Origin of the sequence: Mycobacterium sp. GA-2829 (genome assembly GCF_001499965.1) — a bacterium.
In the GTDB taxonomy this organism is placed as follows: domain Bacteria; phylum Actinomycetota; class Actinomycetes; order Mycobacteriales; family Mycobacteriaceae; genus Mycobacterium.
The window spans coordinates 1-56,900 of the sequence record NZ_LQIT01000002.1 but is presented as its reverse complement, the minus strand read 5'-3'; the positions used below and the strand labels follow the sequence as shown (position 1 = coordinate 56,900).

The window sequence follows — 56,900 nt, the reverse complement described above, 5'->3', positions numbered from 1 at the left end:
GGCGTGCGCGGATCCACCCGGACAACCTCTCGATCGCGTAGACCACGACGAACACCACCAGCACGATCGCGCCCGCCACGTCGAAGTTCAGTGTGCGGATCGACTCGAACAGCAGATATCCGATGCCACCCGCCCCGACGATGCCGAGGATCGTGGACGTGCGGATGTTGACGTCGAGCAGGTAGAGGCTCGACCCGACCATGGCGGGCATCGACTGCGGGACGACCGCGGCGAACAGCGTCTTCCACCAACCGCCGCCGACCGACCGCACGGCCTCCATCGGGCCGGGGTCGATCTCCTCGACGGCGTCGGCGACCAGTTTGGCCAGGAAGCCGATGGATCCGAGCGCCAGCGCGCACGTACCCGCGACCGGGCCGAGGCCGAGCGCGGCGACGAAGACCACCGCCAGGATCAGCTCCGGCACCGCGCGGATCACCACGATCCACGCGCGGGCGGGCCAGTAGCACCACGGGTGCGGGGTGACGTTGCGTGCCGCCAGCAGACCCACCGGGATCGACAGCACGACACCGATCGCCGTCGCCACCACGCCGATGGCGACGGTCTGCACCGCCGCGTCGATCAGGTCCGTGCCCACCGCACCGAAGTCCGGCGGCACCATGCGGGCGAACACCTCGAGCGACGGACCGATCCAGGTCACCAGCTCCCACGGGTCGATCTCGAGCACGACGAGGGCGGCGACGGTGGCGCCGGCGAGCACACCGCTCATCGCCATCCGCGCGGCACGGTCGCGGCGCGGATTCGACGCCGACGGGGTGAGCAGCACCCGCCGCACCCCGACCGCGACCACCTCCATCGCGGCGATGATCGCGAGGATGACCAGCACGATGCCCAGCGCCCGGGGGTACACCAGACCGCGCAATGCGTCCTGCAGTGCGAAACCGATCCCGCCCGCCCCGACGAAGCCGAGCACCACCGACATCCGCAGGTTGATGTCGATGCGGTAGACGAACGCCCCGATCCACGCCGGAACGACTTGCGGTAGAACGGCATTGACCATCTCACGCACGTAGCCGGCGCCGGTGCTGCGGACCGCTTCGCGCGGACCGGGATCGCTCTGTTCGATCGCGTCGGCGAACAGCTTGCCCAGCATCCCGATCGAATGCAGGGCAAGCGCCAGGATGCCCGGCAGCACACCGATGCCCAGCGCGCGGACGAACAGCACCGCGAACAGCAGGTCCGGCATCGCGCGGCAGAACGTGATGACCGCCCGGGCGACGGTGTGCACGACGGGGTGCGGGGTGGTGTTGCGGGCGGCCAGGAACGCCAGCGGCGCCGACGCGATCGCGGCGAGCACCGTGCCGAGCACGGCCATCAGCAGCGTTTCGACCGCGAGCCCACCGATGCGGCCGGGGTCGTCGAGGCGGGGCGGCAACATCCGTCCGATCAGCCGCGCGACCTCGTCGAGCCCGTCGAACAACGCGGCGGGTGCGAAGCCGATGTACCACGCACCGGCCAGCGTCGCGAGCACCGCGCCGATCGCCACCCACTGCACCGGCCCGGGCGCCGGCAACCGCCGCGTCGGCTCGGCGTCCCGATCCTGTTGCGCCAGTGCGGTGTTCACGCCAACCTGGTCGCCACGTCGGTGTCCGACGGATCGACCCGGCGGTAGATTCCCAGCACGTCCTCGCGGTTCATCCCCACCGCGGGCCGGTCGAGCACCTTGCGCCCGTTGCGCAGTCCGACCAGCCGGTGCGCCCAGCCCAGCGCGAGGTCCACCTGATGCAGCGTGCACACCACGGTGAGCTTCTCCTCGATACACACGCGGAACAGCAGATCCATGACCACCCCGGCGTTCTCCGGGTCCAGCGAGGCGACCGGTTCGTCGGCGAGCAGCAGCGCGGGCCGCTGCATCAGCGTGCGCGCGATCGCCACCCGCTGCTGCTGACCGCCGGAGAGCGTGTCGGCGCGCCGGTCGGCGAAGTCGGCCAGGCCGACCCGGTCGAGATGGCCGAGGGCGGTCTCCCGCATGGTGCGTGGATAGGTCAGTGCGCCGTAGCGCGGCAGGCGCAACCGGCCGAGACCGCCGATGAGCACGTTCTCCAGGCAGCTGAGCCTGCCGACGAGGTTGAACTGCTGGAAGACGAAACCGACCCGGCGGCGCAACGCCCGCAGCTCGGCCTGCGTCGCGGTGTCCACCCGTGTCCCGCCGACGTTGATCTGACCCGACGAGACCGGGTGCAGCCCGTTGAGGCACCGCAGCAGGGTCGACTTGCCGGAGCCGGAAAGCCCCAGCAGCACCAGCATTTCGCTGCGGTGCACGTCGAGGGACACGTCGTCGAGGGCGAGCGTGTCACCGAAGCGCTTGCTGACGTCGCGCACGGCGACGACCACGTCGTCGCCGGCGACCGTCTGGTCGGGGTCCACCGGTCAGGCCTTGCACTTCTCGGATCCGGTGACCTCGCAGACCTTGCGCACCCCGTCGTAGGCCGAGTCGTCGACCGGCACCACACCCCAGGCGCGTTCGTCGGTGATCAGGCAGCCGTCGCCCTCGCAGAAGCCCTCGGCGGCCATCACGTTTCCGTTGGCCTTCTCGGTGAAGATGGTCTCGAGCTTGTCGATGGTCTCGGCGCCGAGCGAATCGTTGGCCGCGAACACCGATCCGGCGATCATCTCCGACTTCCACACGGTCTTCAGGTCGCCGGGCGCGAGATCACTCTTTTCGACCATGGTTTCGTCGACCATGCTGTCGAACGCGAAGCCTGCGTCACAGTCGCCGTTCTTGATGGCCAGCGCGGAGGCGTCGTGCCCGCCCGCGTAGATCGGTGTCATCGCCTTGGAGATGTCGGCCTCCGAACCTGATGCGATCACGCCGGCCTCGATCAGACCCGCGGTCGGGTACAGGAATCCCGAGGTGGAGCCGGGGTCGACGAAACAGACCTTCTTGCCTGTGAAGTCGGTGAGACCGTTGACCGCCGCGTTGTCGGAGCGCGCCAGACCGTAGGACTGGTAACCCGGTTCGGCGCCCTCCTCCTCGATGACGGCGCCGAGCGGGGTGAGGTGGGCGCCGTTGAGCCCGGCCACCACGTAGGCGAACGGCCCGAAGAATGCGAGGTCGACGTTGTCGGCGATCATCCCCTCCACGACTCCGGCGTAATCGGAGGCCTGGACGAACTCGATCCTGGCGCCGGTCTCCTTCTCCAGCAGGGCGATCAGCGGGTCGTAACTGGCGCGCATGTCGGCGGAGTTCTCGGCGGGTACGGCGGCCAGCGTGATCGTGTCGGGAAACCCGTTGTCGTTCGAGGTGGTCTCGGGACCCGAGCAGCCGGAGAGCACCAGGGCACCTGCGGCACAGGCGGCCCCGACGGCAAAGGGTATACGGCGAGAGAGCATGGTCGGCAATCCTTTTCGAGGTTTCAGGTGAGCAGGAGTTCGGGGAGCTGTGCGACGGAGTCGAGGACGTGCGTGGCGCCCGCGGCGCGCAGCGCGGCTTCGTCGTGGGCGCCGGTGAGCACACCGGCGACGAGGCCCGCGCCGGCCCGCAGCCCGCTGACGATGTCGTTCGACGTGTCGCCGACCACGGCGACCCCGCGGACGTCGTCGACGCCGGCCTGCATCAGCGCGGTGAGCACGAGGTCTGGGTAGGGCCGGCCGCGCACGCCGGGTCCGGGAGCGAGCACGAGATCGGCGATCGCGGACCAGCCCAGTGCGGTGAGGATGCGGTGCTGGGTGGCCGGACTGAATCCGGTGGACAGTGCCACCCGGACGCCGGCGCCGCGCAGCGTCGAGATCGCCTCCGCGGCACCGTCGATCGGATGCACGCCGCCGTCGACGTAGTGCTCGTAGGCCTTCTCGAAGGCGGTGTTGGCCTCGCGGGCCCGGTCCTCGGTGCCGAACAGGGCGCGGAAGACCTCGATCTTCGACTGCCCCATGGTGTCGAACACATAGCGGCGGGCGTTGTCGCGTTCGGGGCCGTCCTCCGGGACGCCGACGGCCGTCGCGGCCTCGTCGAAGGCGCGGATCACGAGCCCGTCATCGCGAACCGTGGTGCCCGCCATGTCGAGGACGACGAGTTCTGTACGCATGCAGTCACTTTCTGATGTGTTGTGGTCCAATGTCTTCCGCCTATCGAAACGGCCGGTGAACAGCTGCCGTCGGATCGGTCTATACCAATCACCAGCCGAGTAGTGCAGCCGTCTGCTCGGCGATCGCAGGCCCGAGCGTCATCCCGCGGCCACCGGGTCCGGTCACCACGTGCACGGCGGGGTCGGGCGACCGGCGGCACACCAGCTCGCCGGGGTCGACGCACTGGCTGTAGACCCCTGCCCACCGTCGCCGGACCGGCGGCAACGCGCGGCCCAGCAGTTCCTCGACGAGCCCGGCGAGGTAGGCGTACGGGTCTTCGGACACGTCGAAGGTGAACGGTTCGGTGTATTCGTGGGTGTCGCCGATGGTGAGACCGCCGTGGACGCGCTGTACGCAGAGCAGCTGCATGTGGTGCTGTTCGGCGACCGGATCCTGCGGCTGAGTGCGGGTGAGGGTGTCGACCGCCGCACCGGCGAAACCCGGGTAGTAGCGCATGCTGTCGCCGTCGGCGATCGAGGTGGTCAGCGGCTCGCCCAGCGGCGCGGTCTGCATCATCTGCAGCCGCACCCGGCGCACCGGCAGCTCGCCCGCGAGTTCGCGGACCAGCCCGCCGTGCGCCGCGCCGGCACACACGACGACGCAGTCGGCGTCGTGGCGGCGGCCGTGGTCGTCGCGCACCCCATGCGCGTCCACGACGCGCGCCTCGGTGGACGGCAGGAACGTGTACCTTCCCGACGCGGCCAGATGTGCGCGCATCGCGGGCAGTGCCTGCCGGGACTCCACGGTGGCGTCTTTCGAACACGCCAGCGCGGCAAGGAACTTTCCTCGCAGCGCCGGGTTCACCGCGCGGGCCTGTTCGGCGTCGACGACGGCGAAACCCCGGGCCGCGGCGTCGGGCCGCGCGGCGACCTCCTCCGCGACCGCGACCTCCGCAGGCGTGCGCAACAGGGTCAGCGACCCGTTGGCGCGGAATCCGATACCGGGTACCGCCGCCCCGAGCTCCTCCCAGAGTTCACGGGCGCGCAGTGCGGCGTCGAGTTCGCCGCCGGTGCGCCCGGATACCCACACCAACCCGAAGTTGCGCACCGTCGCGCCGCGCGCTTCCGGTTCCCGCTCGAAGTGGACGACCTGATGACCCCGGCGGACGGCTTCCCAGGCATGGGTGGTGCCGAGGATGCCGCCGCCGATGATGTTGACCCGCATGGGCACGCACCTTTCTGACGTCCGGCGACCGGTTCGCGGCCCGAAGGTGATCGAAAGGTGAACGGAGAACGAAGCATTGGTACAGACCAATCTGTTGTTACCCTGTGCCCGTGTCCATCCGGGAACAGACCACCACCCTTCTCGAATCCCTGCGCGGCGTGTGGGACGAACTGGCCGTCGACGAACTCGACCATGCGCTTCAGTCGGCGGCACGCGCCCTCGACGACGGCGCGGACGATGAACTCGTGCTCGCCGCGGCGCTGCACGACATCGGGCACAGCCCGCTCCTGGCCGGGCGGTCCGCCGCCCATGACCGCCTCGCGCGCGAGTGGCTCACGCCGCGGTTCGGGGCGCGGGTGGGCTGGCTGGCCGGCGCCCACGTCGCCGCCAAACGCCATCTCGCCGCGACCGAAGCCGGTTACGCCGACGGGCTGTCCGATGTCTCGATCGCCTCGCTGCGGCGTCAGGGCGGAGCCGCCGTGGAGGACGGATGGGGCGACCATCCGTGGTGGCCCGACGCACTGCGGTTGCGCCGTTACGACGACGCCGCCAAGGACCCCGGCGCGCGGGGACTGGACATGGCGACCGTGGTGGCCCTGGCCGAACGGATCGGCAACGCGCACAGAGCCTCCGGCGCATGACGGCCCAGCAGGCACGCGCGCCGAAAACCCATCTGGTGCGCACCGAACTCGACGCACTGCTGACCGGCCTCGACGTCGGCGACGCGGTTCCGGCCGAACGAGACCTCGCGGTGCGGTTCGGGGTCGCGCGTGAGACCGTGCGCCAGGCCATGCACGAACTAATGATCGAGGGTCGGGTCGAGCGTCGCGGGCGCGGCACCGTCATCGCGAAACCGAAACTCGTGCAGCCGCTTTCGCTGAAGTCCTACACCGAGGGTGCGGTGCGGATGGGTCGCACACCCGGCCGAGTGCTGGTGTCGTGGGACGATCTGCGCGCGGACACCGAACTCGCGGCCGCACTCGATGTGCGGCGCGGCGCGAAGGTGATGCAACTCGAGCGGATACTGCTCGCCGACGGTGACCGCATCGGACTGGAGAGCACGTTCCTGTCGGTGCAGCGGTTCGGGTGGCTGCGGAACACGTTCGACCCCACCACCTCCCTCTACGCGGCGCTCCGGGCATCCGGTGTCGAGTTCGCCGCCGCGGTCGAACGGGTGGAGACCGCGTTGCCCTCCCCGCGCGAAGCGGCCCTTCTCGGCACCACCACGGCCATGCCGGTGCTGATGCTCAACCGGCGCACTGTCGACGCCGCCGACCACCCGATCGAGTTGGTGCGCGCGCTGTACCGCGGCGATCGGGTGGCCTTCGAGGCGTTGCTCGTCGACCGCTGATCCTCAGGAGCGGATGAACTCCAGCAGATCGGCGTTGATGGTGTCGGCCTGCGTGGTCGGCATCCCGTGCGGGAAGCCGGCGTAGGTCTTCAGCGTGCCGTTGGCCAGCAGCTCCGCCGACAGCGGCCCGGAGTCCTCGTACGGCACGATCTGATCGTCGTCGCCGTGCATCACTAGCACGGGGATCGTGATCTTCTTCAGGTCGTCGGTGAAGTCGGTCTGCGAGAACGCGACGATGCCGTCGTAGTGCGCCTTGGCGCCGCCCATCATGCCCTGGCGCCACCAGTTCGCGATGATCGCCTCCGACGGTTCGACGCCGGGTCGGTTGAAACCGTAGAACGGCCCCGACGGCAGTGCCCGGTAGAACTCCGACCGGTTGGCCGCGAGTTGCGCCTGCAGATCGTCGAACACCGACTTGGGCAGGCCGCCCGGGTTGCTCTCGGTCTGGACCATGAGCGGCGGCACCGCGCTGATGAGGACCGCCTTGGCTGCGCGGTCCTCGCCGTGCCGGGCCAGATAGTGCGCCACTTCCCCACCGCCGGTGGAGTGCCCGACATGGATGGCGTCGCGGAGGTCGAGGTGGCGCACCAGCGCCGCCAGATCGTCGGCGTAGTGGTCCATGTCGTGTCCGTCGGCGACCTGCGTGGACCGGCCGTGCCCGCGCCGGTCGTGCGCGATCACCCGGTAGCCCTGGTGCAGGAAGAACAACATCTGGGTGTCCCAGTCGTCGGCCGAGAGCGGCCAGCCGTGACTGAACACGATCGGTCGGCCCGAACCCCAGTCCTTGTAGAAGATCTCGACGCCGTCGTCGGTGGTGATGCTGGGCATACTCACTCCTTCGCTGGGTGGGCCGTCGGTGTGTCCGCGGCGTGAGCGGCAACGTCGCCACCCCGGGAACTTAATCCCGCGATCACTACAGTGCACACCCATGGAACCGATCGAGATCAACGCGGGCGCCTGGTATCTGCGGGCGCTGCGCGCCGATGCGCTCATGGACGACGGTCCTGCGCTGCGCGATCTCGGCGAGGACGGTCCCGATTACGTGGCGCGCGCGGCCGGCGACTGGGCGGGTGACGTCCGGTACACCTGGGCGGTGTGCGAGCCGACCACCGGCGAGATGCTCGCCGAGGTCGCGCTGAATCCGGCCACCGCGGAGATCACCTCCCGTGCCCGCACCGGCCATGAGGACGCCGCGACGGCCGCGACGGATGCGGTGCGCCGATTCGCCTGCGCCCTCGGCGGCTGAGCACAGTCAGGCCTCGTCGATGTCGACGCCGGAGGCGAGGTCACCGCACTCCACGACCACCACGTCGGCACGGCCGCGCAGGAACCACCGCGCGCCGTCGTCGCCGGACAGCGATGCCAGCAGCGCAGGCCAGTGCCTGCGCGCCACCACCACCGGGTGACCGGGTCTGCCGTGATAGCTCGCCCGCGCGATACCGCTCGGTGCCGAGCGTGCGGCGGTGAGCACGCGGCGCACCACGTCCGCGCCGACGTCGGGAGTGTCGACGATGTGCAGTGCCACCGCGTCGGCGGCGCCGACGGCGGTGACGCCCGCCCGCACCGATGCGCTCAGACCGTCACGCCAGTCGGTGGCGATCACCGCACGCGCGGGCGCAGGCACCTCCACGACGGCCGCACCGAGCACCACGATTACGTCGTCGCAGCCGCCCCCGGCCAACGCGTCGACCGCGCGGCGTAACCAGTCCCCCTCGTGCGCAAGCACTTTGGGCATCCCGAACCGGACCCCCGCGCCCGCGGCGAGCAGCACCCCGGCCGCCGACCAGTTCTCCGACATACTCCACAGTCTCACCCCGGGCCGGTGCGGCGACGACGGCAGGTGAAGCGTTCATTAAGAAAAGCCAGGTGAGCTGTCCATCACCGTCGCGTCGGCGTAGTGTCCGAACCAGGTTGAGTTCACAGCCTGCTGCAAACGTCATCGACGTAGGAGCGGGGCCGACCGCGACCCTGGCACCGACGGTTTTGAGACAGCAGGGCCGCTTTCCCTGACGTGAGCCACAGTACGAAACTCTCGACTGATGGAGTCACACCGATGTCATCGACGCTCACCCAATCGGCGATCTGCCACACCGCCCGCTTCCAGGCCGCACCGCGATCGCCGTCGGCGACCGTGGTCTCCGCACACGGGGAACTCGACGCCGTCAACGCCCAGCAGTTCGCCGACTTCGCGGTGAGCCATGCCGGGTGCGGTCTGATCCTCGACCTCATCGAGGTCGAATTCTTCAGCACAGCAGGGTTTTCCGCGCTCCACACACTCAACGTCCGGTGCGCGGAGGCCGACCTCGAGTGGACGCTCGTCCCCAGTGCCGCGGTCCGCCGGCTGCTGCAGATCTGCGATCCGGACGCCACGCTGCCGACGTCGGAAACCGTGGCCGCCGCGCTCGACACGCTCGGCGGGCAGACGCAACCGCTACTGCAACTGGTCGCGGAGGCGAGTTAGCGATTTCGCCAGCAGCCGGGACACGTGCATCTGCGAGATGCCGACGCGCTCGGCGATCTGCGTCTGGGTGAGGTTCTCGAAGAACCTCAGCAGCAGCACCATCCGCTCCCGTTCGGGCAGCGCGGCGAGCAGCGGCCGCAGCGCCTCGCGGTTCTCGATCTGATCGAGGCCCAGGTCGACGTCACCCAGTGTGTCGGCGATCGCGGGCGCATCCTCGTTACCGCTGTTGCCACCGCTGTCGATCGACAGGGTGTTGTACGAGCTGCCCGCGACCAGACCCTCGACCACCTCGTCACGGTCCATCCCGAGTTCCTCGGCGAGCTCGCTGGCCGTCGGCGCCCGGCCCAGCCGCTGGGACAACTCGGCGGTCGCCGCCCCCAGCCGCAGGTGCAGTTCCTTGAGCCGGCGCGGCACCTTCACCGACCAGCTGTTGTCGCGGAAGTGGCGGCGGACCTCACCCATGATGGTGGGCACCGCGAACGACACGAAGTCCGAGCCGGCGTCGACGTTGAAGCGGATCACCGCGTTGACCAGGCCGACGCGGGCCACCTGAACGAGGTCGTCGCGCGGTTCGCCGCGGCCGTCGAAGCGGCGCGCGATGTGGTCCGCCAGCGGCAGACAGCGTTCGACGATCCGGTCGCGCTGGCGCTGGAACGCCTGCGTGTCCGGGGTGAGCTCCTGAAGCTCCCGGAACATGGCAGCAACGTCCGAGTACTCAGAGTTCTGTCGTGGCGACGAACCCTGTGCCGACGATGGCGTCACCGCAACGAACTCGCTCGTCTCGTCGTCAGCGAGATGCCGAATACCTGCCCGTCCTCGGGCCCCCGACCGTTCGAGAAGGTGCGCACCTCGTCGGTCAGCGAGCTCAGGACATGCCAGCTGAAGCTGCCCGGCGCCAGGATGTCGGTGTTCTGACATGTGGTCGACGCGTCGACGACGACCTCGGTGTCGCGGGGATGCACGACCACCACGAGTGTCGACTTCGGCACCGCCGAGCGAATGAGCCGGGTGCACGCCTCGTCGACGGCCAACCGCAGATCGGAGACCGCGTCGAAGTCCAGATCCTCGAAGGTGCCCACCGCGGCGACGAGCGTGCGGAGCACCGCAAGATTCTCCAGCGTCGCTGACACACGCAGCTCCACCGAACGGTCGGCATTGGCCTGCCCGTTGTGCTGAGTTTCGACCTCGGCCATCTGACCTCCCGGCAATATCGAAGCGAGACTACCCCAGCCTGTTCGTCGGCTAGACATCGGCACTCGGGGAAGTCGCAGGTACGTACGTGTGACTCGGTGATCCGCCGGGTAATACCCCGGCGTGAAACCGCTTCCGTTGGTCGCACCGACGCTGTCGCGACGGCTCCTGCCGTGACCGTTTTCTCGCGCGCGTCAACCTCGTGCTCACCATGGTGTGCCTCCCATACCCCAGGCGCCGCCGGCGCCAAACCCGTAACCGCGATCACAGGTAGGTGTCGATGCGACTCCGGCGCAGCACAGTAACCGGACCCGGGTTGCGCCGCGTGCGCCGCGGCAAAGGTTTCTCCTACTACGACCAGAACGGTGAGCTCATCACCGATGCGCGCACGGTCGAGCGCATCAACGCGCTGGTGATTCCGCCGGCGTGGAAGAAGGTGTGGATCTGCCCCTACCCGAACGGCCACATCCAGGCCGTCGGCACCGACGCCGCGGGCCGGCGTCAGTACCTCTACCACCAGCGGTGGCAGGAGGAGCGCAACGAGGAGAAATTCGACCGTGTGCTGCAGATGTCCGCGGCGCTGCCGGAGATGCGCAGGCAGGTCGCCGCCGATCTGGGTGGCCGCGGGTGGAAGCGCAACCGGGTGCTGGCGCTGGCGCTGCACCTGCTCGACCTCGGGTACTTCCGCGCGGGCGGCGAGCAGTACGCCGAGGAGAACAACTCGTTCGGGATCGCCACGCTGCTGTGCGAACACGTCTCACTGCAGCGGCAGGCGGTCGAGTTCGACTATCCCGCCAAAAGCGGTGTCCGGCGCACGCTGCTCATCGACGATCCCGAGGTGGTCAAGGCGGTGCGGGCGCTGCTGCGGCACCCGGACCGGCCCGACCGCCTGCTGGCCTGCCGCACCGCCGACGGCTGGGCCGAGATCCACTCCGACGACCTCAACGTGCGGTTCAAGGAGCTCGTCGGCGACGACTACTCGGTGAAGGATCTGCGCACCTGGCACGGCACCGTGCTGGCGGCCGCGGCGTTCGTCGACGCCGACCCGCCTGTCGACAAGAAGGTGATCAAGCGGGTGGAGTCGGCGGTGATGAAGGAGGTCTCCGAGGCGCTCGGCAACACCCCGGCGGTGGCGCGGGCGTCGTATGTGGACCCGCGGGTGGTCACCGGCTACGAGAACGAGGTGACCATCGCCGCGGCGGCCCGCCGCGCGGAGCGGGCCAGACGTCCCGACGAACGGCAGGAGATCCTCGAGCGCGGCACCGCGCGGCTGATCCGCAAGGTCGCCAAGGGTCAGTAGCCGGCGCCCCTGCCGTTGGCGAGGCAGGTCAGGCCGGCTTCAGCGAGCACCGCGGGGTCGAGCAGGTTGCGGGTGTCGACGACGGCCGCACCGGGTGCCTGCTCGGCGATGCGGGCCCAGTCCAGTTCGCGGAACTGCGGCCACTCGGTCAGCACGACGATCGCGTCGGCCCCCTTGGCGGCCAGGTACGGATCGTCGACGCCCGCGATGCCCGAACGGCGCAACACCTCGGTGTCGATGTGGGCCAGTAGCGGATCGTAGGCGGTGATTTGCGCACCGCGGGAACTCAATTCGGCCGAGACGGTCAGCGCGGGCGAATCGCGCACGTCGGCGGTGCCGGCCTTGAACGTCACCCCCAGCACCGTGACGCGCGCATCGCCGATCGGGATGCCGATGGCGCGGTCGACGGCCTCGGCGATGCGCGTCGGCTGCGCGGCGTTGGTCACCCTGGCCGAGTCGACCTCGGGCAGGGTGACGCCGTGCTCGCGGGCGGTGTGCACCAGCGCCGCGGTGTCCTTGGGCAGGCAGGAGCCGCCCCAGCCGGGGCCGGGCCGCAGGAAGTGCGGACCGATCCGGATGTCGGCGCCCATACAGCGGGTGACGTCGTCGATGTCCGCGCCCGCCTGCGCACACAGCTGCGCGAGCGAGTTCGCGTACGAGATCTTCACCGCGAGGAAGGCGTTGCTGGCGTACTTGGCCAGTTCCGCGCTCTCCGGACTCATCCGCAGCACCGGCGCGGGCGGGTACAGCGCGGCGACACGGTCGGCGGCCGCCGCGTCGGCGGCGCCGATCACGATGCGGTCGGGGTCGCGGAAGTCGCCGACGGCGTGGCTCTCCCGCAGGAACTCCGGAGTCGACACGACGGGGATCCCGCACGCGCGCAGGCGTTCCCCGACCCGCCGGGTGGTGCCCACCGGGACCGTCGACTTGAGCGCCACCACCGCACCGGGGCGCAGCACACCGGCGAGGTCGGCCACGACGGCGTCGACCGCGCGCAGGTCGGCCGAACCGTCGGGCAGACTCGGGGTGGAGACGCAGACGAACACGACGTCGCGGTCGGCGACATCGGCGTACCGGGTGGTGAAGCGCAGTGTGCCGGTGGCCAGTCCGCGGTCGAGGAGTTCGGGGAGGTCCGGTTCGTCGATGGTCGGGACACCGGCGCCCAGCTGCGCGATCCGCGCCTCGTCGACGTCGACGCACACCGTGTCGTGGCCGCGTTCGGCGAAGCACACCGCACTGGTGAGCCCGACGTAGCCGGCGCCGATCACCGCGACCCGTGCGCCGCTCACACCCGTTCCCTGCGCAGCGTGTCCACGGCGTCCAGGACGTCGGAGACGGTGAGCTCCAGCAGGCCCCGGTCCGGTTCGGCGCCGTGCGGATCGCCCGCCCGGCCTGCCCACAGCACGACGTGCGGTCCCGGCCCCCGCGGACCCCACCGTCTCGGCGGGGTGGGGCCGAACAGCAGCACCGAGGGCGCCGCGGTCGCGGTGGCGATGTGCCCGACGCCGGTGTCGCCGCACACGAGCAGACGGCAGTCGCTGATCAACGCGATCAGCTCGAGGAGCCCGAGGGTGCCCGCGAGCACCGTATGGTCGGGCAGCCCCGCCTCGGCGGCCACCGTCCGGGCGAGGTCGAGTTCGCTTGTGTCACCGGTGATCACGACTTCGTGGCCCTCGGCGTGCAGCGCGGCGGCGACGGCGGCGAACCGGTCGGGCGGCCAGCGCCGCGCGGGGAACGCCGCCCCGGGATGGATGACGACGACCCCGGACCGGTCGGCGAAACCGGGTGGTCGCGCGATCCTGAGATCGTCTGCGTCGCAGGGGATCTGAGCCCATTCGAGCAGCCGGCACCAGCGGTCGACCTCGTGGACGTCGGTCGGCCAGGCCGGCCCCGGCACGTCGGGGAATGCGGGGTGGCGGTGGGTGAGGAGGGATCGTGGGTGCACGGCGCGCAGATCGTCGATGCTCTCCGGCCCGCTGCCGTGCAGGTTGACCGCCAGTGTGGGCGGGGTGCGCAGCGCCTGCAGCCGGCCCAGCCCCGCGGTCGGATGGACCGCGTCGACCGCACCGGTGAGCGCGGCCAGCTCACCAAACCGTTCGGAGGTGGCCAGCACGATGTGGGCCTCCGGGTGGGCCCGGCGCAGACCGCGCAGCGCGGGCACACCGGTGAGCAGATCGCCTAGCCCGAGCGCGCGCAACACCAGGATCGTGTCGACCTCGGTCAGGGCCATGACGACTCGGTCGAGGCAGCCACCACCAACTCCCGCACCTCGCAGCCGGCCGGCTGGGTGAGCGCGAAGATGACGGTCTCCGCGACGTTCTCGGGTTGGTTGAGCTTGGCGTCCGGCGGCGGTTTGTACTGCTCGTCGCGGTTGTCGAAGAACGCGGTGTGCATACCGCCGGGGATCAGGGTGGTCACGCCGACCTCACCGGCCAGTTCGGCGGCCAGCGCGCGGGTGAACCCGATGACGCCGAACTTCGACGCACAGTAGGCGGTGGCATCGCTGACGGCCTTGATGCCCAGCGTGGACGCGCAGGTGACGATGCGGCCGTGGGTCTCCTTGAGGTAGGGCAACGTCGACCGCACGACCGCCGCTGTGCCGAGCAGGTTGACGTGGATGACCCGCTCCCAGTCCTTGACCGAGACGTCGGCGAGCTTGCCGCACGCATCGGTGCCCGCGGCGGTGAACACGCCGTGCACCTGGCCGTCGACCCGGTCGGCGAGTTCGCGCACCGCGGTGTCGACGGCGCCGGTGTCGGAGAGGTCGCACTGCACGAACGCGATGTCGGAGCCGAGATCGGCGGGCAGCGGGTTGACGTCGATCACCAGCGGTGTGCCGCCGTGCTGCCGAACGGCTTTGACGGTGGCGGCGCCCAGTCCGGATGCGCCGCCGGTGATGAGGATGTTGCCGAGTTCGGTCATGGAGGTCCTTTCGGTTACGACCGCGCGGCGTGCGTCTGGTTGGCCGCCGCGATCAAATTGGATGAGGAGTAGCCGGCGACGGTGGGCAGCAGCACCACCTCACCGCCGTGCCTGCGCACGACGCCGGCCTCGGGGAGGTCGTTCTCGGTGTAGTCGCCGCCCTTGACCCAGATGTCGGGCCGCAGGCGTTCGAGCGCCGCCTCGGGTGAGGACTCACCGAAGATCACCACCGCGTCGACGCACGCCAGCGCGGCCAGTACCCGGGCCCGGTCCTCGGCGGCCATCACGGGCCGGCTCGGCCCCTTGAGCGCCCGCACCGATTCGTCGGAGTTGAGGAGCACCACGAGGGCGTCGCCGAGTTGCCGGGCCTGGTGCAGCAGCCGCACGTGTCCGGTGTGCAGCAGGTCGAAGCAGCCGCCGGTGGCGACCAGGGTCCCGCCCCGACGGCGCAACCGGTCGCGCACGTCGGTGATGTCGCCGGTGAGCGCGCTGGATTGGGCTGCGCCGACGCGGTTCCCACCGACCGCGACAGCGCGGGAGACCCCCACCGCACCGCCGGTTGCCACGAAGCGGCTGGCCGCCTCGACGGCGGCGGCGACGGCTGCGGATGCGTCGTCACCGGCGCCGAACGCCTGGGTCGCGGCGACGGCGAACCGGTCACCGGCGCCGCAGGTGTCGCGGCGGCCGGTGGACACCCCGGCCGCCACCGGCACTGGGATGTGCACGCTGCCCGCCTCGCTGGCGAGCACCGCTCCCCCGGCGCCGAGGGTCACGCACACCGCCTGCGCGCGCCACCGCTGGCGCAACCGTTCGGCGGAGTGCGCATCGCTGTCGCCGCGTTCGGAGAAGCGTTCGGCCTCGGACTGATTCGGGGTGACCAGCCAGCAGCCGGGCACCGGGGCGGCGCCCCGCGGGTGGGGATCCCACACCACCGGCACCCGCTCGACCACGTCGGCGAGCAGCGCCCGCACCCCCGGATGCGCCGAGACGCCGCGGCCGTAATCGGCCACGCACACCGCGCGCGCCCCGTTGACCACCGTGGCCACCTCGTCGGGCAGTTCGGCGCCCGCGGCGGTGCCGTCACCGTGGTCGAGCCGCAGCATCGACTGGCCGGCCGCCCTGATCCTGGTCTTGCACACCGTGCTCCCGCTCAACGGCAGCGCCACGACGTGGACGCCCGCCTCCTCGAGCAGCGCGGTCAGTGCCTGCCCGTCGGCGTCGTCGGCCAGTGCGGTCACCAGCACGACGTCCCGGTCGACGCGGGCGGCGAGGACGGCGGCCAGACCGGCGCCGCCGGGGCGGTGCCAGACCCGTTCGGCGTCGACCACCGGGACCGGCGCCTCGGGGCTGAGCCGGGTGGCGCTGCCCTCGACGTCGACGTCGAGCATCGAGTCACCGATGATGACGAGGGGTTCAGCCATGGGTGGCCTCCTGGCTGGTGTGGAGCAACACGTCGTCGAGGGCGATGCACAGCGCGTGCACGAGGAGCAGGTGGATCTCCTGGACGGTGGCGGTGGTGCCCGCCTCCACGCAGATCGCGTCATCGCACATGGCCGCCAACGGATTCGGTGCCGGACCCGTCAGCGCCCACGAGGTGAGCCCGAGTTCGTGGCCGGCCTTGACCGCGGCCAGGACGTTGGGGCTGGTGCCGCTGGTCGAGAGCGCGATGAGGACGTCGCCGGGGCGGCCGTGGGCGCGCACCCCGCGGGCGAAGATCTCCTCGATGCCGTAGTCGTTGCCGATCGCGGTCAGTGCGGACGTGTCGGCGTGCAGTGAGATCGCCGACATCGGCATCCGTTCCTCGTGGAACCGGCCGACCAGTTCGGCGGTCAGGTGCTGCGCCTCGGCGGCACTGCCCCCGTTGCCGCATGCCAGCAGGCGGCCGCCGGCAGGAAGCACGTCGGCGAGGTGGCGCCCCCACCCCGTCAGCCGGGGCGCCTCGACGGCGATGCGATCCACCGCCTGCGCGAGTGCGGAGATGTGGGTCTCGATCATGGTTGTCCTCCCAATCGATCGACCGCGGTGAGCAATTCGAGGTCGGTGATCCCGTCCAGGCACGGATGCCCGGGCACCGGACAGGTGCGGGCCCGGGTGAGCCGGCATGGCGCATCCTGGTCGCCGAGCCGGATCACGCTGCGACCGTAGGGCTCCCACTGGGAGGCGGGCACCACCGGCGCGAACAGCGAGACGACGGGAACGCCGACGGCGGCCGCCAGGTGTGCGGGGCCGGTGTTGGGCACCACCACCACGCGGGCGCCTGCGTAGAGCGCGGCCAGCGTCGGCAGCGCGGTGCGGCCGCCGAGGTCGACGGCCACGTCGGCGGCGACGGCCGCGGTGAGGTCGCGTTCGGCGGCGTCGCCGGTGACGAGGACCCGGTGCCCGGCGGCGGCGAGCGCGGCGACCATGGCGGCGCTGCGGTCGGCGCTCGGCCTGCGGGCGGGGACGGCGGCACCGGGGTGGAAGACCACATACGGTGCCGCGGCGGCGATCTCGGCCAGTTCACCGGTCAGCGGTGCGGGCGGGCGGATCCGCAGCGCCCCGTCGTCGCCGTCGGGCAGCGCGCAGCCGCCCGCCACGGCCAGCGACAGGGCGCGTTCGGGTTCGGGCAGCCCGTCCTCGACGTGGTGGCGGAGATCGAGCAGCGTGCCCGGATAGTCCACGCTGATCGCACCGACCCACGGCACCGAGGCCATCCGCAGGATGAGCGCCAACGGCAGCGGCGACTGGTGGAACGAGGTGAAGATGAACGCACGGTCGGGGCGGATGTCGCGCAGTTGTTTGATCAGCGCGTCGACGTGGCCCGCGGTCAGTTCGGGTGAGTCGAAATCGACCCACGGCGCCTGCCATTCGACGATCTCGTCGACACCGGGCAGCAGTTCGGCCGACGCCCGCCCGCGCGGACCGGCCAGGAAGGTCACCTCGTCGTGGGCCGCGGCAACGGCGCGCACCGCCGGACCGGTGATCAACACGTCACCGGCGCTGTCGAGTCGCGCGACCAGGGCCTTGCTCATCGGGTGTCCTTGAGCACCATCTCCACCGCGTCGGTCAGCGTCGCGGCGACCCGTGCGCGTCGGCGCGCCTCGGTGACCTCCTGCGGCAGTGTGCGTTTCGTCGGCACCAGGACGGCGTCTGCGCGCGCGTTCAGGGCGGCGTTCACATCGCCGCCGGTGTCGCCGATCATCACGCAGCGCGCCGGGTCGACGCCGAGCGCCTCGGCCGCGGCCTCGACCATGCCGGGCGCGGGTTTGCGGCAGCGGCAGCCGTCGTCGTTGTCGTGCACACAGATCTGCCACGAGTCGAACGGGCCGAGTTCGGCGTCGACGCGGGCGTTGACCGCTTCGAGCTGCTCGGTGGAGATCAACCCCTTCGCGACGCCGGACTGGTTGGTGACCACGGCCAGCATGAGGCCGCGCTCCCGCAGCTTGGTCAGCGCGTCGGCAGCGCCCGGCAACGGTCTCACCCCGGCCGGATCGTTGAGGTAGGGGTCGTCCTCGATGATGGTGTCGTCGCGGTCGAGCAGCACCGCCAGCGGCGGGTCACGGCGCGCACCGCGGAACGCCCACTCCCCGCGCAGCCGGTGGTAGACCGCCGCGGGCGGGATCAGGGCGCTGGTCAGCAGCATGCGGCCGGCCTCACCCGGCGTGCGTGGGCCCGCGAAGAAACGACGCGTGGCGAACTCCAGTGTCAGCCCCGCCCAGGCCACGGCGCCGTAGGCGGTCATCCGCCGGCTGCCTGCGAGCGCACCCAGCGCGGCGACGGCGGCCGCGGCGGTCGTCGCGGTGTGCGCGGGTAACCGACCCCGCCCCTCACCGACCGCGGTGCGCCACCGCCTGCCGTACTTGCGCCGCATCAACGCGTTGTCGCGGTTACCGATCTGGGCGCGCACACTGCTCATCAGCGTGGCCTTGGCGACCGGGTGGGTGGACCGCCTGGCGCCCTGGGCGATCGTGTTGCCGCACTGGGTGATTCGCAGTGCGATGTCGGAGTCCTCGCGGTACGCCCGGGGGAACCGCTCGTCGAACCCGCCGACCTGCACCAGCACATCGCGCCGGTAGGCCATGTCGGCGGTGATCCAGCGGGCGTCGGCGAGCCGCTGGGTGCGCTTCTCGTCGTCGGTGGCGCGGCGCCCCTCGACCGCGGGCACCTCGATGACCGCCTGCGTGCCCGCCGCGCCCGCGGTGTCGGCGCCGCGCAGATCGGCGGCCAGTGCGGTGAGCCAGCCGGGTTGGGGCACCACGTCGTCGTCGACGAAGCACACCCACCGGGTGGTGGTCGCCCGCCAGCCGACATTGCGCGCCGCCGCGGGACCGCGCCCGCCGCTGCGCAGCACCGTCACCGGCAGCGTGCCGTCCACGTGCAGCGCGGACGCATCGCGCGGGCGGTCGTCGACGACGATCACCGCGTCCGGCGGGGGCCCCGATTCGGCGGCCAGCGCGTCGAGCAACCGGTACAGCGACTCCCGGCCGATGGTCGGGACGACGATCGAGAACGATGCGGTCTTGGGCACTGTCACACCGGCCTCCGCACCAGGAACGGCCCGATCGCCAGCACGTCGATCGGGCTGCTGCCGAAGCACTCCAGCGCGTCGCGTGGACTGTCGACCATCGGGCGGCCCGCGGTGTTGAAGCTGGTGTTGACCACGACCGGCACGCCGGTCCGTTCGGCGAACCGGCTGATCGTCGCGTGCAGCATTGGCTGACTGTCGTCGACGGTCTGGATGCGCGCGGTGTTGTCGACGTGGGTGACCGCGGGGATGCGGCTGCGCCACGACTCGGCGACCTCGTGCACGAACAGCATGTAGCGGCTGGGAATCGGTCCGCCGGAGAAGATCTCGGCCGCGCGTTCGGCGAGCACCATCGGCGCCACCGGCCGGAACTGTTCGCGGCCCTTGACGGTGTTGAGTCGCTCGAGGTTCTCGATCCGGCGCGGATCGGCCAGCAGCGAGCGGTTGCCCAGCGCGCGCGGACCGAACTCCGCCCTGCCCTGGAACCAGCCGATCAGGTTGTCGTCGGCCAACGCGTCACCGACCGCGGCGGCGTAGTCGTCGGGGCGTTCGAAGGGGACCGCCGCCTCGCGCAGCGTCGCCTCGATCTCGTCGTCGGAGAACCCGCGACCCAGCGCGGCCGACGACATCGGCCGGATCGGCTCACCGGCCTCACCGGCCAGCGACAGCGCCGCACCAAGCGCCGTGCCGGAATCCCCCGCCGCGGGTTGCACCCACACGTGGTCGAACCCGCCGCGCGCGAAGATCTTCGAGTTGGCCACGCAGTTGAGCGCCACCCCGCCGGCCAGGCACAGGTTGTCGGAGTCGGTGCGCTCACGCAGCCAGCCGACCAGATCGAGCAGCACCTCCTCGACCACGAGTTGCACACTGCAGGCGAGGTCGGCGTGTTCGGGTTCGGGCCGGTCGAGTGCATGGCCCCCCTTGCCCGCACCCGCGCGGCGCTTCGGTGTGAACGACTCCCAGTCGACGGGTTCGGTGCGGAACCCGCCGTCGCCGGTCGCGTACACGAGTTCGCGCAGCCGGTCGGCGAACCGCGGCGTGCCGTAGGACGCCATCGCCATCACCTTGTACTCGTCGCTGGAGCGGGCGAAGCCCAGGTGTTCGGTCAGTTCCTCGTAGAACAAGCCGAGCGAATGCGGAAGTTCCTGCACGGCAAGCACATCGATCTTCTGATCGCGATAGGTCCCTGCCAACATGGACGCCCGTTCACCACGTCCGTCGACGACGAGCACCGCGCAGTCGGGATGCGGTGAGGCCAGCGCACTGGACGCCGCGTGTGCCACGTGATGGCGGACGTGCCGGACGATGCTGGGGTCGAGTCCGGGCAGCGCGGACTGCAGGAACCGCGGTGCGCGCTGGGCGTAGAGCGTGCGCAGGTACTCCCAGTCCCGATCGAGCCCGGCCATCCCCTCGGTGGACTCGTCCATCAGCGCGGGGTCGTAGGAGTACCCGACGGCGTCCAGATCGGCAGGCGTCAGCCCCGCCTGCTCGAGGCACCAGCGCGCCGACTGCACCGGCATCTCCCAGGTCGAGAACGGCACCGCCTGCTTACCGTGTTTGCGGCGGGAGAACCGTTCCTCCTCGGCGGCCGCCACGATCTCACCGTCCACCACGAGGGCGGCGGCCGGATCGTGGAACACCGCGTTGATGCCGAGAATTCGCATCGGTAGCTCCCTAACTCGCTGTCTTCGTCTGTGCGGCAACGTATTCGGCGGGCTCCGTACCCGCCGAGCGGAACCACTCGATGGTTTGGGCCAGCCCTTCCCGATAGGGCATCCGCGGCTCCCAACCCAACTGCTCCCGGGCCACCGCGATGTCGGGGCACCGCCGCTGCGGATCGTCCTCCACGGCGGGCAGGTACTCGATACCTGAGGACGCGCCCACCAGATCGCGGATCAGTTCGGCGACGTGCTCGACCGTCACCTCATGCGGGTTACCGAGATTGACCGGGCCGGGGTAACCCGACCGGGCCAACGCGAGCAGCCCGCCGACGGTGTCGTCGACGAAGCACAGCGATCGGGTCTGGCGGCCCGATCCGGTCACCGTGATCGGTTCGCCCGCGAGCGCCTGACGGATGAACGTCGGCACCATCCTGCCGTCGTGTGAACGCATCCGCGGACCGTAGGTGTTGAAGATGCGGGCGACGCCGACGTCGGTGCCGCGCTCACGGCGGTGGGCGAAGGTCAACGCCTCGGCGTACCGCTTGGCCTCGTCGTACACGCTGCGTGGACCGACGGGATTGACGTTGCCCCAGTAGGTTTCGGTCTGAGGATGCTCGAGCGGGTCGCCGTAGACCTCGCTGGTCGAGGCCAGCACCAGCCGGGCGCCGTGACGTTCGGCGACCTCGAGGGCGTTGGCGGTGCCCATCGCGCCGGTGTGCAGGGTGTGCACCGGCAGTCGCAGGTAGTCCGCCGGCGAGGCCGGCGAGGCCAGGTGGAAGACGACGTCCACCGGTTGACCGAAGGCGGGTCCGGTCAGCGGTTCGGTGATGTCGTGGCGGACGAAGCGGTAGTTCGGATGGTCGCGCAGGAGGTTCTCCGCATTCGGCGCGCTGGTCGACAGGTCGTCGACGCACACCACCTCCGCACCGCCCGCCAGCAGCCGTTCGCACAGGTGCCCGCCGACGAATCCGCAACCACCGAACACCAGAACCCGGGTCATGTCATGCACCACGGCGCAGTACCCCCGAAGTAGTAGGGAAAACGCTGTTTGCCCGCCACGCTGCCGGGTAGGCACAGCGACCATGGGACAACGGAACTCGCCGCGCACCACGTTCGTGATCGCCAGCCGCGACCGAGCCGATGAACTCGCCGCCGTCGTCACCCGCCTGCTGGACACCACCGACTGCCCGATCACGGTGGTGGACAACGACTCCCGTGACGATTCCGTCCCGACGGTCGAACGCCTCGCCGCACGGGCGGCGGGCCGGGTCACGCTCGTCGAACTCGACACCAACGCAGGCGCGCCTGCCCGCAACGTCGGTGTCGCGGCGAGCACCACGCCGTATGTGGCCTTCTGCGACGACGATTCGTGGTGGCAGCCCGACGCGACTGCGCTGGCCGAGCAGACGTTCGACGCCCACCCCGGGGTGGGCCTGCTCGCCGCGCGCACCATCGTGCTGCCCCGCGACGAGGAGGACGACTTCAGCCGCATGCTGGCGGACAGCCCGCTGGGGCATCCGGCGCATCTGCCGGGTCCGGCGATCCTGGGCTTCATGTCGTGCGCGGCGATCGTCCGAAGGACCGCGTTCGTCCAGGCCGGGGGGTTCTCCGAGATCCTGCACTTCCGCGGCGAGGAGATGCTGCTGGCCGTCGACATGGCCACCCTCGGCTGGGACCTGTGCTACGTCCCGGCGCTGGTGGCGATGCACCAACCGTCGCAGATCCGGGCCACCACCGCCGCGCAGGCCGCGCGGGTGTTGCGCAACGATGTGCTCACCACTTGGCTGCGCCGCCCCGCCGGCCGGTGCCTGAAGGCCGCAGGATCCCTGTTCACCGCCTCGCTGCGGGACGCCGAACACGCAAGGGCCGCAGGCGAAGCCGTGCAACGGCTGCCCGCCGTGCTGCGTGCGCGCCGTCGGCTGCCCGACCGCGTGGAGCGCGCGCTCGATCTGCTGGAGACCGCGTGAGGACCTCATACCGACGTGGCGGTCGACGTCGCCGATGAGCCGGCCTGCTCGTACGCGTCGGGCACCAGCCGGTCGTAGATCCGCAGGGTGTCGGCCGCGATCCGGTCCCACGAGTATCGGGCCTTGGCACGGTCGCGCCCCGCCGCGCCGAGGCTCTGCCGGAGGAACTCGTCGTGGAGGAGCGTGTTGATCGCGTCGGCGACCTCGGCGGGCCGCTTGGGCGTGACGAGCCGTCCGGTCACATCGTGCACGACGGTGTCGAGCATCCCGCCGACCGCGGCGGCCACCACCGGCACACCGCACGCCATCGCTTCGAGCGGGACGATGCCGAACGGTTCGTACCACGGGGTGCACGCCACGACGTCGGCCGAGCGCAGCACTGCGGGCATGTCCGCGCGGGCCACCGCGCCCTGGAACACCACCCGGTCGCTGACCCCGAGTTGTTCGGCCAGTTCGCGCAGCCGCCGGGCCTCCGGGTCGGCCTCCACCTCGGCCCGGTCGGGCCCGCCGACGAGCACGAGTTCGGTGTCGGGGATCCCGGGCAGCGCCCGGACCACGACGTCGAAACCCTTGCGCGGCACGAACCGTCCGACGCTGACGATGCGGTGCCGGGCTCCGCGCTCGGCGCAGGGGCCGTCGGGGGTGAACAGGTCGAGGTCGACACCGCACGGCACCACCGAGATCCGGTTGCGTGACCGCCCGAGCCGCATGAGCTCGAACACCTCGTCGGTGCAGGTCGCGGCCACCCAGGTCGCGGTGCGGGCCACCATGGCCTCGAGTTTCAGTCGGTCCTCGGGGCTGGTGTCGAGTGAACCCTGATGCCTGCGCTTCACCACGCCGAGCGCGTGAAACGTCTGCACGGCGGGCAGGTCGAGGTGGCGTGCGGCCAGCTGGGTGGCCAACCCCGACATCCAGAAGTGCGCATGTGCCACGTCGGGGCGGTCGACGCTCCACTGTCGGTCGAGGAACTGCGCGAACGGGCCCATGTGGACCAGCAGTTCGTCTTTGGGCAGCTGCCGCGCGGGCCCGGCGGGCACGTGCACCACCGTGTAACCCTGTGCGGTGGTGACCCGTTCGGGCAGCTCGGGGTCGTCACGGCGGGTGTAGACACTGACCTCGTGGCCGCGGCGCGCCAGCGCGGCCGACAATTCGGCCACGTGGACGTTCTGACCACCGGCGTCCACTCCACCGAGGGCCGCCAACGGGCTGGCATGTTCGGAAACCATCGCGATCTTCATGCGGTTCCTCTCTGCGATGTCATCTGCAGCAGGTCTCGATCAACCGGTCCCAGTCGCGCAGGAACCGGTCGAGCGAGAAGTGCGCCATCGCGAAGTCGCGTGCCGCCTTGCCCGCGGCTGCCGCCGCGGACGGATCGGACACGAACCCTTCCAAGGCCGATGCCAGCGTCTCGACATCGGCACTCACCACACCGGCCTCGGCCGGCACCACCAGCGGCGCCATCGTCGAGGCGACGGCCACCACCGGCATACCGAGGAACATCGCCTCCAACAGCGACAACCCCAGCGAAGTCCACCGCGCGGTGTGCAGATACACCCGGCGGCGCGGTACGGCGGCCCACAGCCGCGGACCAGGGAGATCACCCTGCGCGCGGACGCCCGGCCAGCCCTTGTCGTCCAGCGCCGGGGTTCCGATCCCCCACACGTCGATCGGCACGCGCGCGCCCAGCGGCGCGAGCAGGTCGGCCCCGACGGTGCGCCACCTGCGGAGCGGTTCGTTGATCATGGTCGCCGCGGCCGCGATCTCACCGGTGTAGCGCATACCGGGATCGGCGATGCCGTGGTCGATCACCAGCGTGGGGGCCACGCCGTTGTCCCACATCAACCGGTTGAAGTCGGTGACGTGCACGATCGGGATGTCGTCGCGCTCGGCCAGCGGGTGCACGCTGTCGACGGTCAGTGGCCGCGGCGCGTTGTGTTCGACGAAGACGGCGGCCAGGTCCCGGCCCGGTCGCCGACCCGTCCAGCGTTCGGTGAGTTCGAGCTCCTCGGGGCGCTGCAGGACCACCAGGTCGATGTCCTCGTCGCGCAGCCGGTCGGCCTCGACCTCGCGGGCGTTCGGCCAGTCGCGCCCGAGCAGTCCACGGCCGTCGGCGTCCTTGGCCGCGGTCACCGGGACGAGGTACCGGTGGCCGCCGGACACCAGCGCCTGCAGCCACGAGCCGTGCACGTGCCACGCGAGAATCGAGCGCTGCTCTCCGCATGACATGACGCGGTCGTACCCGGGCCCTCTTGGGGTAAACGTCGAACGTTAGAGATTTTCGCGAAGCGGATGCGGCCCGCTTCGCGAACCGGACGCCGCTGTTTGACGGCGTGGTGACGGGATATCCGGCGGCCATGGCTGAAAACGCACCGACGCCCGACGGCGTGATCCCCTATCCCGGCGACACCTCGCAGATGTCCGAGCAGCCCCGCGACGAGATGCGCGACTACGTCGGCCGCGATCTGCTCGCCGGTAAGCGCGCGCTGATCACCGGCGGCGATTCGGGGATCGGCCGGGCGGTCGCGGTCGCCTTCGCCAAGGAGGGCGCCGACGTGGCGATCGCCTACCTGGAGGAGCACGCCGACGCCGAACACACCGCGGCGCTGGTGGAGCAGTGTGGCCGTCGCAGTCTGCTGCTGCCCGGCGACCTCGCCGACGCCGAACAGTGCCGCACGGTGGTGCGCCGTACCGTCGACGAGTTCGGCGGACTCGACATCGTCGTCAACAACGTCGCCTACCAGAACCCGACCGAATCGTTCACCGACATCAGCGACGAGCAGTGGCGTCGGACGTTCGCGGTGAACATCGACAGCTTCTTCCACGTCACCAAGGCCGCCCTCGCACACCTGCCCGACGGCGGCGCGATCATCAACACCAGCTCGATCAACGGGCTGCGCGGCAACAAGACGCTGATGGACTACTCGGCGACCAAGGGCGCGGTGCTGGCGCTGACGTACTCGCTGGCGCAGTCACTGGCCGAACGCCAGATCCGCGTCAACTGCGTGGCGCCCGGCCCGGTGTGGACGCCGCTCATCCCGGCCACGATGGGCGAGGACAAGACCGAGGACTTCGGCGCCCAGACACCTTTCGGTCGCGCGGCCCAGCCCGACGAGATCGCCCCGTCGTATGTGTTCTTCGCCGCCGGGCAGATGTCGTCGTACTACAGCGGTGAGGTGCTCGCCCCCATCGGCGGCGAGACGCTGCCCGGGTGACCGTTTAGTCGCCGGACCCCTTGGGCACCCAGCAGTCACGTGTTCGACCAAGCCGAAAGGTGAGTATGACCGAGAAGAACAGTGGTCCCGAAGAAGGCATCAAGGGCGTCGTCGAGGACGTCAAGGGCAAGGCCAAGGAGGGTGTCGGCACGGTGACCGGCCGTGACGACATGGTCCGCGAGGGCAAGGCCCAGCAGGACAAGGCCGACGCGCAGCAGGACGCGGCGCAGAAGGAAGCCGAGGCCGAATCGGCCCGTGCCGGCGCGAAGGCTGCCGAAGAGCGGCAGAAGAGCGAACAGTAGTCATGCCACGAGAAAGGGCCCAGCCGATTCGGCTGGGCCCTTTTCGTATCTCCGTCAGCGGGACGGATGCTGCCGTTCGACATCGGGATGTTCTGCATACCAACGCTCTTCGATGCCCTTGACCCGACGGTGCTCGATCAGGAGCCAGGCACCGGCCACCACCAGCACCACGGCGGAGATGCAGCCGAGTACCACACCCACCGTGTGGTTGGAGGTGGCGTGCGCGGCGAGTGCGGCGACGAACGACACGAGCGCGACCCCGAGAAGGATCAGCGCAGGCAGGTTCTTGGTGTCCTTCATCGTCTCGCCGGCGTGCGGACGGGTCGTCCGTGCATGGTCGACAGGATCGTCTGGACTCTTCATGGGTAATCCTCCTTCGGCACCACTACACCTACCCGGTGCCCACTACGGCGAAACGGAAACGGCGGCGGGTCAGCCCAGCACTGCGGGGCCCGCCAGCACCGGTGCGGCGGTCGCGGCGGTGAGCATCAGCGCCAACAGGAACAGCCCGGCCGCCTGCCAGGCCCACCAGTTCTCGGTGCGTGCGCGGTACTGCAGCGCCCGAGCGAACGACCGCACCGCACCCGCCAGCAGGATGGCGGGCGCACCGAGCGCGAGCAGGCCCCGTTGGGGTGCACCGCAGGCCAGGGCGTCGGCCACCGACCCACTGCAGGTACTCACCCACACCGCGGCGACGCCGAGGAAGGCGCCGCCCAGCAGGGCGACCATCATCGTCGCGCGCACCACCGCGCGGACATCGACGCCTTCGCGCACATCGTGCGGGTTCTGGAACACCGTGCACCTACTCGAACTCTGCCCAACGCTGACGCAGAAGAAATTCCCCCAGGTCACAGAGAGATAAACCTGCCCGCCGCCGTGGCGTCGGCAACATCTGCCCGCGCCGTCGGTGCCCGGCCGTACGATCCGGCCGTGTCCCGCAGCAGTCGCGTCAAACTCTATGCCGCGCTGGGTGTCGCATCGGGTCTGTGCGCCCACGTGCTCGGCACCCCGTTCGGGCTCGCCGTGGCCGTCGCCGTTGTGGTTCCACTGCTGGTCGCCGCGGCGCCGCGGTTCGTGTGGGGCGCGATCACCGGAGCGGCCACCGCGTCGCCGGGGCCCGAGGAGGACATGTCGGGTACGGAGTTCGAGGACCACGTCGCCCGCATCGCCCGCTCCTGCGGGGTCCCGGTGATCATGACCCCGCTGACCGGGGACTGGGGTGTCGACCTCATCCTGGGCGTGCGTCCCAACCGGGTGGCGGTGCAGTGCAAACGTCAATCCCGTCCGGTCGGGGCCGGCGCGGTCCAGGAGGTCGTCGCCGGGGCGCCGATGCAGGACTGTGTCCGCACCATGGTCGTCACGAACAACGAATTCACCCCTGCGGCACGCAAACTCGCCGAACGCCACGGCTGCGAGCTCGTCGGCCGCGACGAGTTGCCCCGGCTGCGGTCGACGATCCGGCGCATCACCGCAGACGGCGTCAGCTCAGGGCGCGACGCACCGCGTCCACCGCGGCGTCGAGTTCCTCCCGCGACACCGTCAGCGCCGGACGGAAGCGCACCGAATCCGCCCCGCTGGCCAGCATGATCACGCGCTGGTCCCACAGGCGGGCGATCAACGCGTCGCGCTTCTCCGGCGTCGGCAGGCTGAACGCGCACATCAGGCCGCGACCACGGACGTCGCGTACCAGGTCGGGGTGTTCGGCGGCGAGCTGCTCGAGCCGCGCCAGCAGATAGCCGCCGGCGTGTGCGGCACGCTCCACCAGATCCTCGGATTCGACGACCTCGAGGATCCGCCGCGCCCGCACCATGTCGGTGAGGTTGCCGCCCCAGGTGGAGTTGATCCGCGAGCTCACCGCGAACACGTTGTCGGCGACCTCGTCGACCCGTCGGCCCGCCATCACCCCGCACACCTGGGTCTTCTTGCCGAATGCGACGACATCAGGGGTGATGCCCAATTGTTGGTAGGCCCACGGCGTTCCGGTGATCCCGCAGCCGGTCTGCACCTCGTCGACGATGAGCAGCGCATCGTACTCGTCGCACAACGTGCGCATCGCGGCGAAGAACTCGGGCCGGAAGTGCCGGTCGCCGCCCTCACCCTGGATCGGCTCGGCGATGAAGCAGGCGATGTCATGTGGGTGGGCCTCGAACGCCGCACGCGCCTGCCGCAGCGATTCCGCCTCGAGGTCGGCCATGGCGGCGGCGTCGAATCCGGGCCGCAGGTACGGTGCGTCGATGCGCGGCCAGTCGAACTTCGGGAACCGCGCCACCTTGTTCGGGTCGGTGTTGGTCAACGACAGCGTGTACCCGCTGCGACCGTGGAACGCCCCGCGCAGGTGCATCACCCGTGTGCCGAGATCCGGTGACAGTCCGCGACTTTCGTTGAGACGGCTCTTCCAGTCGAAGGCCACCTTCAGCGCGTTCTCGACCGCGAGCGCACCGCCGTCGACGAAGAACAGGTGGGGTAGCGCAGGATCCCCGAGTACGCGACTGAACGTGTCGACGAACCGGGCCATCGGCACCGAGTACACGTCGGAGTTGCTGGGTTTGTTCACCGCGGTCCGAGCCAGTTCGGCGCGGAAGTCGTCGTCGGCGGCGAGTGCGGGGTGGTTCATGCCCAGCGCTGACGACGCGAAGAACGTGAACATGTCGAGGTAGCGCTCACCGGTGCGGGCGTCGACGAGCCAGGACCCTGCCGACCGGTCGAGGTCGAGCACCAGATCGAGACCGTCGGCGAGGATGCTGCGGGCGAGCACCGCGTGGACGTCGTCGGGACGGACATCCGCAGCAGCACGTGTCAACATGTCGGTCATGACGCCATCATACCGTATTTTTTCCTGCTGAAATGGCAACACTAAGCACAGGTTCCTATTGACGGGGACGTGTGACGGGGGGCACACCGGGGTACGTTGGACGGGGTGACCAGGGTCCCCGGCGTCGGATTGTTGACCGCACCGCTTCGCGCCGCCGGGGCCGTGACCCGCACCGCCACCGCCGTCGCCCTCGAGGCGCTCGGCGGCCCCACCGCGCGCCGGTGTCAGGCGGTCGGCGACCGCCGCTGGGTCGAGGTGCGCGGCCTCGGCGGTGCGCACGCCGACGACATCGCGAAGGAAGTCGTCCGGGCCGTCGAGAGCACGCCCGGCGTGCGGACGGTCGCCCTCAACACCACCGTCGCGCGGATCGTGGTGACCGTCGACGGCGGCGGCCCCGGATTGCCGGATCTGCTGCGGATCGTCGACCGTGCCGAACGCGCCGCCGATGCCGCGGCGCGCGACGTCCAACCGATGAACCTGCCCGGCGACGATGCGGTGCTCGCGGCGCGCACCGGGGGTGCGGCGTTCGCCCTCGCCGGGGTCGGCCTCTCGGTGACCGCGACGATGCTGCGGTTGCGCGGACTGCCCGAAATCGTCTCCGCGGTACCGACGTTGGCCGACCACATGCCCCGGGTGCGTAAACAGGTCGAGAGCCGGCTCGGGCCCGACGGCACCGATCTGCTGTTCGCCGCCACGCACGCCGCCGCCGCGACGCTGGCGGTCTCCCCCGTCTCCGCCGTCGCCGAGGCCGCCCAGCGCACCATGCTCGCCGCCGAAGCCTGGAACGACCGCGCGGCATGGCGCAGGCACGAACCGGCCCTGGCGCGCCACGCCGCCGACGACCGCCCACCGACGAAACGGGTGTCCCCCGCCGAAGGCAAGCCCGAGCGGTACGCCGACCGGGCCGCCACGATCGGGGCCGTCGCGGGCCTGGCGCTCGGAATGGTGACCGGAAACCCCGCGAGCGCGGGCGAAGCGGCGGTGGTGGCGGCCCCGAAGGCGTTGCGCACCACCCGCGAAGCGTTCGCGTGCGCGCTGAGCCGCGGCCTGACCGCCCGCCACGACGGTCTCGTCCTGCACCCGCGCGCGTTGCGAACCCTCGACCGGATCGACACCGTCGTGATCGATCCGCGCGCACTGCACACCGACGACCTCATGGTCAGCCGGGTACGGGGCCTGACGAACTCACACCGCAGCCGGGCCTGGCAGGCCGCGCGCGCCGCACTGGCCGACGGGGCGATCGGCGGGGGCTGGCACCCCGTGTCGGAGATACCCGGTGCCGGCGACGAGGGCGAAGTTCTCGTCAGCCGGGTCCGAGACCCCTATGCGGCCGCCGTGGTCGCCGAGGCGCGCCGCACCCGGCCGCGGGTCGTGTCCATCGCCGACGACGGATTACGTTCGCTGGCACAGGGTTTCGACCACCTACACCCCGTCGGCGAGTCACCCGACGACGCGCTGGCCGAGGCCGTGGCCGCCGCGAAGGACGCGGGCGCCACCGTCCTGCTCATCACCACCGCCGACATGACCACCCCGCACGCGGCCGACGTCACCGTCGGCGTGCTCCGCGAAGGCCGACCGCCGCCGTGGAGCGCCGACCTGTTCGTCGACGACCTGACCGGCGCGTGGCGGATACTGCACGCCCTGCCCGCCGCGCGGGCGGCGAGCGAGAAGGGCGTCGAGCTGTCGCTGTCGAGTTCCTCGGTCGGCGCGCTGATGCTCATTCCCGGCGTGCCGGGCAGCGGTCCGTTGTCGGCGCACGCCGGCGCGATGGCGGGTCTGCTCTCCGGCGCCACGGCGGGCAACCGGGTCTTCCGCGACCCCTTACCCGGCGCCGAACCCGCGCACGAGTGGCATGCGCTGCCCAAAGACGAGGTCGCCGACCTGCTCCCCCGGCGCGACCGCTCCGCCGACGACCGGAGCGACCGCACTCTCGTCCCCGAACCCGTTGCGGCCCTGTGGTCCTACGCCACCGACTTCGTCGGGGAGGTGCGCGCCAACCTGGCCGACCCGCTCACCCCGATCCTGGCCACCGGTGCGATGGCCAGCGCGCTGCTCGGGTCACCGTTCGACGCCGCGCTCGTCGGCGGGGTGGTGCTCGGCAACGCCGCGTTGACCGCCGAACAACAGCTGCACGCCGAACGCACCCTGCGGCGGCTGCTGGCGGTGCAGGATCCGCCCGCCCGCCGCAGGCTCGGCGACACCGAGGCCGACGGGGACGAGGAGATCCCGGCCAACCGACTGCAGCCCGGCGACGTGATCGAGGTGCGCTCCGGTGAGGTCGTGCCCGCCGACGTCCGGCTGATCGAGGCGCACACCGTCGAGGTCGACGAATCGTCGCTGACCGGTGAGTCGTTGCCGGTGGCCAAGGAGACCGACCCGGCGCCGGGAGCCCCGCTGGCCGAACGGGTCTGCATGCTCTACGCCGGGTCCACGGTGGTCGCGGGCCGTGCGGTCGGGATCGTGACCGCGGTCGGCGCCCGCTCGGAGATGCAGCGCGCGCTGGCGATGGCGCCGTCGAAGTCGCGGGAGATCGGCCTGCAGGCACAGCTGCGCCGGATCACCGGGCGCATGCTGCCGTGGAGCCTGGCCGGCGGTGCGTTCGTCGGACTGCTGTCCGCATTGCGGCGCACCCCGCTGCGGGAATCGGCGGCCAGCGCCGTCGGGGTGATGGTGGCCGCCGTGCCCGAGGGGCTGCCCCTGGTCGCCACGCTGGCCCAGTTGGCCGCCGCACAGCGGCTGTCCGGGGAGTCGGTGCTGATCCGCAACCCGCACTCGGTCGAGGCGCTGGCGCGCGTACAGGTGGTGTGCTTCGACAAGACCGGCACGCTGAGCGAGAACCGCCTGCAGGTCAAGGCATTACGTCCGGTCGCGGGCTACACCGAGGCCGACGTGCTGACCAAGGCGGCCAGCACCGTCGTCGTCCGCAACGGTGAGCGCACCGAACACGCCACCGACGACGCGATCCTGCGCGCCGCGGGCGGTGCGGATCCCGAGGCCGGGACGCGCGAACCCGATGCGGTGCTGCCGTTCCAGTCCGGCCGTCCGTACGCCGCGACACTGACCGGCAACCGGCTCACGATCAAGGGGGCACCCGAGCGGATCGCCGCCGCGTTGGCCGAAGACGGCACCGCGCTCACCGCGTTGTTCGACGAGATGACCGCGCAGGGCCTGCGCGTGCTCGCCGTCGCCGAATGCGACCTCAGCGACACCGACGCGTGCGCGGCCGCCCAAGACCCCGAACGGCTGGAGAGGCTGTGCGCGAGCAACCTGCGGCCGGTGGGTGCGGTCGGACTGGCCGACACGCCGCGACCCGCCGCGCGGGATCTGCTGCGCGCCCTCGACGACCAGGGCATCGGCGTGCGGCTGATCACCGGCGACCATCCCGTCACCGCCGCCGTGGTGGCCGGCGACCTCGGGCTCGACGTCACTCCCGACGAGGTGGTCACCGGCGACGAGTGGGAGAACATGTCGGCCGACGAGCGCGCCACCGCGGTGGCCGAGCGCGCGGTGTTCGCGCGGATGACCCCGGAGCACAAGGTCGACGTCGTCCAGGCGCTCGAGGCCGGCGGTGTGGTGACCGCGATGGTCGGTGACGGCGCCAACGACGCCGCGGCGATCCGCGCGGCCAGCGTCGGGATCGGGGTGGCCGCCGCGGGTAGCGACCCGGCGCGCACCGCCGCCGACGTCATGCTGCTCGACGGGCACATCGAGGCGCTGCTCGACGCGATCGACGAGGGCAACCAGCTGTGGCGGCGCGTGCAGTCGGCGGTGTCGGTGTTGTTGGGCGGCAACGCCGGTGAGGTGTGCTTCGCGTTGATCAGCAGCCTGCTCACCGGCCGGTCGGTGCTCAACGCCCGACAGATGCTGCTGGTCAACATGCTCACCGACGCGTTGCCCGCCGCCGCGCTGGCGGTCAGCCCGCAGGCCGAGAACGGCACCGCCGACCGCGACGAGGCCGCGATGTGGCGGGCGATCGGGATCCGCGGTGCGGCCACCACGACGGGGGCGACGGCGGCCTGGCTGATGGCCAGCGTCACCGGGACCCCGCGGCGCGCGGCCACCGCCGCACTCATCGGTCTGGTGTCCACGCAGATGCTGCAGACGCTGCTGGACTCCCACGCGCCGCTGGTGGTCGCGACCAACGTCGCCACCTTCGCGACGATGATCGGGATCATCAGCACGCCGGTGATCAGCCAGCTGTTCGGCTGCACCCCGGTGGGGCCGTTCGCGTGGAGTCAGGCGTTCCTGGCCGCGGCGGGGGCGACGGCGCTGTCCGCACTCGCGCCCGCGGTGCTCGAACGCCTCACCGGCACAGTGTCAGTCGACGATCTCGATGACCCCGGCGCGGACCAGGACGGTGTAGATCTCGGTGAACGGCGGCGTGAGGACCCGGACGGCGCCGCCGAGGAGCGCATCCTGGCCGCTGCTGCGCACCAGGTCGGCAAGTAGGTTCCCCATGACTCACGACGCTAGAGCCGCCCGGGAAACGAAGGGTGACGAAGAGGTGGCCGGCGAGGTGTCCGGCGAGGTGTCCGGCGCCCCATCGCACCGTGACGTCGCGGCCCGGGTGGCCGGTGCCGAACGGTTCGCGGTCACGCTGCCGCTGCTCGGGCGGGTGCCGATCCCGCGGCCGGATCAACTCGCCTTCTACGCGGCGCTGGCGGGTCTGGTGGCGGTGGAACTGGTGGAGTGGCCGGTGGCCGTGGCGATCGGTGCGGGCCACGCCCTGGTCAGTCAGCGTCGGGAAAATCCGCACCAAACGGGCTAACAGCCGTAAAACTTACGGTACGTGCTGTCGACCCTCGTAAAATGTCTGTAGGATGATCGTGCTTCGGGTTCGCACGTTCGCCGCTGTCCGGATCTGCTGCAGCAGATCCTCGAGCGCACGTGCCGAACCCACCCGCACCAGCAGCACGTAGCTCTCGTCGCCGGCCACCGAGTGGCAGGACTCGATCTCCGCTATGTGTTCGAGCCGTGCGGGAGCATCATCGGGTTGAGACGGGTCGAGAGGGGTGATCGCGACGAACGCCGACAGCTGGTGTCCGACCGCTTCCGGGCTCAGCTTCGCCTGGTATCCGGTGACGACACCCCGCGCCTCCAACCGCCGCACCCGTGACTGCACCGCCGACACCGACAATCCCGCGCTGGCCGCCAGATGTGCGAGCGTGGCCCGCCCGTCGGTCACGAGTTCACGCGCCAGTATGCGATCGATCTCATCGAGCGGCGCAGGTGAATGCGGGTGCTCGTCGGGTTCACCCATGCGCGCACTGTAGCCGAGCCCACCACCCCCGAAACGCATACGACACCGAGAAACTCATCACCGACGACCGATCAGGACAGGGACAACAATGACCGCCACCTCCGCCCCCCCCACCGCGTCCGGCGTGCTGCCGACCGCCGACGAGCTCAGGGTCCGCGTCCGCGGCGCACTCGACGCGATCGGCGCCACCACAGCGCTGGGCGGTCCCGGGGAGGCCGGGCTGCCCGCCAGTACGCCGATCACCGGTGAGGTGCTGTTCACCGTCGCCGAGATGTCGCCCGCGCAGACCGACGCCACGATCGCCGCCGCCGCCGAGGCCTTCACGCAGTGGCGCACCACCCCGGCCCCGGTACGCGGCGCGCTGGTGGCCCGCCTGGGCGAACTGCTCACCGAACACAAGGCCGCGCTGGCGACACTGGTCACCGTCGAGGCGGGCAAGATCACCTCCGAGGCGCTCGGCGAGGTGCAGGAGATGATCGACATCTGCCAGTTCGCGGTCGGCCTGTCGCGTCAGCTGTACGGCAAGACGATCGCCTCCGAGCGCCCCGGCCACCGGCTCATGGAGACCTGGCATCCGCTCGGCGTGGTCGGGGTGATCACCGCGTTCAACTTCCCGGTCGCGGTGTGGTCGTGGAACACCGCGGTGGCGCTGGTGTGCGGCGACACGGTCGTGTGGAAGCCGTCCGAACTCACCCCGCTCACCGCGATCGCCTGTCAGGCCCTGGCGCAGCGGGCGGCCGCCGACGTCGGCGCACCGGCCGCGGTCGCCGGGCTGGTCCTCGGTGGCCGGGAGGTGGGCGAGGCGCTGGTCGACGATCCGCGCGTCGCGCTGCTGTCGGCGACGGGCTCGGTGCGGATGGGTCGGCAGGTGGGGCCCCGGGTGGCGCAGCGCTTTGGCAAGGCGCTGCTCGAACTCGGCGGCAACAACGCCGCAATCGTCACGCCGTCGGCGGACCTCGACCTCGCGGTGCGGGCCATCGTGTTCTCGGCGGCGGGTACCGCCGGACAGCGCTGTACGACGCTGCGCCGGCTGATCGCACACCGGTCGGTGGCCGATGAACTCGTCGAGCGGATCGCCGCCGCGTATCGCCAACTGCCCGTTGGTGATCCGTCAACGGACGGGACGCTGGTCGGCCCGCTCATCCACGAGACCGCCTACCGCGACATGGTCGCCGCCCTCGAGACCGCACGCGCCGACGGCGGTGAGGTGATCGGCGGTGAGCGCCGGATGTTCGACGGGGAGACGGGCGACACGTCGTACTACGTCACCCCGGCGGTGGTGCGGATGCCCGCCCAGACCGCGGTCGTGCACGCCGAGACGTTCGCCCCGATCCTCTACGTGTTGACCTACGACGACCTCGACGAGGCAATCGCGCTGAACAATGAGGTGCCACAAGGTCTTTCGTCGGCGATCTTCACCATGGACATGCGGGAGGCCGAACGCTTCCTGGCCGCCGACGGGTCGGACTGCGGTATCGCGAACGTCAACATCGGCACCTCGGGTGCCGAGATCGGCGGGGCGTTCGGCGGGGAGAAGCAGACCGGCGGCGGCCGCGAATCCGGGTCCGACGCGTGGAAGGCCTACATGCGGCGCGCCACCAACACGGTCAACTACTCCACCGAGTTGCCGCTGGCGCAAGGCGTGCACTTCGGCTAGCCGCTGCGGGCCTTCTTGCGCGGACGGCTCGCCGGCTCGACCGGTGCGGGGTCGGCGCCGGAGCGTCCGAGTTCGCGGGCCAGCAGCGCGGTGCCGCCGACGGCCACCAGCACCGGCCATTCCACCAGCCCGGCCGCGCCCACCGCGCCCAGGGTCAGCAGCGCCGCGGGTGTGGAGTGGCTGCCGCTGCTCAAACCCTGCCGCACCCCGCTCGCCGCGCCCTGCACACCGCCGACCACTCCGTTGACGGCCGCGCCGCCGACGGCGCCGGCGGCCGCGGCGGTCGCGTTGGCGGTTTCGGTGACCAGGCGGACCGCACCTCCGACGATGTTCATCGCATTCCTGCCTTCCCGGTCGGATGACCCCATGGTGCACCCGGGCGGTGCTTGATCGACGCGGGTTCGACAGGATCGGCCCATGGACATCGACAACAGCGTCGTGGCGATCACCGGGGCGGGTTCGGGTATCGGGCGCGCGCTGGCCGAGTCGTTCGCCGCCGCGGGGGCGGCGCGGTTGGTGCTCGGCGACGTCGACGACGCCGGACTCGCCGCCACCGCGCAGCGGCTGACGTCGACCGGGGCGGCCGTCACCACCCTGCACGCGGACGCGGGCTCGGCCGACGACATCGCAGCGATGATCGCCGAACCGGTGGACGTCTTCGTCGCCAACGCCGGGATCATGGGTGCCCCAGGGCTGGGCACCGAGGCGGACTGGGACCGGATCCTCGAGGTGAACGTGCGCGCCCACATCCGCGCCGCGATGCTGCTGGTGCCGCAGTGGCAGGCCCGCGGCCGCGGCCACTTCGTCGCCGTCGCGTCGGCGGCCGGCCTGCTCACCCAGCTCGGTGCGGCCGGGTATGCGGTGAGCAAGCACGCCGCCGTGGGCTTCGCCGAATGGCTGGCGGTGACCTACGGCGACGACGGGATCGGCGTGACGTGCGTGTGCCCGATGGGTGTCGACACCCCGCTGCTCGACGCGGTCCGCGACGCACCTGACCCCGACGCGCGGCTGAGCGGGAACTCGGTGGTCAGCGCGGGCACCGTGCTCAGCCCGGCAGAGGTGGCCGAGCAGACCGTCGCCGCCGTGCGCGACGGCCGCTTCCTGGTGCTCCCCCACCCCGAGGTGCGCGACATGCTGGCGGGCAAGGCGGCCGACCACGATCGGTGGATCGCGGGGATGCGGCGCTACCAGCGGTCGCTGTTGGGGTAGCACCGTCGAGCGTCGGGGTGTGCCACGCGTTTCTGTCCGACCCGTGACAGAACCCGACGCTGGGCGGCGCGGGGCACTTGTCGGGGGTACCCGGCACCATGGTGGAGATGACGCCACAACCCGCCGACGGTTTCTCCCGGTTCAGTCCGCTGACCCGGGAGTGGTTCGCGGGCACCTTCGTCGAACCCACCCCGGCCCAGGCGCAGGCCTGGTCGGCCATCGCCGACGGGGACAACACGCTGGTCATCGCCCCGACCGGATCCGGTAAGACGCTCGCGGCGTTCCTGTCGGCCATCGACCGGCTGGCGTCCTCGGAACCGCGGCCCGTCGGCGCGGGCACCCGGGTGCTGTACGTCTCCCCGCTCAAGGCGCTCGCCGTCGACGTCGAGCGCAACCTGCGCACCCCGCTGACCGGCATCGCCAGGGTGGCCGAACGACACGGCCAGACCCCGCCGAGCATCAGCGTCGGCGTGCGCTCCGGGGACACCACGCCCGCGCAGCGCCGTGAACTCGTCACCCGGCCGCCCGACATCCTCATCACCACGCCCGAATCGCTGTTCCTGATGTTGACGTCAGCGGCGCGCGACACCCTCGCCGAGGTGGAGACCGTCATCGTCGACGAGGTGCACGCCCTGGCGGCCACCAAGCGCGGCGCGCATCTGGCGCTGTCGCTGGAACGGCTCGACCAGCTGATGGACCGGCCCGCGCAGCGCATCGGGCTGTCCGCGACCGTGCGCCCGCCCGAGGAGGTGGCCCGGTTCCTGTCCGGCCACGCCCCGACGACCATCGTGGCCCCGCCGGCCGCCAAGACCTTCGACCTGTCGGTGCACGTGCCGGTGCCCGATATGGCCGACCTCGAGAACAACACGATCTGGCCCGACGTCGAGGAGCAGATCGTCGACCTGGTCGAGGCGCACCGCTCCTCGATCGTGTTCGCGAACTCACGCCGGCTGGCCGAACGGTTGACGTCGCGGCTCAACGAGATCCATGCCGAACGCACCGGGACCGAACTCGACGGCCGCAACGACAAGGTGGGCGGCGGGGCCCCCGCCCAGTTGATGGGCAGCGGGCAGAGTTTCGGGGCCGACCCGCTGCTCGCCAAGGCCCACCACGGGTCGGTCAGCAAGGAACAGCGCGCGATCGTCGAAGACGACCTGAAGAGCGGCAGGCTCAAGGCCGTCGTCGCCACGTCGAGTCTGGAACTCGGCATCGACATGGGCGCGGTCGACCTCGTCATCCAGGTCGAGTCCCCGCCATCGGTGGCCAGCGGTCTGCAGCGCGTCGGCCGGGCCGGCCACCAGGTCGGCGAGATCTCCCAGGGTGTGCTGTTCCCCAAACACCGCACCGACCTCATCGGCTGCGCGGTCACCGTGCAGCGCATGCTCGGCGGTCAGATCGAGAGTATGCGCGTACCCGCCAACCCACTCGACGTGCTCGCTCAGCACACTGTGGCGGCCGCGGCGCTCGAACCCCTCGACGCCGACCGCTGGTTCGACGCGGTGCGGCGCAGCGCGCCGTTCGCGACGCTGCCGCGCAGCGCGTTCGAGGCGACGCTGGACCTGCTGTCGGGCAAGTACCCGTCGACGGAGTTCGCCGAACTGCGGCCCCGGCTCGTATACGACCGGGATGCCGGCACGCTGACCGCGCGGCCGGGTGCGCAGCGGCTGGCCGTCACCTCCGGCGGCGCGATCCCCGACCGCGGACTGTTCACCGTCTATCTCGCCACCGAGTCCGAGAAGCCCTCGCGCGTGGGCGAATTGGACGAGGAGATGGTTTACGAGTCGCGGCCGGGCGACGTCATCTCGCTGGGCGCGACGAGTTGGCGGATCACCGAGATCACCCACGACCGCGTGCTGGTGATCCCCGCGCCGGGTCAGCCCGCGCGGCTGCCGTTCTGGCGCGGCGACGGTGTCGGGCGGCCCGCCGAACTGGGCGCCGCGGTCGGCGCGTTCACCGGGGAGCTCGCCGCGCTGGGCGCCGACGCGTTCGCCGAACGCTGCCGCACCATGGGGTTCAACGACTACGCCACCGACAACCTCTTCCGGCTGCTCGACGATCAGAAGCAGGCCACCGGCACGGTGCCCACCGACACCACCTTCGTCGTCGAGCGGTTCCGCGACGAACTCGGCGACTGGCGGATCATCCTGCACTCCCCCTACGGGTTGCGGGTGCACGGCCCGCTCGCGCTGGCGGTCGGGCGGCGGCTGCGCGAACGGTACGGCATCGACGAGAAGCCGACCGCCTCCGACGACGGCATCATCGTCCGGCTCCCTGACACCGACTTCGACGGCGGCGCAACGTCGTTCGCGGAGCTGTTCGTCTTCGACGCCGATGAGATCGAACCGCTGGTGACCGCGGAGGTCGGCGGGTCGGCGCTGTTCGCGTCGCGGTTCCGCGAATGCGCGGCGCGGGCACTGCTGCTGCCGCGACGCAATCCGGGTAAGCGTTCCCCGCTGTGGCATCAGCGGCAGCGCGCCGCGCAGCTGCTCGACGTCGCCCGCAAGTACCCCGACTTCCCGATCGTGCTCGAGGCCGTCCGCGAATGCCTGCAGGACGTCTACGACGTGCCCGCTCTGGTCGAGGTGATGCACCGGATCGCGCAGCGCCGCCTGCGGGTGGTCGAGGTGGAGACCACCACGCCGTCGCCGTTCGCGGCCTCGCTGCTGTTCGGCTACGTCGGCGCGTTCATGTACGAGGGCGACAGCCCGCTGGCCGAACGCCGCGCCGCCGCACTGTCGTTGGACAGCACACTGCTCGCCGAACTGCTCGGCCGCGTCGAGCTGCGCGAGCTGCTCGACGCCGACGTCATCGCCGCCACGGGCCGTCAGTTGCAGCACCTCGCCGAGGACCGCCGCGCCAAGGACGCCGAAGGGGTCGCCGACCTGCTGCGGCTCCTCGGCCCGTTGACCGTCGAGGAGATCGCCGAACGCGCCACCACCGACGACGTCGGCGGCTGGCTGGAGGCCCTGCGGTCGGCCAAGCGGGTGGTGACGGTGTCCTACGCCGGACGGACGTGGTGGGTGGCGATCGAGGATGTCGGCCTGCTGCGCGACGGCGTCGGGATCGCGGTGCCCGTCGGTGTGCCGATCTCGTTCCTCGATCCGGTGGTCGATCCGCTGGGTGAGCTGATCGGTCGGTACGCGCGCACCCACGGGCCGTTCACCACCGCGGAGGCGGCGGCCCGGTTCGGTCTCGGGCTGCGGGTCACCGGCGATGTACTGGGCCGGATGACGGTCGACGGCCGGCTGGTGCGCGGCGAGTTCACCGACGCACCCTCCGGTGATCCGGCGGGCACCGAACAGTGGTGCGACGGTGACGTGCTCAAGATCCTGCGCCGCCGCTCGCTCGCCGCGCTGCGAGCCCAGGTCGAGCCGGTCAGCACCACCGCCTACGCCCGCTTCCTGCCAGCGTGGCAGCACGTCGGGTCGACGCACAGCGCGGGGATCGACGGGCTCGCCTCGGCACTCGATCAGCTCGCCGGTGTGCCGATCCCGGCGTCGGCGGTGGAACCGCTGGTGCTCTCGCAGCGGGTGCGCGACTACCAGCCCGCGATGCTCGACGAACTGCTGGCCGGTGGCGAGTTCATGTGGTCGGGTACTGGTCAGATCGGCGGCGGCGACGGCTGGATCGCCTTCCACCACGCCGAGGCCGCACCGCTGACGCTGACCGCCCCGGTCGAACTCGAGTTCACCGACACCCACCGCGCCATCATGGAGATCCTCGGTGCTGGCGGCGCGTATTTTTTCCGTCAACTTGCCGGAGGCGACTCGGAGACCTTCAAAACCGCACTGTGGGAACTGATCTGGGCCGGATGGGTCACCGGCGACACGTTCGCCCCGGTCCGCGCGATGCTGTCGGGGAGTCGACGGTCCACGGGCAGGCGGGGCGCTCCGGCGCACCGGCAGCGGGCCCGGCCGCCGCGGTTGAGCAGTTACAGCATCGCCCACGCGCAGACCCGCACCAGCGACCCGACTGTGGCGGGCCGATGGTCGGCGATGCCCCCCGCCGAGCCGGATTCCACGGTGCGCGCGCACTTTTCGGCCGAACTGCTGCTCAACCGGCACGGTGTGCTGACCAAGGGCGCCGCCGTCGCCGAAGGCGTGCCGGGCGGGTTCGCGATGCTGTACAAGGTGCTCAAGGCCTTCGAGGAGACCGGCCGCTGTCAGCGCGGCTACTTCGTCGAATCGCTGGGCGGGGCGCAGTTCGCGGTGGCCTCGACGGTCGACCGGCTGCGTACCTATCTCGACGAGGTCGACCAGGACCGCCGCGAGTACAACGCGGTGGTGCTCGCCGCGGCCGACCCGGCCAATCCGTACGGGGCGGCGCTGCCGTGGCCGGTGCGCACCCCCGACGGTGAGGCGGAGGGGTCGCACCGGCCCGGCCGCAAGGCGGGTGCGCTGGTCGCGCTCGTCGACGGCGAGCTCGCGTGGTTCCTCGAGCGGGGCGGCCGGTCGCTGCTGAGTTTCACCGACGACGCCGACGCGCAGTTGGCCGCGGCGGCCGCGCTGGCCGATCTGGTGGGCCGGGGCCGGGTGCAGACGCTGCTCGTCGAGAAGGTCAACGGGGTGGGGGTGCTGGAACCCGGGCAGGGCGGGGTGCGCGCGGCCGTGCAGGATGCGTTGACGGGGGCGGGGTTCAGCCGGACCCCCCGCGGTCTGAGATTGAGGTGAGCGGCGCCGATGCCCGAAGGTGACACGGTCTACCGCACCGCCACCGCGCTGCGCGACGGCCTCGAGGGTAAGACGTTGACCCGCTGCGACGTCCGCGTCCCACGCTACGCGACCGTGGACTTGAGCGGGCACGTCGTCGACGAGGTGCTCAGCCGCGGCAAGCACCTGTTCATCCGCGTCGGCCCGGCCAGCATCCACTCGCACCTGAAGATGGAGGGCAGCTGGAAGGTGGTGCCCGCGTCGCGGCCGAGCCGCGCCGGCTACCGGATCCGCATCATCCTCGAGGCCGGCGAAGGCGAGCAGGCGGTGCAGGCCGCGGGCATCGACCTCGGCGTCCTGGAGATCCTCGACCGCGACCACGACATGGACGCGGTCGCGCACCTCGGGCCCGATCTGCTCGGCGACGATTGGGAACCCCGCGTCGCCGCGCAGAACCTCGTCGCCGATCCGGAGCGTCCGCTGTCGGCGGCGCTGCTCGACCAGCGCAACCTCGCCGGGGTCGGCAACGTCTACGCCAACGAGCTGTGCTTCATCTTCGGCCACCTGCCGACCGCGCCGGTCAGCGCGGTCGCCGATCCGCTGCGCGTCGTCCAGCGGGCGCGAGACATGTTGTGGCTGAACCGGTCCCGATGGAACCGCACCACCACCGGCGACACCCGACCGGGCCGCGACGTGTGGGTGTACGGCCGGGCCGGCAAGCCGTGCCGCCGCTGTGGGACACCGATCAAACGGGACGGCGACGGGGACCGGGTCACCTACTGGTGCCCGCACTGCCAGCACTGACCCGCGAATCGACGAGACTACGGTTGTTGACGCATTTCGGGCGAGATCGCGCAACAACCGTAGTCTCGGCGCCGCCTTTGTTTCGTCCGGAAGTTTCCGCAATATCCTGTGGCCGCCACCGACGAGTGGTTCCCTGGATGGGGTGAACACGGCTACCGCGCCGGACACACGCACCGGACGGGGTGTGAACCTCGCCCTGGCGACTTGGGTTTCGGCGATCAACTTCTGGGCCTGGAACATGATCGGTCCGCTGTCGACGACGTACGCCGGCGATCTGACGTTGAGCAGCACCGAGGCATCCATGCTGGTGGCCACCCCCATCCTGGTCGGGTCGCTGGGCCGGATCGTGGTGGGTTCGCTCACCGACCGCTTCGGCGGCCGCGTGATGTTCATCGCCATCTCGTTGGCGTCGATCGTCCCGGTGCTCGCCGTCGGCGCCGCCGGAGCGGCGGGATCGTATCCCCTGCTGCTGGTGTTCGGGTTCTTCCTCGGGATCGCCGGCACGATATTCGCCGTCGGGATCCCGTTCGCCAACCACTGGTACGAGGCGTCGCGGCGCGGCTTCGCCACCGGCGTCTTCGGGATGGGCATGGTCGGAACCGCACTGTCGGCCTTCTTCACCCCACGGTTCGTCCACTGGTTCGGCCTGTTCACCACCCACCTGATCGTCGCCGTTGCACTGGCCCTCACCGCGGCGCTGTGTCTGTTCGCCATGCACGACTCCCCTCACTTCGCCCCCAACACCGACGCGGTGCTGCCAAAACTCAAAGCGGCCGCCAAACTTCGTGTCACATGGGAGATGTCGTTCCTCTACGCCGTCGTCTTCGGCGGTTTCGTGGCGTTCAGCAACTACCTGCCCACCTACATCAAAACCATCTACGGCTTCTCGGCCGTCGACGCAGGTGCCCGCACCGCCGGGTTCGCGCTCGCCGCCGTGCTGGCCCGACCGATCGGCGGCGCGCTCGCCGACCGGGTCGCACCCAAGTACGTCGTGCTGGCGTCGTTCGCCGGTACCGCCGCCCTGGCGTTCGTCGCGGTGTTCCAACCGCCGCCGGACGTGTGGTCGGCGGCCACGTTCATCACCCTCGCCGTCTTCCTCGGTATCGGCACCGGCGGGGTGTTCGCGTGGGTGGCGCGACGGTCGCCTGCGCAGTCCGTCGGCTCCATCACCGGAATCGTCGCGGCCGCAGGCGGACTCGGCGGGTACTTCCCGCCGCTGGTGATGGGCGCGTCCTACGACGCGGTCGACAACGATTACACGGTCGGCCTGCTGCTGTTGGTGGCGACGGCGCTGATCGCCTTCGCCTACACCGCCGTGCGGTTACACGCCCACGAACCACACCCGAAGGAGGCGACGCCGTGACCAGTGCCCCGCGCACCGGCGGTGTGGTCGAGGAACTCCTGCAACGCAGCGGCCGGTTCTTCACCCCCGGCGAGTTCTCCGAAGACCTGCGCACGGTGACCCGACGCGGCGGCCGCGAGGGCGACGTGTTCTACCGCGACCGGTGGAGTCACGACAAGGTGGTGCGCTCCACCCACGGGGTGAACTGCACCGGGTCGTGTTCGTGGAAGGTGTACGTCAAGGACGGCATCATCACCTGGGAGACCCAGGAGACCGATTATCCGTCGGTGGGTCCGGACCGCCCGGAGTACGAGCCACGCGGCTGTCCACGCGGTGCGGCGTTCTCCTGGTACACCTACTCGCCGACTCGGGTGCGCTACCCGTATGCCCGCGGCGTGCTGGTCGAGATGTTCCGGGAAGCCAAGGCGCGCTTGGGCGATCCGGTCCTGGCGTGGGCCGACATCCAGTCCGACGCGGGCCGGCGCAGGCGGTATCAGCAGGCCCGCGGCAAGGGTGGTCTGGTGCGCGTCACCTGGGCCGAGGCCACCGAGATGATCGCCGCCGCCCATGTGCACACCATCAAGACCTACGGCCCCGACCGCATCGCCGGGTTCTCCCCCATCCCGGCCATGTCGATGGTCAGCCACGCCGCCGGGTCCCGCTTCGTCGAGTTGATCGGCGGGGCGATGACGTCGTTCTACGACTGGTACGCCGATCTCCCGGTGGCCTCCCCGCAGGTGTTCGGCGACCAGACCGACGTCCCCGAATCCGGGGACTGGTGGGATGCGTCGTATCTGATGATGTGGGGCTCCAACGTCCCGGTCACCCGCACCCCGGATGCGCACTGGATGGCGGAAGTGCGCTACCGCGGCACGAAGGTGGTCACCGTCAGCCCCGACTACGCCGACAACACGAAGTTCGCCGACGAGTGGATGCCCTGCGCGGCGGGCACCGACGGCGCCCTCGCGATGGCGATGGGCCACGTCATTCTCTCTGAATTCTTTGTCCGACAACGGGTCCCGTTCTTCGTCGACTACGTCCGCCAGTACACCGACCTGCCGTTCCTTGTCAAGCTCGAGGAGCGCGGCGGGGCCCTGGTACCCGGGAAGAACCTCACGGCGGCCGATCTCGAGCACCGGGTCGAGAACGCCGCGTTCAAGCCGGCGCTGCTCGACGGGGCCACCGACACGGTCGCCGTCCCGCCGGGATCGCTCGGATTCCGGTTCGGCGACGACGGCGTGGGCCGGTGGAACCTCGACCTCGGTGACCTGTCGCCGGCGCTGACCGTCGCCAAGGACGGCGGCGAGGTCGCGGCGATCACGCTGACCCGCTTCGACACCGTCGACGGCCACGGCGAGACCCTGCTGCGGGGGGTGCCGGTCCGCCGGGTCGGTGCTCACCTCGTGTGCACGGTGTTCGATCTCATGCTCGCCCAGTACGGGGTGGCGCGGCCGGGGCTGCCCGGCGACTGGCCGACGGGCTACGACGACCCCGACCGCCCCTACACCCCCGCCTGGCAGGAAGCCATCACCGGGGTGTCTGCGGCCCAGGCTGTCCGCGTGGCGCGTGAATTCGCCGACAACGCAGTCGAATCCGGCGGACGTTCGATGATCATCATGGGCGCCGGGATCTGTCAGTGGTTCCACGGCGACGTCACCTACCGTGCGGTGCTCGCGCTGCTGATCCTCACCGGATCGATGGGTCGCAACGGCGGCGGGTGGGCGCATTACGTCGGTCAGGAGAAGTGCCGCCCGGTCACGGGGTGGTCGACGATGGCGATGGCCACCGACTGGGCGCGCCCGCCGCGGCAGATGCCCGGCACGTCGTACTGGTACGTGCACACCGACCAGTGGCGCTACGACGGCTACCGCGCCGACGCGCTGGCCACCCCGACCGCGCGCGGACGGTTCACCGGCAAGCACACGATGGACGTGCTGGCCGCGTCGGCGGCGATGGGGTGGATGCCGTTTTACCCGCAGTTCGACCGGTCCAGCCTCGACGTCGCCGACGAGGCCCGCGCCGCCGGGCGCGATATCCCGGAATACGTCGCCGAGCAGTTGGCCTCGGGAGCGCTGAAGTTCGCGATCAGCGACCCGGACGATCCGGCGAACTGGCCACGTGTCCTCGACGTGTGGCGGGCGAACCTGCTGGGCTCGTCGAGCAAGGGCAACGAGTACTTCCTGCGGCACCTGCTCGGCACGACCTCCAACCTGCAGGCGTCGCCCACGCCGGAACACCTGCGCCCCAACGCCGTCGCGTGGCCAGATGACATCCCGGAGGGCAAACTCGACCTGCTGATGTCGATCGACTTCCGGATGACCTCGACCACGTTGCTGTCCGACGTGGTGCTGCCCGCGGCGACCTGGTACGAGAAGGCGGATCTCAACACCACCGACATGCATCCCTACGTGCATGCGTTCACCCCGGCCATCGACCCGCCATGGGAGACCCGTTCGGACTTCGAGGCGTTCCGCGCGATCACGCTGGCGTTCTCCGCGATGGCGAAGAAACACCTGGGCACGCGCACCGACATCGTGCTCGGCGCACTGCAGCACGACACCCCCGCCGCGATGGCGTACCCGGCAGGCACAGAACACGATTGGCGCAGCACCGGTGAAACGCCGCGGCCCGGTCAGACCATGGGGCCGGTCGCGATCGTGGAGCGCGACTACGCCGCCGTCGCCGAGAAGTGGGCGACGCTGGGACCCCTGGTCGACCGACTCGGGTTGACGACCAAAGGGGTCACCACCCACCCGACGAAGGAGGTCGGTGAACTCGCCGCGAAATTCGGGGTGCTGAACTCTGGGCCAGCGGCGGGCCGTCCCGCGATCACCACGGCCGAACGAATGGCCGACGTCATCCTGGCCCTGTCCGGCACCTCGAACGGACGGTTGGCGGTCGAGGGGTTCGAACAGCTGTCCCGGCGGACCGGCCGCACGCTGACTCATCTCGCCGGAGGTAGTGAAGAGCGCCGGATCACCTACGCCGACACTCAGGCGCGGCCGGTGCCGGTGATCACGAGCCCGGAGTGGTCGGGCAGCGAGACCGGTGGGCGCCGCTACGCCCCGTTCACGGTGAACATCGAGGAGCTCAAACCGTTCCACACGCTGACGGGCCGGATGCACTTCTACCTCGATCACGACTGGCTCGAGGAACTCGGCGAGCAGCTGCCGATCTACCGGCCGCCGCTGGACATCCACCGACTCTTCGGCGAGCCGGAACTCGGCAACGAGGGCATCGGTTTGACCGTGCGATATCTGACCCCGCATTCGAAGTGGTCGATCCACTCCGAATATCAGGACAACCTGTTCATGCTCTCGCTGTCCCGCGGCGGGCCCACCATGTGGATGAGTCCGGGCGACGCCGCAAAAATCGGTGCAGCCGACAACGATTGGGTGGAGGCCGTCAACCGGAACGGCGTACTGGTGTGCCGGGCGATCGTCAGCCACCGGATGCCCGACGGGGTGGTGTTCGTCTACCACGCCCAGGAGCGCGTCATCGATGTCCCGCTGACCGAGACCACCGGCAAGCGCGGCGGCATTCACAACTCGCTCACCCGGTTGCTGGTGAAACCGAGCCACCTCGCCGGCGGTTACGCCCAGACGGCGTTCGCGTTCAACTACCTAGGGCCCACCGGGAACCAGCGCGACGAGGTGACGGTGGTGCGGCGTCGCTCGCAGGAGGTGGTCTACCAGTGAAGGTCATGGCCCAGATGGCGATGGTGATGAACCTCGACAAATGCATCGGATGCCACACCTGCTCGGTCACCTGCAAACAGGCGTGGACGAATCGCTCTGGTACCGAGTACATCTGGTTCAACAACGTCGAAACCCGTCCCGGACAGGGATATCCGCGGACCTATGAGGACCAGGATCGGTGGCGGGGCGGCTGGGTTCGCGACCGGCGGGGCCGACTGCGGCTACGCGACGGCGGCCGGCTGTCGAAACTGCTGCGTATCTTCGCCAACCCGAAACTGCCCAGCATCGACGACTATTACGAGCCCTGGACCTACGACTACGAGAACCTGACCACCGCACCGCTGGGCGAGCACATGCCGGTGGCCGCGCCGCGCAGCCTGATCAGCGGCGAGCCGATGAAGGTGCAGTGGTCGGCGAACTGGGACGACAACCTCGGCGGGTCACCGCAGATCCTGCCCGGCGACCCGGTGCTCGCGAAGGTCAGCGAAAAGGTCCGGCTCGAACTGGAACAGACGTTCATGTTCTACCTGCCGCGCATCTGCGAGCACTGCCTCAACCCGTCCTGCGTGGCGTCGTGTCCGTCGGGTGCGATGTACAAGCGCAGCGAGGACGGGGTGGTGCTCGTCGACCAGGACCGCTGCCGCGGCTGGCGGATGTGCGTCTCGGGCTGCCCCTACAAGAAGGTCTACTTCAACCACAAGACCGGTAAGGCCGAGAAGTGCACGCTGTGTTACCCGCGGATCGAGGTGGGGTTGCCCACCGTGTGCTCCGAGACGTGTGTGGGCCGGCTGCGCTACCTGGGTCTGGTGCTCTACGACGTCGACCGGGTGACCGAGGTCGCATCGGTGGAGCACGAGACCGACCTGTACGAGGCGCACAGGTCGATTCTGTTGGACCCCAACGATCCGGAGGTCGTCGCCGGCGCGCGGGCCGAGGGCATCTCCGACGAGTGGATCGAGGCCGCGCAACGGTCCCCGGTGTACGCGCTGATCAACACCTACCGGGTCGCGCTGCCGCTGCATCCGGAGTTCCGCACCGTGCCGATGGTGTGGTACATCCCGCCGCTGTCCCCGGTCGTCGACGCGGTCAGCCGCGACGGCCATGACGGGGAGGATCTCGGCAACCTGTTCGGGGCGTTGGCGGCGCTGCGGATTCCGATCGAATACCTGGCCGGACTGTTCACCGCCGGCGATCCCGCCCCGGTCGAGGCGGTGCTGCGCCGGCTGGCGGCGATGCGGTCCTACATGCGTGACGTCACTCTGGGCCGTCAGACCCAACCGCACATCCCGCAGTCGGTCGGCATGTCCGAGGAACAGATCTACGAGATGTACCGGCTGCTCGCATTGGCGAAGTACGAGGAGCGCTACGTCATCCCGACGGCATACGCGGTGGAGCCACACTCCGTGGAGGAGCCGCCCGGTTGTTCGCTGTCGTTCGAGGGCGGTCCGGGGATGTACGACTCGGGACCGTTCGGCGAGGCCAGCGGTCATCCGGTCCCCGTCGCGGTGGAGACCTTCCACGCGCTGCAGAACCGGCAGAGAACCACGGGCATGGCGGCCAACAGGACTCACCCGTCGCGGGTCAACCTGCTCAACTGGGACGGCCGCGGCACCCCGGCCGGCATGTTCCCCGACGGCGGGGGCGACCGATGAGGCTGCGCGTCCGCACCCCCTCCGACCGTGCCGACCGGTTGCGGTGGCAGTGCGCGTCGCTGCTGCTGAGCTACCCCGACGACGACCGCCTCGCCACCGCCGCCGAACTACTCGACCACCTCGACGGCCCTGCTGCCGAACAGCTTTCGCGGACACTGGCGGCGGTGCGCACGCTCGGGTCACTGCGGGCTGCACAGGACTACGTCGAGACCTTCGACCTGCGCAGGCGCGCCACCATGTATCTGACGTACTGGACCGCGGGCGATACGCGCCGGCGCGGCAACGCCATGCTCGGCTTCGTCGCGGCCTACCGCGCCGCCGGGGTGGCCCCACCCCGCGACGAGGCCCCCGACTACCTGCCCGTAGTACTCGAATTCGCCGCGACCGTCGACGCCGCGGCGGGACGGCGCCTCCTGACCGACCATCGGGTGCCGATCGAGGTACTTCACGACGCGCTGGGCGAAAGCGGGTCGCCGTACGCCTCCGCCGTCGCCGCGGTGCTGGCCACGCTGCCGGCCGCCACGGACTCCGAGATCCGTCACGCACAGCACCTCGCCGCGGCGGGGCCACCGGCCGAAGCGGTCGGGCTGCAGCCGTTCACGCTGACCGTCCCGCCGCGACGCACACGAGGAGGCAGCTGAGATGTCGGGCTGGGGGATCTTCTGGGACGTCGCCCCGTACGTGACGTTGGCGACGGTCGTCGTGGGCATCTGGTGGCGTTACCGCTACGACAAGTTCGGCTGGACCACCCGTTCGTCGCAGCTCTACGAGTCGCGGCTGCTGCGCATCGGCAGCCCGATGTTCCACTTCGGCATCCTGGTCGTCATCGTCGGGCACATCATCGGCCTCGTCATCCCTAATTCCTGGACCAGCGCAGTCGGTTTGAGTGAGCACGCCTACCACGTCCAAGCACTCGTCCTCGGGGGGATCGCCGGTGTCACCACCCTGGCCGGTATCGCGCTGCTGGTGTACCGGCGCCGCACCACCGGTCCGGTGTTCATGGCCACGACCGTCAACGACAAGGTGATGTACCTGGTCCTGGTGCTGGCCATCATCGCGGGGCTGGCGTGCACACTGATCGGCGCGACCCCCGTCGGCGCCGAACACGACTACCGCCAGACCGTCGCGCCGTGGTTCCGGTCGATCTGGATGCTGCAGCCGCGCGGGGATCTGATGGTGTTGGCGCCGTTGTGGTTCCACATCCACGTGATCATCGCGCTGGTGCTGTTCTGTCTGTGGCCGTTCACGCGGTTGGTGCATGTGTTCAGCGCGCCGATCGGTTACCTGTTCCGGCCCTACATCGTCTACCGCAGCCGCGAGGCGGTTGGCAGTGGTGGGCTGGTCGCGTCGCATCCCCCGCGCCGCGGCTGGTGACAGGTGTATGCGCGCCGAGACTACGGTTGGTGACGCATCCCGGGCGAGATCGCGCAACAACCGTAGTCTCGGCGAGCGGTCAGGGCAGGGCCAGCCGCACGATCTTGCGAACCACGGTGCCGAACTGGCGCGGCAGCGGGCCGGAGTTGTAGGGCAGGCCGTAGCGGCGGCAGATGTCGCGCACCTGCGGCGCCAGTTCGGCGTGCCGGAACGCCGGGATGTCCGGGAAGAGGTGGTGCTCGATCTGGAACGACAGGTTCCCGCTCAACAAATGAAAGAGCCTGCCGCCGCTGAGGTTCGCCGACCCGAGGATCTGGCGGAAGTACCACTGGCCGCGGGTCTCGGCCTTGGTCTCCTCGACCGAGAACTCCTGCACGTCCTCGGGGAAGTGACCGCAGAAGATGATCATGTAGGACCACACGTTGCGGACCAGGTTGGCGGTGAGGTTGCCGGTGAACACCCACGGCGCGAACGGCCCGGCGAGCAGCGGGAACGCCACGTAGTCCTTGAGCGTCTGCCGCTTGGTCTTGTGCCAGATGCCGCGCAGGATGTCGCGTTTGTCGGCGATGGTGATCTCGCCGGCGCGGATCCGTTCGGTCTCCAGTTCGTGCAGGGCGACGCCGTACTGGAAAAGCACCATCAGCAGGAACGCGTAGACGGGGTTGCCGAGGAAATACGGCTGCCAGCGCTGGCTTTCGCTCATCCGCAGGATGCCGTAGCCGATGTCGCGGTCCATGCCGACGATGTTGGTGTAGGTGTGGTGCATGTAGTTGTGGCTGTGGCGCCACTGGTCGCCGGGGCAGGCGTTGTCCCATTCGAATCCGCGGCTGGAGATCGCCGGGTCGCCCATCCAGTCGTACTGGCCGTGCATGACGTTGTGGCCGATCTCCATGTTGTCGATGATCTTCGACAGGCTCAACATCGCGGTGCCGGCCAGCCACAGCGGCGGGATCACCCCACCGAACAGCAGTGCGCGTCCACCGATTTCGAGTGCGCGCTGCGCCTTGATGACGCGGCGGATGTAGGTGGCGTCGCGTTCACCGAGGTCGGCGACGACCTGTTCGCGCAGCGCGTCGAGTTCGCGGCCGAACGCCTCGACCTGTTCTGCGGTCAGGCGCACGGTCTTGCCGGCGACGGTTTTCTCGACGCCGCTCCTCGCGACCGGGGCGTGGGTGGGTTCCAGTGTGGCGGTCATGTTGCCGATCCCTTCCTAGAGCGCGATCTCGACGTCGCCGAGCGGTGCGGATACGCAGATCTGCACGTCCTCGGACTCGACGCCGGAGACCGCGCCGGTGATCAGGTTCTTCACCGCACCGCTGGTCTTGCGGCGGGTGCAGCTGTGGCAGATGCCCATCCGGCATCCGCTTTCGGGGGTGAGGCCGGCGGACTCGGCCTGGTCGAGCAGTGGGCGACCGTCGTCGGTGACCGCGATGTCGCTGTCGGCGAATCGGATTCGGCCACCGGATGCGGTGCCGGTCAGTGTGGGTGGGATGAAGCTCTCGGCGAGCGCGTCGGGGCGCACGGCGCGGACCGCGTCGACGAGTGCGGGCGGTCCGCAGACGAACACCGCATCGGCGTCGGGAAGGGCCTCGGCGAGGTGGTCGGCGCAGAATCGGCCGTGCAGGTCGGTGCCGGTGGTGTCGCGGGTGTAGCCGTGCAGCACCCGCAGACCGGGCAGCGCGGCGAGCTCGTCGCGGTAGCAGGCTTCGGCCGCGCTGCGGGTGTAGTGGATGAGGGCGGCGTCACCGCGGTGGCCTTCGGCGTGCAGTGTGCGCGCCATCGACAGCACCGGGGTGATCCCGCTGCCGCCGGCGACGAACAGGATGCGCCGCGGCCGGACGGCGGGCAGCGTGAAGTCGCCGCCGACCGAGTCGAGGCCGACGACCATGCCGGAGCGGGCGTGGTCACACAGGTAGGTCGAGACGAGCCCGCCCTCGTGGCGTCCGATGGTGAGCTCGATCAGCGACGAGCCCGCGGCGCTGGCGGGTGAGTAGCAGCGGGTGCGACGGCGGCCGTCGATCTCGACGGTGAGGTTGATGTGCTGACCGGGCTCGAAACCGGTGAACACGTGATTCGGTTCCAGCGTCAGCGTGACGCTGCGTGGGGTCTGCCGGCGCACGGCGACGACCCGGGCGCGGGCCTCGCCCCGCGTCCACGTCGGGGTCACGAGCTCGGTGTACCGGTCCACCCCGTGCGGTCCGGTGAGCAGGTCGAGCAGCGGTGAGCGCAGCACTCTCCCCCGCAGGCTCCGGGTACGCGTTTCAGTGAACATATGTACACCGTGACTGCGTACGGCGGCATCGGTCAAGAGAATTTGACCTGCTTGTGGTACGTTTCACAGCGTGAACAGTCGTACGCCCAGTTCACGATCGAGTCGATCGAAGTCGCGCTCCCGGGACTCGTCGTCGCGGGAGGAGAAGAAGGAGGCCACCCGTCGGGCGATCGTCGGCGCCGCGCTCTCCCTGCTCGTGGACCGCAGCTTCGCCGCGTTGAGCCTGCGGGAGGTCACGCGCGAGGCGGGTATCGCCCCCGCCGCGTTCTACCGCCACTTCGAGTCGATGGAGGCACTCGGCCTGGTCCTGATCGACGAGTCGTTCCGCGCGCTGCGGGATCTGTTGCGCAGTGCCCGCGCGGGCAAGCTCGACCCGAAGCGGGTCATCGAGTCGTCGGTGGACATGCTCGTCGAGGGTGTCAACCAGCGGCGCGAACACTGGCGGTTCATCGGACGGGAACGGTCCAGCGGCGTGACGGTGCTGCGTTACGCGATCCGCACCGAGATCCGGTTGATCACCTCCGAGCTGGCGATCGACCTGGCCCGCTTCCCGGGCCTGAACACCTGGAGCGCCGAGGATCTGAACATCCTGGCCAGTCTGATCGTCAACGCGATGATCTCCATCGCCGAGGCGATAGAAGACGCCGGCGACACCGCGGCGCAGGACGAGATCAAGCGTGTGGCGGTCAAACAGCTGCGGATGATCGTGGTCGGCGTCGCCGGGTGGCGCAGCACCGGCTGAGCTCAGACCCGCTGCGGTTGACGGTATCGGTCGCCGATGCCGAGGAGGACGTCGGCGAGCGCGGCCGGCCGGGACAGGAACGGCGAATGGCTGCCGGGCAGTTCGACGACGTCAGCACCCACGCGGGTGGGCGCGACGCGCCGGGACCACTCGCATCGCACCATCAGATCGTCGGTGCACGCGATGTAGGTGGAGCCGACGGCCGGGAACTCGGTGAGCGGGTACGGCTGAAGCATCGGATACAGCGCCTGGGGGCGGAGACGCAGGATGGCCGCGGTGGCGGTGGCGGCGTCGCAGTCACCGTAGAGGTGTCGCCGCGCGAGTGCCGCATCGACCCAGAACTGCCGGTTCTGGCGGTCGGGCTCACTGAGCCCGGCGACGTACCCGGGATCCAGCATGGCGGGGTCGTCGGCGACCTGGTCCATCAGGCTGCTGCCGATCCGCGGCAGGACCGCGCACAGGTAGACCAGGTGCGCCACCGGACGGCGGGCCGCGACAAGGGGAATCGTATTGCCGCCCAATGAATGTCCGACGAGGATGACGTCATCGTCGGTCCCGCGCAACGCGGCGCAGACCACGTCGGCGTAGGTCGCGAAGTCGGCAGTGGGGTCGCCACAGGGCAGGTCCATGGTGACGACCCGATGCCCACCGCGTTCGAGCAGGGGGGTGAGCAGATTCCAACACCAAGCGCCGTGCCAGCCGCCGTGGACCAGTGCGAACGTCGTCATGGGCCGAAGTATCGGCCGATGACGACACTCTGTCCTCATCCGTTCGGATGAGGCGCGTGCCCGGTCAGTGCCGCGGCGTCGTATCCACGTGCGGTACAACGACTCTCGGCACGAGCTGATTGATCCAGGGGTAATACCCGTTGTCCCGGCCATAAACCGAGTGGCGGTCGCGGTCGCGACCATGCCCGTGTCCCGACTCGTCCGCCTGAGCGGGAGCCGCCAGACCGACCACTGCTGCTGTCAACGCCCCCGCAACGGCGGCGCTCAATCCGAACTTCTTCATCGTTCTCGCCTCGCACTCCGTCCGCGCGGTCTCGCGTGGACGGAGTGTTCAACAGGAGGCGTACAGGATTGATTCCACTAGACCGTGCAGGCCGCGCCTGCGGCGTCGCGGGCGATCACGCACGCCGACGGGTTGCTCAGCTTCCACGCACCGTCCTGGTTGACCCAGTAGATCGGGTGCGTGCGCGTTCCGAACAGCGGGACGCTCACGGCGAGTTCGGCATTGACCTGGTTGCCATCGAACGCGGCGTTCTGCACCCGCCACGACATCACCGATCCGTAGCGGTCCATCACCGCGGCGATGTTGTCGGCGGTCGCCACCGCGGCCGCTCCGCCCGCGAGTTCGCCTGCGCGCTCGTCTGCGGACAGCGACGTGTTCAGCGCCCGCTGCAGCTTCGCGGTGAGTTCGTCGGCCGACGGCGCGGACTGCGCGGCGGCCACACCCGATCCGGCGAACCCTCCGATGACCAGGGCGGCGATCGCAAACATCAGCGGGCGCATGGGTGTAACTCCTCGTTCAAACCGGCTAGGACGCCTAACCAGATCATCCCGGCCGAGCCGGGTCAAGACCTACGTCCGGCGGGCTAGCGTGTCGACATGACCGTCCTCGAGCTGACCCACCCACGCCCCGACATCGCCGTCATCACCCTCAACCGGCCCGAGAAGCTCAACGCGCTGAACCACGAGCTCGTCGAGACGCTCCACGCGACGCTCGCCGACATCGCCGCCGACGACGAGTGCCGCGTCGTGGTGCTCACCGGCGCGGGACGCGGGTTCTGCTCGGGTCTGGACCTCACCGACCCGACCCCCCCCGGAGGCCGGCCGCGGCGTCGAGTCCCCGCGCTCGGGGATTCGGTGGCAGGAGCGCATCGCCGAACTCACCACGAAGCTGCACCGACTGCGGCAGCCCGTCATCGCCGCGGTGAACGGCCCGGCGTACGGCGGCGGGTTCGCGCTCGCCGCGGCCTCCGACATCCGGTTGGCGTCACCGAACGCCCGGTTCTGCACGCAGTTCATCAAGCTGGGCCTGGGCGGGTGCGACATCGGCGTGAGCTACACGCTGCCCCGCATCATCGGCGCGGGGCAGGCGTTCGACCTGATCCTGACTGCCCGCGACGTGTACGCCGACGAGGCGCTGCGGCTGGGCCTGGTGTCGCGGGTGTCGGACAACGTCGTCGACGAAGCACTCGCCGTCGCCGAAACACTATGCGGCTACGGCAAATTCGGTCTCGAGTCCACCAAGCAGGTGCTGTGGGCGAATCTGGAGGCGGGCAGCCTCGAGCAGGCGTTGCACCTGGAGAATCGCAGTCAGATCCTGGCGTCGACGAGCGGTGAGATGCGCGCGGCTAGCGAGGCGTTCCGCCACCGTCCACGATGATCGCCTGGCCGGTCAGGTAACTGCCGGCATCCGACACGAGAAGCAGTGCAGCGCCGACCATCTCGTCCGGTGACGCGAGGCGCTTCTGCAAGGTGGCGCCCGCCATCGCGTCGATCGCCTCCTGCGGGTTGTTGCGCATCATGTCGGTGTCGACGGGTCCGGGTGCCAGCGCGTTGACGCGGATGCCGTACGGCGCGTAGGCGGCGGCCATCGAGCGGGTGAACGACAGCAGCGCCGCCTTGCCCGCGGCGTACATCGACACGCCCGGCGCGAAGTTGAACGCCCCGACCGACACCGTGTTCAGCACGGCCGCGTGCTTGCTCTCTTTGAGATGCGGCAGTGCGTGTTGGACGAGGAAGACCGGCCCGCGGAGGTTGACGTCGTAGGACTTCGTCCACGCCTCCGGGGTCATCTCCCCCAGCGGCTGCGCCAATGCGTTGGCCGCGTTGTTGGCCAGGATGTCGATACCGCCGAACTCCTCGACGGTCCGGGTCACCAACGCGTGCAACGAGTCCAGGTCGCCGAGGTGGGTGGGCACGCCGATCGCCTGTCCGCCGAGACCGCGCAGGTGCTCGGCGGCACGTTCGCAGGCGTCGGGCTTCCGGCTGGCCACCACCACGCGCGCGCCGGCCAGCGCGAAACCCTCGGCGAGCGCGAGGCCGATGCCCCGCGTGCCGCCGGTGACGATGACGGTGCGGTCGGTCAGGTCGAAGAGGCGGTCGAATTTCGCGCGGTCCATCGCGTCAGTGAACCACGCCGCTCAGATGCAGCCGGTGACCGTCACCCGTCGCCCGACGTTTGCGCACACGTTCACATTCGGCGCCGGCGGCGGAGGGACGTACACCGGTGGTGGTGGCGGTGGCGGAGGTGGTGGAGTTGGCCTCGCGGTTCGGCGATGCGGCGGCGGCCAAGGTGTTCGACGG

At 70.4% G+C, this 56,900-nt stretch carries 51 protein-coding genes and 3 pseudogenes (2 of these 54 only partly in view); 22 read left to right on the top strand and 32 right to left on the bottom strand.

Annotated elements, in window-relative coordinates:
• On the bottom strand, positions 1-17 hold the 5' portion of the coding sequence (locus tag AU194_RS02125; protein WP_059087576.1) for a zinc-binding dehydrogenase. Its footprint begins 991 nt before the window's first position; the window shows 17 of its 1,008 coding nt (coding positions 1-17); it begins with the start codon at positions 15-17; its stop codon lies beyond the left edge, outside the window.
• Positions 1-1,570 carry the 5' portion of a phosphonate ABC transporter, permease protein PhnE gene (phnE, locus tag AU194_RS02120; RefSeq protein WP_369804016.1) on the bottom strand. Its footprint begins 8 nt before the window's first position, so only the first 1,570 of its 1,578 coding nucleotides appear in the window; it begins with the start codon at positions 1,568-1,570; the stop codon falls past the left edge of the window. The genes AU194_RS02125 and phnE overlap by 25 nt, the downstream gene beginning before the upstream one ends.
• An 8-nt stretch (positions 1,571-1,578) precedes the next feature.
• Positions 1,579-2,385 carry a phosphonate ABC transporter ATP-binding protein gene (gene phnC / locus AU194_RS02115; protein ID WP_059087574.1) on the bottom strand — a complete coding sequence of 269 codons (807 nt, stop codon included), beginning with the start codon at positions 2,383-2,385 and terminating at the stop codon, positions 1,579-1,581.
• Positions 2,386-2,388: 3 nt separating this feature from the next.
• Entirely contained in the window at positions 2,389-3,351 is a 963-nt protein-coding gene (locus tag AU194_RS02110; RefSeq protein ID WP_059087573.1) for a phosphate/phosphite/phosphonate ABC transporter substrate-binding protein, read from the bottom strand.
• Positions 3,352-3,374: 23 nt separating this feature from the next.
• A complete protein-coding gene (locus tag AU194_RS02105; RefSeq protein ID WP_059087572.1) occupies positions 3,375-4,043 on the bottom strand; it encodes a phosphonatase-like hydrolase in 669 nt (222 codons plus the stop codon).
• Between the two features lie 88 nt (positions 4,044-4,131).
• Positions 4,132-5,247 carry a TIGR03364 family FAD-dependent oxidoreductase gene (locus AU194_RS02100; protein WP_059087571.1) on the bottom strand — a complete coding sequence of 372 codons (1,116 nt, stop codon included), beginning with the start codon at positions 5,245-5,247 and terminating at the stop codon, positions 4,132-4,134.
• A 110-nt stretch (positions 5,248-5,357) separates the two neighbouring features.
• Between AU194_RS02100 and AU194_RS02095 the strand changes: the two genes are divergently transcribed.
• On the top strand, positions 5,358-5,888 hold the full coding sequence (locus AU194_RS02095; RefSeq protein WP_059087678.1) for a hypothetical protein: 531 nt from the start codon (positions 5,358-5,360) through the stop codon (positions 5,886-5,888).
• Positions 5,885-6,598, top strand: a complete 714-nt coding sequence (locus tag AU194_RS02090) for a GntR family transcriptional regulator (protein WP_059087570.1) — start codon at positions 5,885-5,887, stop codon at positions 6,596-6,598. Before AU194_RS02095 ends, AU194_RS02090 begins: the two co-directional genes overlap by 4 nt.
• A gap of 3 nt (positions 6,599-6,601) precedes the next feature.
• Here the strand turns inward: AU194_RS02090 and AU194_RS02085 are convergent, their stop codons facing one another.
• Positions 6,602-7,426: an alpha/beta fold hydrolase gene (locus tag AU194_RS02085; protein ID WP_059087569.1), complete on the bottom strand. Its 825-nt coding sequence runs from the start codon at positions 7,424-7,426 to the stop codon at positions 6,602-6,604.
• 100 nt (positions 7,427-7,526) lie between these two features.
• Between AU194_RS02085 and AU194_RS02080 the strand changes: the two genes are divergently transcribed.
• Positions 7,527-7,844: a hypothetical protein gene (locus AU194_RS02080; protein WP_059087568.1), complete on the top strand. Its 318-nt coding sequence runs from the start codon at positions 7,527-7,529 to the stop codon at positions 7,842-7,844.
• Between the two features lie 6 nt (positions 7,845-7,850).
• Here the strand turns inward: AU194_RS02080 and AU194_RS02075 are convergent, their stop codons facing one another.
• Positions 7,851-8,396 carry an NTP transferase domain-containing protein gene (locus AU194_RS02075; RefSeq protein WP_059087567.1) on the bottom strand — a complete coding sequence of 182 codons (546 nt, stop codon included), beginning with the start codon at positions 8,394-8,396 and terminating at the stop codon, positions 7,851-7,853.
• Positions 8,397-8,651: 255 nt separating this feature from the next.
• Here AU194_RS02075 and AU194_RS02070 point away from each other — a divergent pair, with 255 nt between their 5' ends.
• Positions 8,652-9,059 carry an STAS domain-containing protein gene (locus AU194_RS02070; protein ID WP_059087566.1) on the top strand — a complete coding sequence of 136 codons (408 nt, stop codon included), beginning with the start codon at positions 8,652-8,654 and terminating at the stop codon, positions 9,057-9,059.
• Here AU194_RS02070 and AU194_RS02065 read toward each other — a convergent pair.
• Complete coding sequence (locus tag AU194_RS02065) at positions 9,030-9,821, bottom strand: RNA polymerase sigma factor SigF (RefSeq protein WP_059087565.1); 792 nt, start codon at positions 9,819-9,821, stop codon at positions 9,030-9,032. The genes AU194_RS02070 and AU194_RS02065 overlap by 30 nt on opposite strands.
• On the bottom strand, positions 9,818-10,252 hold the full coding sequence (locus AU194_RS02060) for an ATP-binding protein (RefSeq protein WP_059087564.1): 435 nt from the start codon (positions 10,250-10,252) through the stop codon (positions 9,818-9,820). The genes AU194_RS02065 and AU194_RS02060 overlap by 4 nt, the downstream gene beginning before the upstream one ends.
• Before the next feature lie 278 nt (positions 10,253-10,530).
• Between AU194_RS02060 and AU194_RS02055 the strand changes: the two genes are divergently transcribed.
• On the top strand, positions 10,531-11,550 hold the full coding sequence (locus AU194_RS02055) for a DNA topoisomerase IB (RefSeq protein WP_059087677.1): 1,020 nt from the start codon (positions 10,531-10,533) through the stop codon (positions 11,548-11,550).
• On the opposite strand, the gene AU194_RS02050 is transcribed toward AU194_RS02055, so the two are convergent.
• Genes AU194_RS02050 through AU194_RS02010 form a run of 9 tightly spaced genes read right to left on the bottom strand, consistent with a single transcriptional unit; the run spans position 11,544 to position 21,637 of the window.
• Positions 11,544-12,839 carry a UDP-glucose/GDP-mannose dehydrogenase family protein gene (locus AU194_RS02050; protein ID WP_059087563.1) on the bottom strand — a complete coding sequence of 432 codons (1,296 nt, stop codon included), beginning with the start codon at positions 12,837-12,839 and terminating at the stop codon, positions 11,544-11,546. The genes AU194_RS02055 and AU194_RS02050 overlap by 7 nt on opposite strands.
• Positions 12,836-13,780: a glycosyltransferase family 9 protein gene (locus AU194_RS02045; protein ID WP_059087562.1), complete on the bottom strand. Its 945-nt coding sequence runs from the start codon at positions 13,778-13,780 to the stop codon at positions 12,836-12,838. The genes AU194_RS02050 and AU194_RS02045 overlap by 4 nt, the downstream gene beginning before the upstream one ends.
• On the bottom strand, positions 13,771-14,472 hold the full coding sequence (locus AU194_RS02040) for an SDR family oxidoreductase (protein WP_059087561.1): 702 nt from the start codon (positions 14,470-14,472) through the stop codon (positions 13,771-13,773). Before AU194_RS02040 ends, AU194_RS02045 begins: the two co-directional genes overlap by 10 nt.
• 14 nt (positions 14,473-14,486) lie before the next feature.
• Positions 14,487-15,893 (bottom strand): PfkB family carbohydrate kinase, encoded by a 1,407-nt coding sequence (locus tag AU194_RS02035; protein WP_059087560.1) that lies wholly within the window; start codon positions 15,891-15,893, stop codon positions 14,487-14,489.
• Positions 15,886-16,467 carry an SIS domain-containing protein gene (locus AU194_RS02030; protein ID WP_059087559.1) on the bottom strand — a complete coding sequence of 194 codons (582 nt, stop codon included), beginning with the start codon at positions 16,465-16,467 and terminating at the stop codon, positions 15,886-15,888. The genes AU194_RS02035 and AU194_RS02030 overlap by 8 nt, the downstream gene beginning before the upstream one ends.
• Positions 16,464-17,483 (bottom strand): glycosyltransferase family 9 protein, encoded by a 1,020-nt coding sequence (locus tag AU194_RS02025; protein ID WP_082698437.1) that lies wholly within the window; start codon positions 17,481-17,483, stop codon positions 16,464-16,466. The genes AU194_RS02030 and AU194_RS02025 overlap by 4 nt, the downstream gene beginning before the upstream one ends.
• Positions 17,480-18,985 carry an HAD-IIIA family hydrolase gene (locus AU194_RS02020; protein WP_231743123.1) on the bottom strand — a complete coding sequence of 502 codons (1,506 nt, stop codon included), beginning with the start codon at positions 18,983-18,985 and terminating at the stop codon, positions 17,480-17,482. The genes AU194_RS02025 and AU194_RS02020 overlap by 4 nt, the downstream gene beginning before the upstream one ends.
• Complete coding sequence (locus tag AU194_RS02015) at positions 18,982-20,640, bottom strand: carbamoyltransferase C-terminal domain-containing protein (protein ID WP_059087557.1); 1,659 nt, start codon at positions 20,638-20,640, stop codon at positions 18,982-18,984. The genes AU194_RS02020 and AU194_RS02015 overlap by 4 nt, the downstream gene beginning before the upstream one ends.
• A gap of 10 nt (positions 20,641-20,650) precedes the next feature.
• Entirely contained in the window at positions 20,651-21,637 is a 987-nt protein-coding gene (locus AU194_RS02010) for an NAD-dependent epimerase/dehydratase family protein (RefSeq protein ID WP_059087675.1), read from the bottom strand.
• Positions 21,638-21,719: 82 nt separating this feature from the next.
• Between AU194_RS02010 and AU194_RS32105 the strand changes: the two genes are divergently transcribed.
• A complete protein-coding gene (locus tag AU194_RS32105; protein ID WP_059087556.1) occupies positions 21,720-22,604 on the top strand; it encodes a glycosyltransferase family 2 protein in 885 nt (294 codons plus the stop codon).
• Between the two features lie 5 nt (positions 22,605-22,609).
• Here the strand turns inward: AU194_RS32105 and AU194_RS02000 are convergent, their stop codons facing one another.
• Entirely contained in the window at positions 22,610-23,842 is a 1,233-nt protein-coding gene (locus tag AU194_RS02000; RefSeq protein ID WP_059087555.1) for a glycosyltransferase, read from the bottom strand.
• 19 nt (positions 23,843-23,861) lie between these two features.
• A complete protein-coding gene (locus AU194_RS01995) occupies positions 23,862-24,830 on the bottom strand; it encodes a glycosyltransferase (protein ID WP_059087554.1) in 969 nt (322 codons plus the stop codon).
• A gap of 128 nt (positions 24,831-24,958) precedes the next feature.
• Between AU194_RS01995 and AU194_RS01990 the strand changes: the two genes are divergently transcribed.
• Both AU194_RS01990 and AU194_RS01985 read left to right on the top strand, forming a co-directional pair.
• Positions 24,959-25,816 (top strand): SDR family oxidoreductase, encoded by an 858-nt coding sequence (locus AU194_RS01990; RefSeq protein ID WP_059087553.1) that lies wholly within the window; start codon positions 24,959-24,961, stop codon positions 25,814-25,816.
• 65 nt (positions 25,817-25,881) lie between these two features.
• On the top strand, positions 25,882-26,118 hold the full coding sequence (locus tag AU194_RS01985) for a CsbD family protein (protein WP_059087552.1): 237 nt from the start codon (positions 25,882-25,884) through the stop codon (positions 26,116-26,118).
• 54 nt (positions 26,119-26,172) lie between these two features.
• Here the strand turns inward: AU194_RS01985 and usfY are convergent, their stop codons facing one another.
• Positions 26,173-26,481 carry a protein UsfY gene (gene usfY, locus AU194_RS01980; protein WP_059087551.1) on the bottom strand — a complete coding sequence of 103 codons (309 nt, stop codon included), beginning with the start codon at positions 26,479-26,481 and terminating at the stop codon, positions 26,173-26,175.
• Positions 26,482-26,550: 69 nt separating this feature from the next.
• On the bottom strand, positions 26,551-26,913 hold the full coding sequence (locus AU194_RS01975) for a hypothetical protein (RefSeq protein WP_059087550.1): 363 nt from the start codon (positions 26,911-26,913) through the stop codon (positions 26,551-26,553).
• Between the two features lie 171 nt (positions 26,914-27,084).
• Between AU194_RS01975 and AU194_RS01970 the strand changes: the two are divergent.
• A pseudogene (locus tag AU194_RS01970) lies at positions 27,085-27,597 on the top strand (restriction endonuclease); the annotation flags it as partial.
• 1 nt (position 27,598) lies between these two features.
• On the opposite strand, the gene lat reads toward AU194_RS01970, so the two are convergent.
• Complete coding sequence (gene lat / locus AU194_RS01965) at positions 27,599-28,930, bottom strand: L-lysine 6-transaminase (RefSeq protein ID WP_059087548.1); 1,332 nt, start codon at positions 28,928-28,930, stop codon at positions 27,599-27,601.
• Between the two features lie 105 nt (positions 28,931-29,035).
• Between lat and AU194_RS01960 the strand changes: the two genes are divergently transcribed.
• Positions 29,036-33,379: a cation-translocating P-type ATPase gene (locus AU194_RS01960; protein ID WP_231743122.1), complete on the top strand. Its 4,344-nt coding sequence runs from the start codon at positions 29,036-29,038 to the stop codon at positions 33,377-33,379.
• 7 nt (positions 33,380-33,386) lie between these two features.
• Complete coding sequence (locus AU194_RS01955; protein ID WP_369804014.1) at positions 33,387-33,698, top strand: hypothetical protein; 312 nt, start codon at positions 33,387-33,389, stop codon at positions 33,696-33,698.
• Positions 33,699-33,710: 12 nt separating this feature from the next.
• On the opposite strand, the gene AU194_RS01950 is transcribed toward AU194_RS01955, so the two are convergent.
• Positions 33,711-34,190, bottom strand: coding sequence for an Lrp/AsnC family transcriptional regulator (locus tag AU194_RS01950; RefSeq protein ID WP_059087673.1), 480 nt, complete (start codon positions 34,188-34,190; stop codon positions 33,711-33,713).
• 88 nt (positions 34,191-34,278) lie between these two features.
• Between AU194_RS01950 and AU194_RS01945 the strand changes: the two genes are divergently transcribed.
• Positions 34,279-35,847 carry an aldehyde dehydrogenase family protein gene (locus AU194_RS01945; protein WP_059087547.1) on the top strand — a complete coding sequence of 523 codons (1,569 nt, stop codon included), beginning with the start codon at positions 34,279-34,281 and terminating at the stop codon, positions 35,845-35,847.
• On the opposite strand, the gene AU194_RS01940 is transcribed toward AU194_RS01945, so the two are convergent.
• A complete protein-coding gene (locus tag AU194_RS01940; protein WP_059087546.1) occupies positions 35,844-36,182 on the bottom strand; it encodes a hypothetical protein in 339 nt (112 codons plus the stop codon). The two genes, AU194_RS01945 and AU194_RS01940, sit on opposite strands and share 4 nt — an antisense overlap.
• 82 nt (positions 36,183-36,264) lie before the next feature.
• Between AU194_RS01940 and AU194_RS01935 the strand changes: the two genes are divergently transcribed.
• The 8 genes and pseudogenes from AU194_RS01935 to narI form a co-directional block, all read left to right on the top strand.
• Positions 36,265-37,056: an SDR family oxidoreductase gene (locus AU194_RS01935; protein WP_059087545.1), complete on the top strand. Its 792-nt coding sequence runs from the start codon at positions 36,265-36,267 to the stop codon at positions 37,054-37,056.
• A gap of 107 nt (positions 37,057-37,163) precedes the next feature.
• On the top strand, positions 37,164-41,726 hold the full coding sequence (locus AU194_RS01930; RefSeq protein WP_059087672.1) for an ATP-dependent helicase: 4,563 nt from the start codon (positions 37,164-37,166) through the stop codon (positions 41,724-41,726).
• Between the two features lie 9 nt (positions 41,727-41,735).
• Complete coding sequence (gene nei2 / locus AU194_RS01925) at positions 41,736-42,509, top strand: endonuclease VIII Nei2 (protein WP_059087544.1); 774 nt, start codon at positions 41,736-41,738, stop codon at positions 42,507-42,509.
• Between the two features lie 142 nt (positions 42,510-42,651).
• Positions 42,652-43,872, top strand: a complete 1,221-nt coding sequence (locus AU194_RS01920; protein WP_059087543.1) for a NarK/NasA family nitrate transporter — start codon at positions 42,652-42,654, stop codon at positions 43,870-43,872.
• The gene (locus AU194_RS01915; protein ID WP_059087542.1) at positions 43,869-47,549 is read left to right on the top strand and encodes a nitrate reductase subunit alpha; all 3,681 of its coding nucleotides are present in this window, start codon (positions 43,869-43,871) and stop codon (positions 47,547-47,549) included. The genes AU194_RS01920 and AU194_RS01915 overlap by 4 nt, the downstream gene beginning before the upstream one ends.
• Positions 47,546-49,201 carry a nitrate reductase subunit beta gene (gene narH / locus AU194_RS01910; protein WP_059087541.1) on the top strand — a complete coding sequence of 552 codons (1,656 nt, stop codon included), beginning with the start codon at positions 47,546-47,548 and terminating at the stop codon, positions 49,199-49,201. The genes AU194_RS01915 and narH overlap by 4 nt, the downstream gene beginning before the upstream one ends.
• Entirely contained in the window at positions 49,198-49,842 is a 645-nt protein-coding gene (narJ, locus tag AU194_RS01905) for a nitrate reductase molybdenum cofactor assembly chaperone (protein ID WP_059087540.1), read from the top strand. The genes narH and narJ overlap by 4 nt, the downstream gene beginning before the upstream one ends.
• Positions 49,843-49,855: 13 nt before the next feature.
• Positions 49,856-50,575, top strand: a pseudogene (gene narI / locus AU194_RS01900) (respiratory nitrate reductase subunit gamma); the annotation flags it as partial.
• 79 nt (positions 50,576-50,654) lie between these two features.
• Here the strand turns inward: narI and AU194_RS01895 are convergent.
• Together AU194_RS01895 and AU194_RS01890 are read right to left on the bottom strand one after the other, a co-directional pair.
• Positions 50,655-51,770 carry an acyl-CoA desaturase gene (locus AU194_RS01895; protein WP_059087538.1) on the bottom strand — a complete coding sequence of 372 codons (1,116 nt, stop codon included), beginning with the start codon at positions 51,768-51,770 and terminating at the stop codon, positions 50,655-50,657.
• 15 nt (positions 51,771-51,785) lie between these two features.
• On the bottom strand, positions 51,786-52,847 hold the full coding sequence (locus AU194_RS01890; RefSeq protein WP_059087537.1) for a ferredoxin reductase: 1,062 nt from the start codon (positions 52,845-52,847) through the stop codon (positions 51,786-51,788).
• Positions 52,848-52,917: 70 nt separating this feature from the next.
• Here AU194_RS01890 and AU194_RS01885 point away from each other — a divergent pair, with 70 nt between their 5' ends.
• Complete coding sequence (locus tag AU194_RS01885; RefSeq protein ID WP_059087536.1) at positions 52,918-53,589, top strand: TetR family transcriptional regulator; 672 nt, start codon at positions 52,918-52,920, stop codon at positions 53,587-53,589.
• Positions 53,590-53,591: 2 nt separating this feature from the next.
• On the opposite strand, the gene AU194_RS01880 is transcribed toward AU194_RS01885, so the two are convergent.
• Together AU194_RS01880 and AU194_RS01875 are read right to left on the bottom strand one after the other, a co-directional pair.
• Positions 53,592-54,317 carry an alpha/beta fold hydrolase gene (locus AU194_RS01880; protein WP_059087535.1) on the bottom strand — a complete coding sequence of 242 codons (726 nt, stop codon included), beginning with the start codon at positions 54,315-54,317 and terminating at the stop codon, positions 53,592-53,594.
• A 360-nt stretch (positions 54,318-54,677) separates the two neighbouring features.
• Positions 54,678-55,100, bottom strand: a complete 423-nt coding sequence (locus AU194_RS01875; RefSeq protein WP_059087534.1) for a hypothetical protein — start codon at positions 55,098-55,100, stop codon at positions 54,678-54,680.
• Positions 55,101-55,196: 96 nt separating this feature from the next.
• Here AU194_RS01875 and AU194_RS01870 point away from each other — a divergent pair.
• Positions 55,197-55,977 (top strand): annotated as a pseudogene (locus tag AU194_RS01870) (enoyl-CoA hydratase/isomerase family protein).
• Here AU194_RS01870 and AU194_RS01865 read toward each other — a convergent pair.
• Both AU194_RS01865 and AU194_RS32415 read right to left on the bottom strand, forming a co-directional pair.
• Positions 55,946-56,716: an SDR family NAD(P)-dependent oxidoreductase gene (locus tag AU194_RS01865; protein ID WP_059087533.1), complete on the bottom strand. Its 771-nt coding sequence runs from the start codon at positions 56,714-56,716 to the stop codon at positions 55,946-55,948. The pseudogene AU194_RS01870 and the gene AU194_RS01865 overlap by 32 nt on opposite strands.
• A gap of 4 nt (positions 56,717-56,720) precedes the next feature.
• The coding region (locus AU194_RS32415; protein ID WP_231743121.1) for a hypothetical protein at positions 56,721-56,900 on the bottom strand (180 nt) is incomplete at its 5' end.

Excerpts from the sequence above, each read along its gene's own strand:
- AU194_RS02100 (WP_059087571.1), bottom strand. The coding sequence starts at position 5,247 with ATGCGGGTCAACATCATCGGCGGCGGCATCCTCGGCACCACCCATGCC.
- AU194_RS02030 (WP_059087559.1), bottom strand. The coding sequence starts at position 16,467 with ATGATCGAGACCCACATCTCCGCACTCGCGCAGGCGGTGGATCGCATC.
- AU194_RS01880 (WP_059087535.1), bottom strand. The coding sequence starts at position 54,317 with ATGACGACGTTCGCACTGGTCCACGGCGGCTGGCACGGCGCTTGGTGT.
- AU194_RS01865 (WP_059087533.1), bottom strand. The coding sequence starts at position 56,716 with ATGGACCGCGCGAAATTCGACCGCCTCTTCGACCTGACCGACCGCACC.
- AU194_RS01935 (WP_059087545.1), top strand. The coding sequence starts at position 36,265 with ATGGACATCGACAACAGCGTCGTGGCGATCACCGGGGCGGGTTCGGGT.
- AU194_RS01940 (WP_059087546.1), bottom strand. The coding sequence starts at position 36,182 with ATGAACATCGTCGGAGGTGCGGTCCGCCTGGTCACCGAAACCGCCAAC.
- AU194_RS01930 (WP_059087672.1), top strand. The coding sequence starts at position 37,164 with ATGACGCCACAACCCGCCGACGGTTTCTCCCGGTTCAGTCCGCTGACC.
- narJ (WP_059087540.1), top strand. The coding sequence starts at position 49,198 with ATGAGGCTGCGCGTCCGCACCCCCTCCGACCGTGCCGACCGGTTGCGG.
- usfY (WP_059087551.1), bottom strand. The coding sequence starts at position 26,481 with ATGAAGAGTCCAGACGATCCTGTCGACCATGCACGGACGACCCGTCCG.
- AU194_RS01945 (WP_059087547.1), top strand. The coding sequence starts at position 34,279 with ATGACCGCCACCTCCGCCCCCCCCACCGCGTCCGGCGTGCTGCCGACC.
- AU194_RS02040 (WP_059087561.1), bottom strand. The coding sequence starts at position 14,472 with ATGACCGAACTCGGCAACATCCTCATCACCGGCGGCGCATCCGGACTG.
- AU194_RS02090 (WP_059087570.1), top strand. The coding sequence starts at position 5,885 with ATGACGGCCCAGCAGGCACGCGCGCCGAAAACCCATCTGGTGCGCACC.
- AU194_RS02035 (WP_059087560.1), bottom strand. The coding sequence starts at position 15,893 with ATGGCTGAACCCCTCGTCATCATCGGTGACTCGATGCTCGACGTCGAC.
- AU194_RS02000 (WP_059087555.1), bottom strand. The coding sequence starts at position 23,842 with ATGAAGATCGCGATGGTTTCCGAACATGCCAGCCCGTTGGCGGCCCTC.
- AU194_RS02110 (WP_059087573.1), bottom strand. The coding sequence starts at position 3,351 with ATGCTCTCTCGCCGTATACCCTTTGCCGTCGGGGCCGCCTGTGCCGCA.
- AU194_RS01990 (WP_059087553.1), top strand. The coding sequence starts at position 24,959 with ATGGCTGAAAACGCACCGACGCCCGACGGCGTGATCCCCTATCCCGGC.
- AU194_RS02010 (WP_059087675.1), bottom strand. The coding sequence starts at position 21,637 with ATGACCCGGGTTCTGGTGTTCGGTGGTTGCGGATTCGTCGGCGGGCAC.
- AU194_RS01955 (WP_369804014.1), top strand. The coding sequence starts at position 33,387 with ATGACTCACGACGCTAGAGCCGCCCGGGAAACGAAGGGTGACGAAGAG.
- AU194_RS01875 (WP_059087534.1), bottom strand. The coding sequence starts at position 55,100 with ATGCGCCCGCTGATGTTTGCGATCGCCGCCCTGGTCATCGGAGGGTTC.
- AU194_RS01895 (WP_059087538.1), bottom strand. The coding sequence starts at position 51,770 with ATGACCGCCACACTGGAACCCACCCACGCCCCGGTCGCGAGGAGCGGC.
- AU194_RS02070 (WP_059087566.1), top strand. The coding sequence starts at position 8,652 with ATGTCATCGACGCTCACCCAATCGGCGATCTGCCACACCGCCCGCTTC.
- AU194_RS01950 (WP_059087673.1), bottom strand. The coding sequence starts at position 34,190 with ATGGGTGAACCCGACGAGCACCCGCATTCACCTGCGCCGCTCGATGAG.
- AU194_RS02105 (WP_059087572.1), bottom strand. The coding sequence starts at position 4,043 with ATGCGTACAGAACTCGTCGTCCTCGACATGGCGGGCACCACGGTTCGC.
- AU194_RS01890 (WP_059087537.1), bottom strand. The coding sequence starts at position 52,847 with ATGTTCACTGAAACGCGTACCCGGAGCCTGCGGGGGAGAGTGCTGCGC.
- AU194_RS01995 (WP_059087554.1), bottom strand. The coding sequence starts at position 24,830 with ATGTCATGCGGAGAGCAGCGCTCGATTCTCGCGTGGCACGTGCACGGC.
- AU194_RS02085 (WP_059087569.1), bottom strand. The coding sequence starts at position 7,426 with ATGCCCAGCATCACCACCGACGACGGCGTCGAGATCTTCTACAAGGAC.
- AU194_RS02015 (WP_059087557.1), bottom strand. The coding sequence starts at position 20,640 with ATGCGAATTCTCGGCATCAACGCGGTGTTCCACGATCCGGCCGCCGCC.
- nei2 (WP_059087544.1), top strand. The coding sequence starts at position 41,736 with ATGCCCGAAGGTGACACGGTCTACCGCACCGCCACCGCGCTGCGCGAC.
- AU194_RS32105 (WP_059087556.1), top strand. The coding sequence starts at position 21,720 with ATGGGACAACGGAACTCGCCGCGCACCACGTTCGTGATCGCCAGCCGC.
- AU194_RS02060 (WP_059087564.1), bottom strand. The coding sequence starts at position 10,252 with ATGGCCGAGGTCGAAACTCAGCACAACGGGCAGGCCAATGCCGACCGT.
- AU194_RS02055 (WP_059087677.1), top strand. The coding sequence starts at position 10,531 with ATGCGACTCCGGCGCAGCACAGTAACCGGACCCGGGTTGCGCCGCGTG.
- lat (WP_059087548.1), bottom strand. The coding sequence starts at position 28,930 with ATGACCGACATGTTGACACGTGCTGCTGCGGATGTCCGTCCCGACGAC.
- AU194_RS02025 (WP_082698437.1), bottom strand. The coding sequence starts at position 17,483 with ATGAGCAAGGCCCTGGTCGCGCGACTCGACAGCGCCGGTGACGTGTTG.
- AU194_RS01985 (WP_059087552.1), top strand. The coding sequence starts at position 25,882 with ATGACCGAGAAGAACAGTGGTCCCGAAGAAGGCATCAAGGGCGTCGTC.
- AU194_RS02075 (WP_059087567.1), bottom strand. The coding sequence starts at position 8,396 with ATGTCGGAGAACTGGTCGGCGGCCGGGGTGCTGCTCGCCGCGGGCGCG.
- AU194_RS02045 (WP_059087562.1), bottom strand. The coding sequence starts at position 13,780 with ATGGCCCTGACCGAGGTCGACACGATCCTGGTGTTGCGCGCGCTCGGG.
- AU194_RS02080 (WP_059087568.1), top strand. The coding sequence starts at position 7,527 with ATGGAACCGATCGAGATCAACGCGGGCGCCTGGTATCTGCGGGCGCTG.